Below are 57,671 nucleotides of genomic sequence, written 5' to 3'. Positions count from 1 at the left end.
TGCGCTATAAGCAAACGGCGATCGGTCTGGCTTGGGCATTACTGCGGCCTTTTTTAACAACGATGGTGTTTACGCTGGTATTTGGGGTTTTACTCAAGGCACCGTCGGCAGGTGCGCCTTACCCGATTGTGGTGTTTTCGGCGATGTTACCTTGGCAGTTCTTTTCCAATGCCTTGAGTGAGTGTAGTAATAGCTTAATTAGTAATTCTAATTTAATTTCTAAAGTTTATTTTCCGCGTTTGATTGTGCCAACGAGTGCGGTGATTGTGAGTTTTGTGGATTTTATGATTTCTGCGATCATCCTGTTGGGCTTTATGGCGTGGTATAACTTTGTGCCGGATTGGCGAATTTTAACGCTGCCATTGTTTATTGCGATCGCATTTGCAGCGGCGATCGGGGCGGGGTTATGGCTGGCAGCATTAAACGTGGAATATCGTGATTTTCGGTATATTGTGCCGTTTCTTGTGCAGTTTGGACTCTATATCTCGCCGGTGGGTTTTAGTAGTAGCGTGGTGCCGGAACAGTGGCGACTGCTTTACTCATTAAATCCAATGGTAGGTGTGATTGATGGGTTCCGGTGGGCAATTTTGGGTAAAGACTTTGCTATTTATTTACCCGGATTTCTCTTGTCCGTGGGGTTAGTCATCTTAGTACTGATTACCGGGATTTACTATTTCCGACGGATGGAGCGCAAGTTTGCGGACATTATTTAGGTGCAGGGTTCCAGAGTTGTTAGCAGAGGTTGGAGGATATATGGCAGATACGGTGATTAAGGTTGAAAACTTAAGTAAGAGCTATGTGTTGAGCCATCAGCAGGAAGGATATCGCTATAAGGCGTTGCGCGATGTGATGGTGGATGGGGCGAAATCGATTGCGAAGACGTTGAACCCCTTTAATCAAAACGCAAAACGCAAAACGCAAAACTCGAATCGTGAGGAATTTTGGGCAGTCAAGGATCTGTCGTTTGAGATTAAGCAGGGCGATCGGGTTGGAATTCTTGGGCGGAATGGAGCGGGCAAATCGACGCTGCTGAAGCTTTTGAGCCGGATCACGGAACCTACTCATGGCAGTATTGAGATTACGGGGCGAGTGGCGAGTTTGCTAGAGGTGGGGACAGGTTTTCATCCTGAGTTAACGGGGCGGGAAAATATTTACCTCAATGGCGCGATTTTGGGCATGGAACGGCAACATATCAAACGCAAGTTTGATGAAATTGTTGATTTTGCAGAGATTGAAAAATTTTTAGATACGCCTGTTAAACGCTACTCTTCTGGGATGTATGTACGCCTCGCATTTTCGGTTGCGGCACATTTAGAGCCAGATGTTTTGATTGTGGATGAAGTTTTAGCAGTTGGAGATGCAAATTTTCAGAAAAAATGTCTTGGCAAAATGCAGGAAGTATCCAACGATCAAGCTCGAACAGTTATATTTGTAAGTCATAATATTGAAGCAATTCAACGGCTATGTTCTAAATGTTTGTTACTAAATAAGGGGCAGCTAATTAATTACGATAATACAAACAGTGTGATAACTCAATATTTATCTAGTAACTCTTATTCTTATCAAGCTTTACCGAACGAGTGGATAAATTTAAGTAATGTAACTCGAAATGGCAATGGACAGGCTCGTTTTATCTCTGTTAAATATAGGAGTTCAAAAAAAGATATTTCTTTTAATGCTTATTCAAATGGTGAACTTGAATTTCTACTGAATATTGAATCAGATTCCTCAAGAAATATTGGAAGTCTTGCAGTTGTTGTGTATAACCATTTTGGTATAAAGTTGGTAAATGCAGATATTGTATCGCTGGGACAAATAATATCCCTTCAGCAGGGCGAAAATATAGTTCAATTAAACATTGAAAAACTACATTTAAAATCAGGTACTTATGTCATTGGTCTTTGGCTTTCCGATTCTTCATTCCATACTATCTTTGATTATATTGAGTCGGCATTTGAAATAGAGGTGGTTGAACTTCCATCCGAAGAGTTTGGTATAGCATGTGACGGTTTAGTAACCTGTAACTTTCAAGTATTCTCAGCGCCAATCGCCGATTCAAATCTAAATTTAAAAACCTATAAATAATTACCTGAGAGACTTTTAGAGATAGTCTGATGTTTATTTAATACAAAAAAATACATCCATTTTGATACAAGATAGATAAGAGAGAAGGCATGGAAAAGCAAAATGTTCTTTATTTCACAAGTTATCCTTTAGACCCTAATAATGGTTGTGGAATAGCACTTTTAAATGATATTTTTCAATTATCTCAGATAGAAGACATCAACCTTTATGTTGCTGTTACTTGTAACGAAAGTAGTCAATCGGAAACTAGAGTACAATTAGAAAAACTTAAAGTTAAATATTACTTAACTACTCGATTAAGTCCTTGTGAAAAACAAGAAAGCTTATTAAAAGAAGTGGTAAAAATCTATAAAAGATTATTGTATAAATTACGATCGACTTTTAGTTTTCAGAATGTAACGTACTACAATTGGGATCGAGCAAAATATGTTTCTGAATATTTAACTGAACTCTGTGAAAAACTCTCAATTCAAATTGTTATTGTTGAACAACTATATAGTATTTTATGGTTTAAAAATTTCCTCAAACTTAAACAAAAAAAGATATACCTTGCAACTGATAAAGAGGCAGAATTTTTTAAGGCTCTTGCTCCCCATAATTGGTTCAATTACAAATCTCAATTTAGCATTTTTATTAGTTATTTAAGACTTAAGAATTTTGAAAAAAAAGTCTGTAAATTGACTGATAAATGTATATTTATGTCCGAAGCAGATATTCCCAACTATTTATTAGCTAATCAAAAAGTATCAATAAATTCACAAATACTTCCGCCTAAACTCGGCAGATGGCGTTATACAAATTCAAAGACAGTTTTCTTTGCGGGTAATATTAATTTCTATTTCAATTTTTTAGCTGTAAAATGGTTAATTTATGAATTATCTCCTAGATTATTAAGACTAAATAATACAATAAAAATTGTGATCGCTGGTACAGATTTTCATAATATACCCAAAGATTGGACTATAGAAAGTAACGTTCATATTCCTGGTTTTATTCCTAAAAAACAGCTTGAGGATTTGTTTGAGACTTCTGATATTTTTATATGTCCTATTGATAATGATTTTTCAGTAAAAATGAAATTAGTTGAATGTGTTTCTTATGGAATGCCTTTCTTGGCAACTGAGCCTTGTCTGAAAGCATTACCATATTTATCTGGCTTGCCAATTTTAGATATTAATAAACCTGAGGAAGCAGCAGCTTATATTTGTGATACTTTATTGAGAAAAGAAGTCTTAGAGCAATTAAATCACCGAATCTTAGAAGATGCTTTTAATTTTGCGAATACTCGAAAAGATTGGTGGACAAAAACTGTTTTAGATATGTAAATATTTAACTTTAAATATTGAGATAATTATCAGAATTAATTTATCTCAATTTATAAAAATTATCAAACACTAGTTATTACAACATAACCAAAATGACTACTTTCCATCAATCAGTTTTAGTTACTGGGGTAGCGGGATTTATTGGTCGTTACGTTGCTCGGTATTTCTCAGAGCAAGGTTGGTCGGTAATAGGCGTTGATAATTCGCCCCCTGAAAATGCTCCCATTCACAATTTAACAACCTATCATCGTCTCAAATTACCCGACCCCTCTTTAAATAACTTATTAAAGGAATATTCTCCTAACATTTGCATTCATTGTGCAGGGCGTGCCTCTGTTGGCTTATCGATTATTGAACCAGATATTGACTTTCAATCTAACACAGCTTTAACTTTTGAAATTTTAAATGCGTTGCGAATTAATGCGCCTAGATGTCGATTTATTTTTCTTTCTAGTGCAGCTATTTATGGAAATCCAGAGTCATTACCTATTGGAGAAACTCAACGCTGTAACCCCATTTCTCCGTATGGATTTCATAAGTTACAAAGCGAACAACTATGTTTAGAATTTAGCAAAGTTTATGATTTACCAACTGCAAGTGTACGAATTTTTTCTGCTTATGGCCCGGGTTTACGCCGTCAAGTTCTTTGGGATATTTGCCGACAAGCAATTTATCAACCCATAGTTAAGTTACAAGGAACTGGCAAAGAAAGCCGTGATTTTATTCATGTACTCGACATTGCCAAAGCTTTATTAGTAGTAGCAACTTCTGCACCAATGCAAGGAGAAACATATAATTTTGCAAGTGGAAGAGAAGTTACAATTTCAGAACTAGCGGAGATGGTGTTTAAATCCTTAGACTACAAAGGTAGTGTTGAGTTTGATGGAATGGTTCCTGTTGGAACCCCCATTAATTGGCAAGCTGATGTTACAAAATTAGGAAGTCTAGGAATAACCGATTTTTTATCTTTAGAACGGGGTGTCCGTGTTTATGCAAATTGGAGTTATGCAGAACTGTTGGGCATATAGTTCTTCTTTAAAAAAGCCATACTTATTAAAAGAATTTTTTCATGAACACAGAACAGTTAAAACTAATCGTCCAAAAGATATTACCATCTCCTACCCACCACTGGCTAAAGTCTCAATATAATAAGGTACGTCTGGGTACTCTGCAAAGCTTAAAACCTATAAATTCAGGTTGGGGTTTTGAACAAGGAAAACCAATTGACCGCTACTATATTGAGAATTTTTTGGGTCGCCATTCAAATGATATTCATGGGCATGTATTAGAAATTGGAGATAACTATTATACTCAGCAATTTGGAGGCGATCGCGTTACTAAAAGCGATGTATTGCACGTTCAAGATAACCCCAATGCAACAATCATCGCAGACCTAACAGATGCGGAACATATACTATCAAATACATTTGACAGCTTTATACTGGTTCAGACGCTTCAGCTAATTTACGAAGTGCGACTAGCGCTGAAAACAACCTACAGAATTATGAAACCAGGAGGTGTTGTTCTGGCTACGTTTCCAGGAATCACACCACTCAAAGATCAGGAATGGAACAATTGCTGGTGTTGGAATTTTACAGCCCTATCTGCACAGCGACTATTTGAGGAGGTTTTTCCTAAAGAGAATATTCAAATCGAAACCCACGGAAATGCTTTGGCAGCCACAGCTTTTCTTCAAGGATTGGTAGTTCAAGATATACCCAAGGGAAAGCTAGATTATCACGATCGTAGCTACGAGGTAACTATCACAGTCAGAGCAGTGAAACCTGAGGTGATGGAATGAAAATACCTGGAAGTGACAAATTGCGGCGAACAATTCGACGGCTCCAGAAAAATTTAGCATCTTCTAAGGGGCTGATTTTGATGTACCATCGCGTCGCTGAGGTAGAATTAGACCCCTGGAGTCTGTGCGTAACTCCCCAAAACTTCGCCGAACAACTAGAAGTTTTACAAAAATATTACCAACCCCTTAGCCTTAAGCAATTCGCGCAAGCGCATCGAGATGGCAACATTCCAGAGCGGGCAGTAGTTGTCACATTTGATGACGGTTATGCAGACAATCTCCATTATGCCAAACCAATACTTGAGCGCTATAGCATTCCAGCCACGGTTTTCGTAAGTACTGGCTACATAGGGAAAGAGCGTGAGTTTTGGTGGGATGAATTAGAACGGCTACTTTTGCAACCAGGCACATTACCTGAGAAACTTTCTCTGAATATTAATGGTAGCCTTTGTCACTGGGAGCTGGGTCAAGCAGCCAATTACACTCAACAAGACTATCAAAGCGATCGCACTTCTAAAGCCTGGGAAGCTAAACCCGGTTCTCGAATGTCTTTCTATTACTCAATTTGGCAAGTCTTACTACCTTTACCGGAACGGGAATGTTTAAAAGCTCTAGACGAGTTAGTAATTTGGGCTAATGCCGAATCTACAGTACGCAAGACTCACCGCTCCCTTTTACCGAAAGAGATTTGTGCTTTGGGGCAAGAGCAATTAGTAGAAATTGGCGCTCACACAGTTACCCATCCATTTCTTTCAGCACAATCAACAGAATTACAAAGGTATGAAATCCAGCAAAGCAAAGCTGCTTTAGAGGAGATGCTCAATTGTCCCGTGACAAGTTTTTCCTATCCATTTGGTAATTACACTCCAGAAACACTGGAACTGACTCGAACTACTGGATTTGACTGTGCTTGCACTACAACTGAAGACATTGTATGGCGACAGAGCAACAGTTTTCAATTGCCTCGCTTCGGGATTGAAAACTGGAATGGGGAAGAATTTGCCAAGCAATTAGCGAGGTGGTTTCATGGTTGAACAGATCAATAACAAACCGTTAGTTTCCTGCATCATCATCTTTTTGAACGCTGTTGAAAAGTTCTTTATAGAAGCAATAGAAAGCATTTTCGCTCAAACCTATGAGAATTGGGAACTTTCGTTAGCAGATGACGGTTCAGCCGACGAGAGTACAGCTATTGCGTTGCGATATGCCCAACAACACCCTGACAAAGTGCGCTATTTGGAGCATGAAGGTCATCAAAATCGCGGTATGAGTGCAACGCGCAATCTGGGAATTCGCCATGCAAAAGGTGAATATATTGCTTTACTAGATGCAGATGATATCTGGTTGCCACAAAAACTGGAGAAGCAGGTAGCAATATTAGAAGCTCACCCCGAAGCAGGTATGGTTTATGGCTCCACTCTGATGTGGTTTAGCTGGACGGGTAATCCTGAAGATGCGAAGCGCGATCGCCAACGAACTCTTGGTGTAAAACCTGATACCCTACTAAAACCGCCAACACTGATCAAGTTGTTTTTGAAAGGCAAAGCCGAAACACCAGGCACCTGTAGCGTCCTCATACGTCGCAAACTTGTTCAAGATGTCGGTGGCTTTGAGGAGTCCTTCCGAGGAATGTTTGAAGATCAAGCCTTCTTTGCCAAAGTCTGTGTCAAAGCATCTGTCTTTGTAGAAAGTGGCTGTTGGGATATGTATCGACAACACCCAAAAAGCTCCTGTTATATTGCACAAGTTTCAGCACAATACAATCCACTCAAACCAAATTCTACCCACTTAACTTTCTTAACCTGGTTAGAGGAATATTTGTGCGAACAAGGATACCAGGATACTGAGATTTTGCAAGCTTTAAATAAAGCATTATGGCCTTATCAGCACCCACGAATGTTCTACTTGTTGCAATTTTTTCCAGATGTTGCTCAGTCTCTTACGAGGAGTATTAAAAAAATTGTGAAATTCATATTTAGACATACTTAGCATAAACCTAGCGGCCTGTCCAGAATTAATTGACGGATAGTTTTTCACAATGACTTGAAGAAATTATTTAATTACAGCAATAAAAAAACAAATTAACTGAACACCTGAAGTGACGAAAAGCCAATTATTATGAATGAGCTATACCCTTTTCGATCTGTTATTCAACCTGTGCCCGATGGAGAACCACGACCTTTATGGTCAGTAATGATTCCCACCTACAACTGTGCAAACTATCTGCGTGAAACATTAGCAAGCGTTTTAGCGCAAGACCCAGGATCGGAGATAATGCAAATAGAGGTGGTTGATGACCACTCCACCAAGGACGATCCTGAAGCTATTGTTAAAGAATTAGCAGGCGATCGCGTTAGTTTTTATCGCCAGCCAGAGAATGTTGGACATGTTAAGAACTTTACCACCTGTCTACAGCGATCGCGTGGCAAACTCATCCATCTTTTGCATGGTGACGATTGCGTTCGGGAAGGTTTTTATCCCAAGATGCAACAAGCATTTGATACCCAGCCAGAAATAGGAGCCGCTTTCTGTCGTCACATCTTTATGGATGAGACAGGGCACTGGCGACACTTTTCTGAGATATTACAACCTCAAAGCGGCACAATTGATAATTGGTTGGAAAAAATTATAGTCAAACAATATATTCAAACTCCCTCTATTGTTGTTCGCCGACAAGTATATGAAAAGTTAGGTAGTTTTGATCGTCGGTTTCGTTTTTATTATGAAGATTGGGAAATGTGGGTGCGAATTGCCGCACAATATCCTGTATGGTATGAAGTTGAGCCACTAGCTATTTATCGGCTACATTCTGTATCTAATACTGGACAAACTGTGCGTACAGGTAAAAATATCCAAGAGGTACGCTGTGGGTTGGAAATTGTACAGTCTTATTTGCCTACTTATCTGCCACAATCAACAGTCGATCGCCTGATTGATGCCAATAAAAAACACTCGGCAATCTGCGCTCTCAGAACAGCCCAAAATATGCTAATGATTGGCGATTTACCTGCTGCGATCGCGCAAATTAAAGAGGCATTTAAATGCAGTATTTCACCAAAGGTTATGGCATATTTTATTTACTTTGCTACCCAAGCTGGATTGAAACGTTCCCTGTCATTTTATCGAAGTTAAATAAACTAAATAATACCAATTGTGGAAAGTAATGAGATAGTTACTCCAGTCATTGAAATGCTTCCAGGCTTATTTCTTGTTTTACGACTTTAGGACTTACGCACTGTAAAAACGCATTATCTCGTGTATCAACTTTCAAGAAGAAAGGTATTGTCAAAATGCAAACTCCAGTTGCGTTCATCATTTTCAATCGCCCAGATAGAACCGCAAAAGTGTTTGAGGCAATTCGCCAAGCGCGTCCACCGATACTCCTAGTTGCGGCGGATGGCCCTCGTGTAAATCGAACAGGAGAGTCCGAAAAATGTGCTGAAACTCGATCGATTATCGATCGCGTAGACTGGCCCTGCGAAGTCTTAACCAATTATTCTGACATCAATATGGGAATGAAGCAGCGGGAAGCTACTGCTTTTTCTTGGGTATTTGACATCGTTGAAGAAGCTATTCTTCTAGAAGACGACTGTTTACCTCATCCGACATTTTTTCCCTATTGCGAAGAATTATTGAGGTATTACCGTCATGATGAGCGGGTCATGACAATTTCTGGAGATAATACCCCCTTGGGCAATCCTAGAAATCGGCAGATTCAGGATAGCTATTACTTTTCGATTTATACCCGAACATGGGGATGGGCAACCTGGCGTAGGGCATGGCAACATTACGATCTGGAAATGAAAAAGTGGTCAACCATTCGCGACGAAGGTTGGTTGGAAGACATTCTCAGAGATTCCAGAGAAGTCCAATTTTGGCAAAACCAATTTCAATCTACCTATGATGGTTTTGATACTTGGGACTATCAATGGATGCTCTGTTCCTGGTTACAAAATGCCTTGAGCATTATCCCCACAGTTAATTTGATTAGCAATCTGGGATTCGATCTCGATGGAACTAATACAACAGATCGAGGCGATCCACGCTCCAATGTTCCGACACAAGCCGTGCAATTTCCATTACAACATCCGCCCTTCACAATCCCAGATCGCCAAGCCGATCGCTTCACAAGAGAAAATGTTTATATGCCAAGTCTCTTGAAACGTGTCCAGAGAAAGCTCAGAAAAACATTCAAAAATTTCAAATAATTTGTCGATCTATTAATGTTTAACCATTGAATCTACTTATGCAAATTATTCATACTAGTTATTCTGATTTATCTGGAGGTGCTGCTCGTGCAGCTTACCGGATTCATCGTTGTCTGTTACAGGCAGAAATAGACTCTCAGATGCAAGTTTTGTCAAAGACTTCTGACGATCCAACAGTTAGAGGTAATTCATTAAAAATCGGAAGAATAACAACAGAAATTCGCACAGGTATTGGTTTATTAGCCAAAAAAACCATCAAAAGTTCCGATCCAACGCGTTATTCGGCTGGACTTCTTCCTTCTAATTGGGTAAAATCTTTCCATGCCTCTGATGCAGATGTGATAAATCTTCATTGGGTAGGTGCAGAGACTTTATCCATTAGTGAAATTGGTCAGATTCGTAAACCGATAGTGTGGACGTTTCACGATATGTGGGCATTTTGTGGAGCAGAGCACTATACAAACGATGGACTTAATGCTCGCTGGCGTGAAGGTTATCGAGCAGACAATCGTCCACAAGACGAGTCTGGTTTCGATTTAAATCGTTGGACTTGGGAACGCAAGCAACGTAACTGGAAATATCCTTTCCATATTGTTTGTCCTAGTAACTGGCTAGCAGATTGCGTTCGCAATAGTGCATTGATGGCAGATTGTCCCGTCTCAGTAATACCATATCCCTTAGATTTAGATAGCTTTCGTCCGATTGAAAAAACATTAGCACGACAGCTTTTGAATTTACCTCAACAGCGATCGTTAATTTTATTTGGTGCCTTGGGTGGAACAAATGATCCTCGCAAAGGTATTGATTTATTATTACAAGCTACCAGTTTTCTGGAAAATCAAAAGTCAAAAGATATAGAAATTGAAATAGTAATTTTTGGGCAGTCACGTCCGCCACAAGTTCCTAAATTGGGTTTCCCAATTCGATACACAGGACATCTTGCTGATGATATTTCTCTCGCTCTACTCTATTCTGCCGCTGATGTTTTTGTTGCACCTTCTAGACAAGATAACTTACCGAATACAGTTGTTGAGGCAATAGCCTGCGGTACTCCTACTGTTGCCTTCAAAATTGGGGGAATGCCTGATTTAATTCAGCATAGGGTGTCAGGTTATTTGGCACAACCATACGAAGCAGAAGATTTAGCAACAGGAATTCAATGGGTTCTACAGCAACAAAAGGAAAGTAAATCTCTTAGTTTAGCAGCCCGCCGTCATGCAGAATATATGTTTGATCCAGTTCGGATTGCACAGCAGTACGTTGCGGTTTATAAGGAAGCAATGAATATACAAAAAAAGTGAGAACTATATAGGGCTTGCTGAAAAAGCCTCCACAGTCGCTTTAGAATCCACACAGCTTGATAAATACTAGCTTCGTAACCGAGTCTCATCAAATTCGTTTAGCAACCTCCCAGAGAAGTGCAAAAGTTTTGAGTCTATAGAGGTGATAATTTTGCACTTATAATATCTAAAAATTATGCTTCTTAAATTCATCCCAGAAAAAGATAAAATCCATTCAATACATAAAACTTTTTCTTTGTTTGGCAATTTTAAAAATTTTATTTTGATATTTGGTCTAGCTATTTGGGCTATTATTCCGTTATTAGGTGTAGTTTTTATACTTGCATATTGCCAAATTAATGTTTCCCAAAATCAAATAGTAGGAAACCAAAAACGTGTACTCAATATATTTCCAATCTTACTAGTTTTATTTACAGTAACTACATATATAGCCAGCTTTGAGCCATTTCAAGATACAATTGTATATCTTGATATTTATTCTTCGCTTCAGAAAGAAACAGGGTTGACTATTCCAGATATCGAACTAGAACCAGTCTCTTTCATTTTGCCTAAATATTTGAGTGTATTAATAGGGCCTAGTCAACTGAGTTTTTTATTCCTTCAATCTTTGAGCATGAATACGGCTTTCACCGTTTTATCCATGCTATTTATGCCCGATTTTTATCCATTAATCATATTAATTAATGTAACGACTCAAGGATATTATTTTCAACTATTTTGGATGAGGCAAATTTATTCATGGATATTTATAATACCTGCTATCTATATTGATAATTTTGCGATCGCTTGTCTTTGTATATATGTCGGCTATTGGACACACAAATCTTCTTTAATGTATATTTTTGGCATATTACCTGGACTATTCAAGTATAAATTTATTAATGCATTAAACCCATTCAAATCGTTTTCTAAATATTTGAATAATAGATTTAGTATTATTATTTGTTTTGGCTCGATACTTTTATTTTCATCAGTAATAATGAAATCACTGCTAAATTTGACAAGTTCATTATCATCTTTTGATGGTTCTGTATCTCAGAGAATCGATATTTATGGCGGTGGCGGTGATGATTACAGTTTTGGAGATAAGATTAAAAATCAAATACGCCCTATTCTTGATTATACTATTATCTCTATATTTATCTTGAGATCCGATCTAAGCAAAATAAATAGAGCATATAGCAAAACAAATAGAAGATATATAAGATGGATTACAACATTCTTTTTGCTTTTCTTACTTTATTTTGGGTCTTTAACGTATGGATTTAATTTGAGAATTACCAGTATCTTTTTTTGCATACCTGGTTTTTTTTATATTATCGCTCTCTCTTCCGACAAACTTGATAGTGCCTATAGATATGATACTTTTATATTTATGTTGGCAATTGTTTTCAGGATGATTTACTTTTTTGTTAGTATCACATCTCCTCAAAGCTACCTAACTTTTTGGAATGGTGAACCGCTAACTACACCAATCAGTGAATATTTTTACCTTTTTTATCAGTTTGTATTAAACCTCATTAATCATAACTAATATGAATAATTGCCAAGTATCGATAGTGACGATATCCAAAAATAATTATCAAGGATTAGAAAAAACCTTACAATCAGTTAAAGAACAAGACTATAAAATAATAGAGCATATCGTCATTGATGGAGATTCTGATGATGGAAGTAAAGAGTTTTTAGAGTCATATAACCATTCTAAAAGGTATCTTTATTTATCAGAACTAGATAATGGTATATCTAGTGCATTTAATAAAGGTTTAGAAAAAAGTAATGGGGATTTAATTTTCTTCTTAAACTCTGGAGACGTATTCTTTTCCAAAACAGTAATTTCTGAAGTTGTGCAAAGCTATATGCAACATAAATGGAAATGTGCTATTGGAGTCACAGTCACTACAAGTTTTGCTGGAGAAACCATATTTTATCGTCCGCCGCAACTGTCATCGAAGTTTCTAAAATACTTTATGTTTTTACCACACCAGGGTTTTTTCTGTGAAACTTCTCTACATAAGAATTACAAATACAATGAATATCTCAAAATTTCTATGGATTACGAGTTATTTCTACGAATGCTCAAAAATATAACAATCTTTTATTTACCTACAGTAATATCAATACGCGAACCTGGAGGTATTTCTAGCCAAACTCAAAAGAGAATTAGCGAGCATTCACAAATACGTTTGATTTACGCTAATAAAATGCATGAAAAATTGATAATTAGCATTTTGAATATATTGATTCTACTTAAAAATAATCTCAAAATTGACTCACCTTTTGCATCAAAAAATGAATAAATTAAATATTACATTAGCGAATATTTACTAAGACTTCAGTCACCTCAAATATTTATTTTAGAAATAACCGCGTTTTTATCAATTTGTGAATTATGCATATAATATATCTTTTTAGACCGAAAAATCCCAGAGTGCATCATTGCTCAGAATCTTTTTACAAAGCAATGACACCAAATACTGGTTCTGATATAGTTAGTTATTCTGTAAAATACTTGTATTCCGTCACTTTACGAGAAATTTGGTCATTAATCAAACAGTTACTGAGCTTAAATAAGGAAGAAAAAATATCAGTATTTTTCTTTTTAATCCAGTTAGATTACTTAGTATTAGCTTTAATTTTAAAAATAATTACTAAGTTTTTAAATAAGAACTTAGAAATTGTTTATTTAATGCATGAACCTAAGTTTGAAAAAGGAAGGATTAACCCTTTAAAAGCATATATTGTATTTTTATATCATTTAGTCTTTGGTTATATAGGAGATAAAATATTATTGCCTAGCAATGAGGCATATTTGAAAGCAAAAGACTTCGTTAATAATGATAAGCTTTACAAGTTAAACTTATCATTTATTTCTCTACCAGAAAATATTTTACAAAACAATTTAGCACAACTCAAGTATAGTTGGGATAATGAAAAAACTTTTTTATTGTTAGGTCGAGCAGATAGAGATAAAAACCCTCAAGGATTTTTATCTCTAGCAAGTATAATTAACAAAGATTACCCAAAACAAGCGAGATTTATTCGGGGTGGAAGCGAGAGGAACATACAAGTAAACTACGACGAAAAAGTAATAATTAGATTTCCTGGCTTCATTTCAAATAGTGCTAAAAGTTTTCTACTTGGTTTAAGCCACTTTGTTGTGATTCCCTACTCATTCTCAACTCAAAGTGGTGTGGTGACAGAGGCTTTGAGTTATGGAAAGCTTTTAATTATTAATGATATTCCTACTTTTTCATATTTAAAAGGTCTAAATTTTGTATTTTTTACTGATTTTAATGACGAAATCTCAATGTCAAAATGTATTCATGATTTATTTAGTATGAACATAAATGATTATGAAACCCGCTATTGGGAAGCAATAAGATACTTCCAAGAAAATCATTCAGAAGCTTATCTTTCAAAAACCTTGCAAGAAATTTTATAAACACATTTTTGTCTTTGAAATATTGAAATATACAGAGGTGAAATACATCCATGTCGAATACAGTATTTACAGTTTCTAGCAACATACAAGCAAGCATTACAGTGGGTATTCCTTTCTACCAAGGTAGCAATATTGCACATCTTCGTGCTGCTATTGACTCTATCCTATGGCAAAGTGTACCAGCAAAGGAAATTCATTTAATTCAGGATGGTTTGATTCCAAAAAATTTGGAGGAAACTGTTAATGAATATACTGCAACTTATCCCCATATAAAACACCTATTAATTTCTAAAAACATGGGTTTAGCTTATGCGCTTAATATCTCCATATTAAACTCGTCATCTAAATACTATGCAAGAATGGACTCTGATGACATTGCACATCCAGAGCGATTAAGTAAACAAATAGATTTTTTAGAAAATAACTTAGATATTGACATCTTAGGTACTTGTGCTTTTGTCTTTGAGGATGAATTCCCAAAAGAAAATTGCTCAATTAGGATAATGCCTGTATGTAATCAGGAGATACATGCACTGTTTCATTATCAAAATCCCTTGATACATCCATCTGTGATGTTTAGAAGTAGCGTTTTTGCTAAAACAGGACTTTATAACATGGAATTTCGTTCTGAATGTGATTTAGAATTGTGGGCAAGAGCATTAAAATTGAGAGTTGGTATTTCAAATTTATCTGAACCTTTACTTTATTATAGAAATACAGGCGTTATCAGTAGACGGTCTGCGGCTTTAGGACAGCAAATTAAAGCACGATATCAATACAATACTCTTTCACTAAAATTAAATATTCTCAAAGTAATGTCTTTACTATTTCGCATTCTTCCCTATCAAATGCAGGTTTGGGGATACAAAAAGTTTAAAAAAGAGAGAAATTTTCACCAAGATGCTCGTGAATTTTTAGTTAAATAGAAATCCAAGATTTATAATTAATTATATTCAAACTACAGGTATTAATTATTATCATAAAAATCGGTTTAATATCATATTAATCTCTAGCAAAAAAATATTTATCATACTGTATCTCTAAGTGGAACAACGCAATTAAACATAAGAAGATAGACATAACTACGCCACATAGCTCAAACTTATTCATCGCCGCTTATCGGAGTTAAGAGATATGGGATAAGAAGTTTGAAGAATTTAGACGTCTTATATCTAATTACTAAGCTCATTAACTTATCTTACTTGATACAACTTTACTTCATAAGGATTTAAACGAGTACTGAAACTTGCATCAGGAAATAGATTATTAATAGTTTTTCCATTTAAAGTAACTATTTTACCAGCTAAACTCTGAGTCAGTTTTACTACGAAATTTATTTTAGTTGAAGTGTGATTAATAGCTATAATTAAAGATTTTGTAGTATTAGGAATAGGAAATAATTTAACTTCTATATTTGGGTTATTTACTTGTACTGGATTACTGAAATCTTCTCCTCTAACGATTGCAGGAATGTAATCTCGGAATTCTTTAATAGTAGGATACAAAACTGATTCATTCCAGGAAGGTGAAGAGAGGTAGTGTATCCAAAATAGCAGCCCATCAGCCCCTATAAAGACTGATAAATAAAACATATAGCGGAACTCCAACTTTGTTGGTAATCGAAAATCGGTCTGATTTCCTCTATAAGCTTGTATTACGTTCCAAAATTTTTTGTTTTTAACATCAGCAAGTGAAATGACTTCGTAGAGTGCTTTTCGGTAAAATAATACCCATTGGAATTCTACAACTCCGTCTTTGCAAGGATAACAATCCCACATTAGTATATCCATTGCATCGCTATAAGGTTCAATTTTTTCTATTTTGGTAAAAACTAATGCTACTGGCTTTGATTTATCTTCTTCCTTAATAGCTTTGTATACCTTTTTTAACAAATTTGGAGAAAGTGGTGTAGGTTTTTTTATTTCCGGTTCATCATAAAGATACCAAGCATAAACGGAGGGATGGTTTTTATAAGTACGAATAAAGTCTTTTACTCCTGAAATATTTTCTGATTCGATTAAATTACGAGGAATCTCAAGCAGGATTTTTATTGGTGTTTTTTTAGAAGCATCCAAAAATGCCTGTATTTTTGCCTTGCCCTCTTTTTCAACATAGGGCATTAATAAGTCAATTCCTTTAGAAGATGCTTTGATTGGTACATCCATATTATTGATATTGTCATACCAACCTAAGAAAAAGGGTAGACTTCGTTTCCGATTAGTTAAATATTTTTTGGGATTTAAACTCACAAGTACGCTGCTAGTACTAGCTACTACAAAACCAGGAATTAAAGCTATAAATTTACGTCGCGTTATCATTATCAAATATTAAATTTCAGAACAAGCTTAATTAAACATCACATTGATTGGTTTGGCAATATTTGGTATTATCTATGAACCATTGCAACTTATTCAAGGACATTTGATGACCTACCTCATACCTCAGTAGCGATGTAAGCAAACGTTTATCCGCGATAAAACTGGTCACGTCCAATTTTGGTGATATATGCTGATCCTCTGAAAATCATTGGCAATATTTAGAATTATAAATATCTTGTAACAGTTTCACTGCGTTAGCATTTTTTGTAGTGAATTTGAGGCGATCGCTACCACTAACAGTTATGCTTTCTTTAGTCACTGCCCTTTTTAAGAAGTGACATCAGCATAAAAGTATAAATTTATAAATGTCCCTTTCTGCCCTCGTAGTCCTGGGCTTCACTGTTGTATACCAGAGTTGGTATTTGAGGTCTAGTCTTTGCTCACTTGACAAGGTGCTGATGTTTTCTCTAGAAGCGCATTTGCCGGAGTGGCAGCGAAAATAATTGCGATCGCAGATAGGCTAGCATTGAAGAAATAGTTCAATTTACAACTTTTACCTATCGTATTTACCCTGTATGTAAATACTGACTATTTGCAGATTAAACCACCACAAATTAAGAATTACTTACCATACGGTGTAAATTCCGAATATGAGTTAACTGGTAGCAAAAATAACTTAAATCGATTAATAAACACTGTCCGGTGACTAAGTGCAACCTTTAATTAATCCATAGCTAATTCTCTGCGTGCTTCTGCGCTTCCCTCTGTGCTCCTACCTGCCAGAAGGCGAAGTGCCTATGCGTTTAAATAAAAAAGAAATCAGTAGGCAGTTCCCAACCTACTACTTAGTTACAAAACTTAGACTTAATCTCAGACAAACTGGGGTATGCACTTTTAAGACTGGAGATATTTAAGATACAGGTTCTACACACTTCTTAATAAACCCGCCTTGAGAACGCAAAACGTTCTAATCTAAAAGCTAACTGGGTTAATTTACTGGCAGTTTTGCAGGCAATACTCTCAAGCTCATAAAGCATAGACACACCGATGTGTCAAGCCTCAAAACAATCCAGACTTAACATATAAACGCTTATGATGGGAGTTTTACAAATCCGATGAGTGTTAAGGCGAGTGGTGGAAGCTCGGTTGCGCGTCCGCAACTATATCAAACCCTACCTGTATCCACAATTACCCAAGCAGAGCAGCAAGACCGCTTCTTGGGAAATGGTGAACTAGATGAACTGGCAAGCTATTTTGCATCTGGTGCAAAGCGTCTAGAAATTTCTCAGACGCTGACAGACAATGCCGAGATTATTGTGTCTCGGGCTGCCAACCGGATTTTTGTCGGTGGTTCGCCAATGGCTTTTTTAGAAAAGCCTAGAGAAATAGAAATAGTACCTGTTACTGCTGGTGCTAATGTTCAGCAAGGGATGCAACTAGGAACTGTAACCTACGTTGAAAGTCGTGGTGGGTTCCTAGAAAATTTACGTTCAATATTTAACTCATCCCCCAGCGGCCCGACACCTCCGGGTTTCAGACCAATTAACATTGCTCGATATGGGCCAAGCAACATGGCCAAGAGCTTGCGGGATTTATCTTGGTTCTTGCGCTACGCTACTTATGCGATCGTTGCTGGCGACCCCAACATCATAGCGGTGAATACAAGGGGTTTGCGGGAAATCATTGAAAATGCCTGTTCTGGTGAAGCAACGCTAGTAGCTTTGCAGGAAATCAAAGCCGGGGCACTTTCATTTTTCCGCAACGATGCTGAGGCTACAGAAATTGTGTCTCAGTACATGGATGTTTTGTTAACAGAATTCAAAGCAGCCACACCTTCAAACAAAGTTCGTCAACGCCCTTCTAGCGACCAGCAAGGGTTGCAACTGCCGCAAATTTACTTTAATGCAGCAGAACGGCGTCCCAAGTTTGTGATGAAGACTGGGTTATCAAGTAGCGAAAAAAATGAGGTAATCAAGGCCACATATCGGCAAATCTTTGAGCGCGACATTACCCGTGCTTATAGCTTGTCCATCTCTGACCTGGAATCCAAGGTGAAGAATGGCGACATCTCTGTGAAAGAGTTTGTCCGTCGTTTAGCTAAATCTCCCCTTTACCAAAAACAGTTTTACCAGCCTTTTATTAACAGCCGAGTCATCGAACTAGCTTTCCGTCATATTTTAGGACGGGGGCCAAGTAGCCGCGAAGAAGTACAAAAATACTTCTCGATTATTTCTAACGGTGGTCTACCAGCCTTAGTAGATGCCTTAGTAGATTCTGCTGAATACAGCGACTATTTTGGTGAAGAAACAGTACCCTACCTACGGGGTCTGGGTCAAGAAGCACAAGAATGTCGCAACTGGGGGCCGCAGCAAGACCTGTTTAACTACAGTGCGCCTTTCCGCAAGATACCTCAATTCATTACCACATTTGCGGCTTACGAGCAACCGCTACCAGATCAACATCCCTACGGTTCTGGTAACGACCCCTTGGAAATTCAGTTTGGGGCGATTTTCCCGAAAGAAACTCGCAACCCCAGTACCAGTCCGGCTCCTTTTAGTAAGGATACCAAACGTATCCTGATTCACCAAGGAGCAGGGATTAATAACCAAAATAGTAATCCCAGAGCACGAGGTGAAGCTCCTGGTACTCTTGGTCCTAAGGTGTTTAAGTTAGATCAGCTGCCTGGCACTAGAGGTAAAAAGGCTGCCAAAAATTCTAGCGTCAGATACTCCGAAAGCTCCACGCAAGCATTGATTAAAGCTGCTTACCTGCAAGTTTTCGGTCGCGATCTTTACGAAGGCCAGCGCCCGAAGGTATTGGAAATCAAGCTGGAAAACGGCGACATCTCGGTGCGCGAATTTATCCGTGCTTTGGCTAAGTCGGATGTATTCCGCAACCTGTACTGGTCATCGCTGTATGTTTGTAAAGCGATCGAGTATATTCACCGCCGCTTGTTGGGTCGTCCGACTTATGGTCGTCAAGAAATCAACAAGTACTTTGACATTGCTTCTAAACAGGGCTTTTACGCCGTCGTTGATGCCATTATTAACAGCGTAGAATACAGCGAAGCATTTGGTGAAGATACAATTCCTTACGAACGGTATTTGACTCCTGGTGGTGTATCCGGGCGACAATTACGCGTTGGTAGCATTCGTGATGATATTGCCGCAAAAGTCCAGAAGGAAGTAATACCAAGCTTTGTGACACTGGGTACAGTGACAGAAAAGCGGTCAGAACCAGATATTCAGTTCCGCATTAACCAAGGTGTCAGCAAGCAACGGGAACAGACCAAAATCTTCAAGCTTGTGGCCAATACCAGCGACAAAGTTGCAGTCAAAACTTTGATTAGCGCTGCGTATCGTCAGATATTTGAGCGGGATATTGCACCCTACATCGCCAAAAACGAATTTACCAAATGGGAAAGCAAGCTGGGTAATGGCGAAATTAGTGTGAAGGAATTTATTGAAGGTTTAGGCTACTCTAACCTCTACCTGAAAGAGTTCTACACACCTTACCCCAACACCAAAGTGATTGAGTTGGGAACCAAACACTTCTTGGGACGTGCGCCACTAGATCAAGCAGAAATCCGCAAGTATAACCAGATTTTGGCTACTCAAGGTATTCGTGCCTTTATTGGTGCTTTAGTCGATAGTGTGGAATATAACCAGGTGTTTGGTGAAGATACGGTGCCTTACCGCCGCTTCCCGACCCTCCCAGCGGCAAACTTCCCGAATACGGAGAAGCTTTACAACCAGCTGACCAAGCAAAACGATGACGTGGTTGTACCAAGCTTTAAGCCAGTACAAGCCCGTGTTGGAGTCAGTAACGATACACCGCTTTTGGTACAGGCGATCGCAGATATCGCAGCCCAAACAAATGGTCAGCCATCCTTTGCTGAACTGGGTCGTTCCTACAACGATGCTAGTGGACAAACCGTGGAAATGGGTGTGCGTAAACATGCACGCATTTACCGTCTAACAGAAAACACCAACCAAGACGAAAAACAACAGGCAATCAACGCCATTTATCGTCAAGTATTGGATGTATTTAGCGGTGAAGTGCCCAATAATTTCCGTCGCACTGACCTAGATAGCAAACTCCAAAATGGTGAAATTTCCGTGCGGGAGTTTGTGCGCGAACTAGCTAGTTCCCAAATCTATCGCCAGCGCTTCTTATCACCTTATCCTCATGCCAAGGTCATTGAGTTCCTCTTCCGTCATCTGTTGGGGCGTACACCCGCAACTCAGGAAGAAATTGGCCAATATAACAAGCTGCTAGTCGATAGTGGTTTGTCAGCTGCTGTAGAAGCAATAGTCGACAGTCCAGAATATAGCCGCTACTTCGGTGAAGATGTTGTACCTTACAACCGCTTCCCATCTTTGCCAGTAGGTAACTACCTCGGCAGTGTAGCGGTTGATTAAGCAGTAGGGACTAGGGAATTAGGGAATAGGGTACAGATTATTTACTGTTCCCTGTCCCCTGTAACCTTTCCCCTGTCCCCTTCGTAACCTTTCGTAATACCGCTCTCAGATTGCAGTTAAAACAGTAAATTCTGAAAAGCAATATTACAAAGTATTAAGAGCAGTCATAAATGCTCAACAGAATGCCGGAAAATGTTTTGCGGAAGGTAACTGAGTTTGAAAGCTTGTGTACTAATGTTGACTCAAGCAAACTCGTAATTTTTTAGCCGTAGTAGTTGTAAAACTGTTGTGTCTAAAAGGACGAGAAAACAAACTCAGTAAACCAAACTCAAAGTCGCACCAGTTTAATCAAATCCTGGTTTCATTCGTATTGGAGGAATCCATTAATGAGTATTGTCACGAAAGCTATCGTGAATGCTGATGCAGAAGCCCGCTACCTCAGCCCTGGTGAGTTAGATCGGATCAAGTCCTTTGTTGCAAGTGGCGAGCGCCGTGTGCGGATTGCTCAAGTTTTGTCAGAAAATCGCGAACGGCTGGTTAAGCAAGCTGGCGATCAACTGTTCCAAAAGCGTCCTGATGTTGTATCTCCTGGTGGGAACGCTTACGGTCAAGAATTGACTGCTACTTGTCTGCGTGACCTAGATTATTACCTCCGCCTCGTTACCTACGGTATCGTTGCTGGTGATGTCACCCCCATCGAAGAAATTGGTGTTATTGGTGCCCGTGAACTGTACAAGTCCTTGGGAACTCCGATCGATGGTGTTGCTGAAGGTATCCGTGGGCTGAAGAATGGCTCTACATCATTGCTCTCTGGTGATGACGCTAGTGAAGCTGCTGGCTACTTCGACTACCTAGTTGGTGCCCTTCTAGGATAGGGTAAAGCTGTTTACCTACTTAAACAGAAGTATTGCAATACGGTTGGAAATAAGGAATTAACAACATGGCTCAAGACGCAATTACCGCTGTCATTAACTCCGCAGACGTTCAAGGCAAATACCTTGACTCTTCTGCTTTAGAAAAGCTAAAAGGCTACTTCGCTACTGGCGAACTACGGGTACGTGCTGCTAGCACCATCAGCGCTAACGCTGCTGCGATCGTCAAAGAAGCTGTAGCAAAATCTTTGCTATACTCTGACATAACCCGTCCCGGCGGCAATATGTACACCACCCGCCGCTATGCTGCTTGCATCCGCGATTTGGACTACTACCTCCGCTATGCCACCTACGCCATGTTGGCTGGCGATCCTTCCATCCTAGATGAGCGTGTGCTCAATGGCTTGAAGGAAACCTACAACTCCTTGGGCGTTCCCGTCGGTGCTACCGTACAAGCTATCCAAGCAATCAAAGAAGTAACCGCCAGTTTGGTAGGTTCTGATGCTGGTAAGGAAATGGGCGTTTACTTAGACTATATCTCCTCTGGCTTAAGCTAAGAACTAGTTTGCGCTTAAGAATTTAGGTGCGGCTTTATTAAGGTCTGGAAATCAGCCGTGAGTGCTAGAACGTTATATTGCTTATCTTGGTAAATTATCAGTGATGAGTGTTGGTGGTCTAGTATTGATGTTTGATTTCCAGCCTTTGAATGATTAAAAGATTTGCACTCAAGATTTTGAGATAAAAAAGTTTTCACAAGGTATAAAGGAGATTTTCAAAATATGTCCCGTTTGTTTAAAATTACTGCTCTAGTTCCCAGCCAAACCCGAATTCGTACCCAACGCGAACTGCAAAATACTTACTTCACTAAGCTAGTTCCTTATGAAAACTGGTTCCGCGAACAGCAACGTATTCAAAAAGCAGGTGGCACAATTATCAAGGTAGAACTGGCAACTGGTAAGCAAGGCGCTAATACTGGCTTGTCTTAATTCTGTAAATAGAATATTATTTTAGGGAATTGGTAAGAGGTCGAGAAAGACCTCTTTTTTATGGTTTAGATTTTTGCAAATCAAAAGTTAAACATATTTAAAAGGCGATACCCACGAGTATAAAGTGGAACTGGAGCGTCAGCGTTCTGTCTGTTCTTAACCTGTTCAATAGTTTCATCAAACACAATTAACGTTTCTTTCCCAACCTTCAGCCACTCTTTATAGGGTACGCTCATATCTTCTTCAATACCACCAATATTAGGTGCGACCATTGCCCGGTAAGCTTCATTGAATTTCCTGCGGAACCGGAAATCTACTGAAATTCTTAGACCTTCAGTTTTCCTTCTTACTGTTTGGTGCAATCCACGGGCATCATTAAAGTACATTGTGCCGTGTTGTAGTTGTGCTTCCGTGTAAGAGACAACCATCGGAATATCCCGACCTTCGTCAAAGTCTGACATCACTTGCATAGACTGTAATTCCATTTCGCGGGGCATTTCACCGGCTTCGATGGTGATATTATCGATGTCGCCAAATAATGGTAGAACCACTACAGTTGCATCAGCAGCAACACCTGCCCAGACATCACTGTGGCATTTTGAGCTAGCGAAGGGCAAACCCAATTTCTTGGCGTCAGTTTTGCCGTAGACCATGCGGAGGTTGACTGGTAAATCCACTGCATCAATCAGTTCATTTGCTCCTAGTTGGTAGAAAGCCTCTGCAACGCTTTTTTGAAAGAGGTTAAATGCCAGAGTATGTTCTCGCTTGGGCATTAAAAGACCAGTGCCGGTGTAGTTCGGCAAAGTACTTCTTGCTTCCAGTAGCCGCTGAAGCATTTCAGCTTCCGAAAGAATGATGGGACTATTCAGACACGCTGAAATATAACCCGCAGCAGCAATTCGGATTTGTTGGAATAACTCAGACTTTAATGTATGTTCAAACAGTAGTCGGTACTGTCGCTTTGTAGCAATTTTATCAGCAAGCTCATCAAAGAGGCGATCGCCAAGCTCAGAAAATGCGATCGCACGTTCGTATTGTAAGCGATCGCGCACTGGTGATTCTACTACTAGTTTTTCTAACATTATTTCTTCCAACGTTATTCTAAATCAGCTAAATAACTTATGCATCCAAAGCCATTTCGGTTTCAAAATGAATCTGGCTATTACAAATTAACAAGGTTATTCTCTTTATACTTCGTAAAATATACTGTTTTATTTCTCTTAGCTGTCTTGATTAAAAAGGTTAATTTTAACTTATTTAATAAAGCCTAGATGAAGCTTTATATATAAATGCCAAACTCTTTATATGTAAAACTTCTATTGACTAAGTAACAAGGCAACTTTATAAAGTTAAATACAATTTAACTATTTATATTTAAAGAAACTAACAAGATGGTAATTTCCAGGGCAGCTAATTATTTGAAAAGCCTAGTTATTAAACACAAAATTTGCAAACAAATAAAAATCGGTAAAATCAACCTTATCAGTAAAACAGATTAATTATTAAATGATATATGTTCAGGCATTTTTGTCCGATCGGACTAAATTCAGCAATCATAAATAAAGTATAAAAAAATACTAGTAAATGTCAAATGTGAATCACAAAAACTCAACTAAAAACTTATATAATCGCACAGCATCAGAGTGGGTTAGAGGAGAACCTACTTCCCTATCAGACTTTACAGCCCGCCCTTTTGTACTAGAGCTTTGTCAGCCTGTTGCTGGATTGCGAGTACTTGATATAGGTTGTGGAGAAGGTTATTGCAGCCGAGAATTAAGCCGACGTGGCGCTGCATGGGTACATGGAATAGACCTTTCTGAAAGCATGATTGCAGCTGCAAAACTGCAAGAAATAGAAGATTCGCTGGGTATTAGCTATCAAGTTGGATGTGCTACCAATCTCAAGCAGTTTGATGATGGCGAAATTGACTTAGTTGTTGCAGTGTTTCTATTTAACTATCTAACAATTGCTCAGACCCAAGAATGCATGGCAGAAGTTGCACGCATTCTTCGTCCGGGTGGTCGATTTGTATTTAGCGTTCCTCATCCATCTTTTCCATATATGCGGGAGGCAGCATATCCGTTTTATTTTCAAGTTGAGGGCACAGGTTACTTCAGCAAGCGAGATCAACAGTTTCCTGGTCGTATTTGGAAACGAGATGGCTCTTGGCTAAATGTGCAATTGATTCACAAAACCCTTGAGGATTACTTTAATGCTCTTAAATTTGCTGGCTTCAATACGATGCCAACCTTACAGGAATTGCGTGTGACTCCAGAACATATCGCAATAGATGAATCATTTTTTAGCCCGTTACTTGACCAACCTCTTCATCTAGCCCTACAAATATTACGATGACACAGACATCTTCTTTAGTTAGAAATTCCTTCCGTGAAATAACGATTAATCATCCTCTATGGAATCATGAGTTTCTAATGCGCTGTCAGACTGGAAATTTATTTTTACCAGACGTACAGGTACTAGCTGTTCAGATGTACAAATTCTCCAAAGAATTTAATCGTATTTTGGCTAGCATCTTGTCTTGCTGCCAAGATGAGACCAGTCAGTTAGTCATCTTGGAAAATCTATTTGACGAAATGGGACAGGGAGATGTAACTCAATCCCACCCAGAATTATTTCGTAAATTTACCCGTGCACTTGGTATCCACGACGAAACTCTGGCATCACTACCCACTGCACCTGAAACTCGCGCCCTTATTGAAACCTACTTGCAGATGCCACATAAGTACGGCTATTTAGCTGCACTGGGTGCGGTCTGTTATGCTTCCGAAGGGATTGTTAGCTCACTGTACACGCAACTGTACAAAGGAATTGTTGGCGCTACTCCTTTACCCAAAGAATCGCTGATCTTTTTTGAAGTTCATATTGATGTGGATGATAGTCATGCAGCGAAGCTAGCAGCAGTGATTGAACCTCAGATTACCATGAATGAAGAAGATATTAAGATAAAGCTGGCTATTTCCGAAGCTATGGATGCCCGGCTCCAATTTTTTAACGGTATTCAGCGTCAAATCTCTAAATATAGCTTGTATCCTGATTCATGGCTGCCTTTTGATGAATCTCTGTAGTTAATCTGTCAAGCCGAAATTGATGGGTAAAGAAGTTCGTAGTAAGGACTTTAGTCCTTACTATAAAACCTCAAAACTATCTGAGTAAAACGAATAAGTGAAAATACGGTTGTAATAATGAGTATTTGTAGCATTAAAATGCAAACAGTTTTCCCTATTTTTTTCGGTTTTTAAAGCTGTAATAAAACATTTTAAGATTTAATTACAGAAAGTTTTGTCATTTAAATAATCTTTTTAAGAAATTAGTTGTCGAGTCTTGGCGAATTCACAAAGTAAAATTAGGTGCAGCAAGAGGAGGCTTCCATGTACGGATTAGTGAACAAGGCGATTCAAGACATGGTGTGCAGTCGCTTTGGCGAAGATACTTGGAAAACAATCAAGCACAAGGCAGAGGTGGATGTAGATGTTTTCCTCAGTATGGAAGGCTATCCTGATGACATCACTCACAAGCTGGTAAAAGCTGCTAGTGTCATTCTCGGTTTATCTTCCTCAGAGATTATGCAAGCCTTTGGGGAATTTTGGGTTCAGTACACTGCTCAAGAAGGCTATGGCGAATTGATGGATATGAGTGGAGATGAACTCCCTGAGTTTTTAGAAAACCTTGATAATCTTCATGCTCGTGTAGGAGTTAGTTTTCCTAAACTCCAACCCCCATCATTTGAGTGTACTGATATGGAAGAAAATTCTTTGAGCTTACATTATCGCTCTGATAGAGAAGGGTTAACGCCAATGATTCTTGGACTAGTCAAGGGATTGGGAACCAGGTTTGATACAGAAGTTCATATTACCCAAACCCAAAATCGAGATGAGGGTGCTGAACATGATGAATTTTTAGTGATTTATAAACCAAATTGAGTGCAGTAGCATGGCTCCTCCTCACCTTACACTTTCGCCAGAGTTGCTGGCGAAAGCTTTTCCTTTCCACTTTGCCTTTAACTGTAATCGGGAAATTGTACAAGCTGGTGATGTCTATGAGCGTATTTGTCCTGAAGCATTAGTTGGTAAATTGATTGAGCAGCATTTCCAGATCAATCGTCCAAAAATTCTGGTTGATTTTGATGCGATTAGTAAACAATCTCGTGCTTTGTTTATATTAGAGTTTCTCCACAACGGAATGCATCTCAAGGGTCAGATGATGTATCAACCAGAGGAGGAAGTGATATTTTTTTTAGGTTCTCCCTGGATTACAGATACAACTAGCTTGGCTCCTCTGGGTATAAAACTCAAAGATTTTGCGATTCACGACCCGATTGTTGATTTCTTGTTTCTACTACAATCTCAGAATACTGCTTTGGCTGATGCCAAAAAGTTAACAAGTGAACTGAAACAGCAAAGATCGCAACTACGGAGTGCGCTACAAATCAAGGAGAATTTGGCAGAAATTGCTGAGGCTCAGTCTAAAAAATTGGAAAAATCCCTGCGGGAGTTACAACAAACTCAAGCTCAATTAGTCCAAGCTGAGAAAATGTCCAGTTTGGGGCAGTTAGTCGCAGGAGTCGCTCACGAAATTAACAATCCTGTTAATTTTATTTACGGGAATTTGAAATATGCAAAGGATTATACACAATGTTTGCTGAATCTTGTGCATATTTACCAGCAGTTTTATAGCAATCCCGTGTCAGAAATTAAAGAATACATTAAGGAAATTGAGTTAGATTTTTTACTAGATGATTTGCCCAAAATTCTAAATTCGATGGAAGTAGGAGCCGAAAGGATCTCTGAAATTGTCTTATCTCTGCGGAATTTTTCTCGTCTTGATGAGGCGGAGAAGAAAAGAGTTGATATTCACCAGGGACTAGATAGTACTTTGCTAATTTTACAAAGTCGCTTCAAAGATAGTGTCGATCATCCTGGGATAAAAGTAGTGAAAAATTATGGAGATTTACCTTTAGTAGATTGCTACCCTGGTCAACTAAATCAAGTATTCATGAATATTATCAGTAATGCAATCGATGCGCTCGATAACTATGATAGTAGACGCGCGATCGCAGAAATTCATGCTAATCCTAATAAAATTACAATTACTACAGAAGTCATCGCAACGAACTGTGTAATCAGAATTGCTGATAATGGTTCAGGAATAACAGAAGCAGTTAAGGAACGACTGTTCGATCCATTTTTCACAACTAAGCCAGTCGGTAAGGGTACGGGATTAGGTTTATCAATTAGCTATCAGATTATAGTTGAGAAACATGGGGGAACACTAAGATGTATATCAGAACCTGGGCAAGGAACTGAGTTCTGGATTGAAATTCCCTTATCTATGAACAAACAAGCACTTAATTGCATCAAATCATTAAGTTTAATAAAATAAATACTTTCAGCCAATTTTCGAGCGATCGCTCTTAACTATAGCAATTTTAATTTGTTGGTATAAAATATTACTTTTTCTTGCAGAGTAGAGATTGCAATTTTTCAGAAATATTGAACTAGTGGTGTATTGAAGTTAACAACTCTAATATTTATGGTTGTAAAGCCTACTTATGAGTTATAAGTTATGATTTATGAGTTTTATTTCTAACTCCTAATTTCTAACTTTTTACCTGTACCGATCGTGAATCTACGCCGCCTGATTCCAATTTTTGATAGTTCAGTCTCCAACTGGGCATTAGAAGCGCGGTTGTTGCGCTGGTTAACGTTGATTTGGCTGTTCGTCGGCTTGATCATGCTATTTTCAGCATCATATCCTGTCGCTGATGCCCGTCAGAATGATGGTTTGTACTACTTTAAACGTCAATTGCTTTGGGTCTTAGTTTCCTTAATCGGATTCAATATTATTGTTAATTCGCCGTTGCAGAAAATTTTGGGACTATCCCATTGGTTTTTGTTACTGTTTTTGGGGTTAATTTTTGTCACACTGATCCCAGGATTGGGAAGAAAAGCTTTTGATGCAGCGCGTTGGATTGCGATCGGGCCTATTCCGATTCAACCTTCAGAACTAATTAAACCCTTTTTAGTGTTGCAAAGTGCGCGGCTTTTTGGTCAGTGGGAACGAATTAGTTGGCGGGTTCGCTTCGCTTGGTTGGGTGTTTTTGGTTTGGTACTTTTAGGAATTCTTGCCCAGCCGAACTTGAGTACAACGGCACTTTGCGGTATGACTATCTGGCTAATTGCTTTAGCCGCTGGCTTACCTTACAAATACTTGGGAGGAACAGCAATTGGTGGAGTAATGTTGGCGCTACTCAGTATTAGTATTAAAGAGTATCAACGTAAGCGGGTGATGTCATTCCTCAATCCTTGGGCGGATGCTACAGGAGATGGCTACCAGTTGGTGCAAAGTCTACTAGCTGTTGGTTCTGGTAAAACTTGGGGAGCTGGATATGGGCTTTCTCAACAAAAGCTGTTTTATTTACCAATTCAAGATACCGATTTTATTTTTGCGGTGTTCGCTGAAGAGTTTGGCTTTGTTGGCAGTATGGTGTTGTTGGCACTTTTAGCTATATTTGCCACTCTCGGATTAGTTGTGGCGCTAAAGGCTAAAAATATAGTACATAGATTAGTCGCGATCGGCGTAACGACTTTGATGGTGGGACAATCATTGCTCCACATCGGTGTTGCTACAGGTTCTCTTCCGACTACTGGCTTACCTTTGCCCATGTTTAGTTATGGTGGTAATTCTATGATTGCCAGCTTAATAGCTGCTGGTTTGCTGATTCGGGTAGCACGCGAGAGTAATGAAGCTGAGGTAGTACCGTTGCGAAAACCTCAGCTTGAAAATGGGCGCAGACGCCGAGCTTTTCATAAAACCAGGAATTGAGCTAGCAAATACCCAAAAAGTTACCTCTGAGGTAAGGGAGTCTTAAATGGGCTATTGCTAGGTGGCAAAGTAGGTGGAATTAGGTTAATGCCGGGTATAGGAGTAGGCTCTACTTTTTTGAGCACTGTGATTGCAAATCCTCTTTGCTGGGGTTGTTGCTTACCAGATATATCATTGACTAGCAGTCCGATTTGAGCGGGGAAGGCTTGATTGACTGGAAACTTCGTTGAACCAACTGCTGGAACATCATTGCCGTATGGTAGAAGTTTAACCTGAATATTTTCTCCCTCTACTCTCCAACTCAGAATAGCAGATGTTCCTTCATTGAGAACCAAATTTGGTTGTTCGCTACCGTTGATTTTGAAATAGACAATCTTAAATGGTTTGGGTAATATTGGAATTTTTGATTCAGCTTTTTTAAAACTGATTTTGTCGCTTCCATTGTTAGAAATAGCTTTGATTTCAAATGCAAAACTTCCCACTTTATTTGCTAACAAAGGAATATTTTTACATTGCAGTTGTTGATTTTGTTGTATACATAGTTTTTTAAGTTTAGGGTCTGTAATATTGCCTTGATTAAATTTGTAAGTAACTGGTTCACCATAAGATGTACCATCATCTGCATTGCCAACAATCTGTAGTTGTGACAGCAATAAAGGACGTGCAATTGTCCAACTAAAAAGAATATTTTCACCTTTTGTGTACTGGGGCTTATCTAGCTGAAAATTAACTACTGATGCAATTGGTTTTTCTGCAATTTCTACTTGGGTAGTTTGCGCTGCTACTTGGTTAGTTCGGGAAAATATTTGGATACCATTGCGATAAATGGCTTGTAATTCAAAAGTGTAATTACCTTTTGTTTTCACTCCAGTTTTTACGTTGCTACAAATTAACTCTTGTTTATCTTGTACCTGACAAGGAGGGATTTCATTAGCACTTCCTTTACCCAGTGTTTCAGGAATGCCATTGCTAAAGTCATAAGTAATAGGCTGAATAGGTTGGGAACCTTTAGCTGTCAAAACTAACTTTTTTAACTGTTTATATTGATGAATTTCCCAGTTTAAAGCTACCTCATCACCTTCAGTAATTTGAGAGTCATTTGCACTAAAATTTTCTAATCTCAAAGGATCGGGGTTTAAAATTCGCCAAATGATAAATCCTATCCCTCCCAATAACCCCAAAATTGCCAAAATTAATAGAAGAAATTGCCACCAAGAGCGGGTTTTCCATACCAAAGTTCCTTGAGGCAGTGTGTTCGGTAGGGGTAAATTTTGTTGGTCTTTGATATCGAGTTGAAAGTTGATCGCTAACCCTGCACCAAACCACGGTCGTCGCCACCAAGGCTTGGGTTTGACTGTCAAATTAGCCACAGCACTTCTATTGGGTAATAATCTGACTTCCGTAGGATCAAATTTGTAAGTATATAGTTCTTCTTCGTCTCGACTTTTTAAGTTTAATATTAGTTCGCGGACAATATTGCCCTGGTTAGCTAGTGATAATTCGTACTTGCCAAGGCTACGGCTAACTTGTCCCAAGATGGTATTAAGTTGTATATCTAAGCGATAATTTGTCGGAATTTGGATATACACCAAATCCAGCAGTACTAAATCTGGAGAGTTCTCTGAATATAAGCGGATTGTCGGCGAATAGCTTCCCGCAAGGGTATCCCCAGGTGGGTGAAATTTCAACAATATTTGACCTTGAGTACCAGGATTGAGTTCTAGTGCAGTCACGTCAGACACTAATCCTGGCCCCTCAAATCCAGTTGCAGGATAATTAATTGTGAACCAGTCATCGTCTAAATCTGGACAACTCAAGCGAAATCTGTCTACGAGATAAGAGCGATTATCAACTATTACCTCTACTTGCAGAGGCTCACTAGGATTGAAAATTAACGGTTTGTTGGGGTTGGTGTTAGGTCTAATAGAAAATGTCGGGTCGTTCACCCGAATTGCGGTCTGTTCTTTTAGCAGAACCTTAATTTGGTTTGGGAAAGTTATAGGTGTGTCTTGTGGATAATGTAGAGGAGAATCAACGACTAATGTATAGTCATAGGTTCCTGGGAGAGCATTTGCGGCGATTTGAAACTCAAATCTTACTTCGTCACTATTTTGCCCTGGAGCTAATGCTAAACTTTCTCTGGGAGAACTAGACCAGCCAGTTAAATTTTGAAATACTTCATCAAAAACAAAATATAAGTCAATAACCGCACTTTGATTTCCCTGATTGATTACAACAATATAGAGTTCAATCGTATCTCCTGGCATCCCAAATTGAATTCCAGGTGGGTTGATAATAACTTGCAGTGGATTGAATTTAGCTTGCATGTCATTGATTCCCTTATTTGATACGGTGTAATTTGACCTGAAAATCTTCACCACCACTCACAATCATGGTTCCTTGATTAGTTTTCAAGTCGATACTATTGATTTTTTTAGAGCTTTGGTAAATTGTTTTACCTTCTGCTGCTCTTGTTTTGTCAAGCTTATGTTCGGGAGTTAAGTACCAAACTACGACTCGTCCATCATCGCCACCACTTACTAAGAGACTACCATCGTCACTAAATGCTAGAGTCCGCACAGATGTTTTTGATGCTGACCAACGGTCTAGTTGTGAACAATTAAGTTCATTTACTTTTTCTAGCTGATTCGGATTTTTGATAGTTTGACACTGATTCAAATCCCAAATGGTAATAAATCCCGCAGAATCAGAAGTTGCGAGGATTCTTCCTGTTGAGTCAGGAACAAAAGCTAATCCCCAAATAAAGTCTTCAGGCCCAACTAATGGGTCTAGTTTTTCTAGATTTTGCACCGATAAACTTGGGGATTGTTTATCAGATTGAGTTTGATTCCACTGCCACAATATAAAACGCTTAAAGTTTCCAGCAATTACTAGAGTTTTTGCATCTGGGCTGAGATTTAATGCCCGGACTTGGAAACCTGAGAGTTTCAATCTACTTTGTACGTCAATAACTTGCGGTTCTGGCAGAAAATCGCTGTTAGGTGCTGGTCTTGACCATAGTCTCACTTTACCGCTGCCATACCCACTGAATAAGTTAAGTGAGTTTGAGGTGAAAGCTAGGTCAAAAACGCGATCGCCTTTTGCTTTAGGATCTTTAAGGTCTTGAAGTTGGCTAATCTTTGTACCTGAAGGGACATCTCTAAGTTCAATTACACCATTATCTAAACCAACAGCAACACGATTATTTTGTAACGGCATGAAGCGCAAGACTTCTACAGCATCATCGGTAATCGCCATCAAGCCTTTGGGCTGTTGTGCTTGGTCGCAAGCAAGGGGTTGCCCAGCGTATGTCACCGTATCATCAGGATCTAAACTATCAGCACCAATTCTCCAAAGTCTTAAGGTGCAATCATCTGAACCACTGACCACAGATAAACCAATGCCACTAAAACGCACTGAGTTGACAGAACGTGTATGCATTACGCCTCTTGGTTGCAAGATTAATGCGAGGAGTGCGGCTAAAAGTGCGATCGCAGCTAATTGTAGCCATAAAGGTATAATTGGCAGAGTCTTGACTTCTAATGTCTGCGTGGCTGGGTCTGTACTCCCTAAACGTTGGTCGGATAATTCCGATTTAGCCTCCAGCAATAAAGTTTTACCGATTCCAATCCAAGGACGTTTTGTTTTAACATCGAGGATGACTTTACTTGTCTCTCCTAGATGAAGATTGGCACTTTCAGGAAGCTTTTTAAAACTACATTTTCGCCAGTCTCTACCCTGCACCTGCACATTAATTTCCTGGTTAAGATTGCTAGCGTTTTTAAATAGTAATTCAAAGGAAGCTGTATCAGATTTCCAGTCAGGCAACCATGCAGATTTACTGGGGATTTTTAGGTGTTTTTCGGTAGTAGTAAAGTCTATAAAACCCACTGGCAAAACTTCAATGTTGCCTTCAGCATTAGTTGGATAACCATTATTGCTAACAGCTTCAATAGTAAAAGGATAATTTTGACTGGGCGCTTGCACTACAGAAGGAGGTTGGCATTGGAATGTAGCTTCTGCTAAACCACCTGGATCTAAGAGTAATCGCCGTTCTGCACTGCCAGCCAGCCAAGACGGATCGACGCCTGTAAAACGCAGCATTACCTCAGTTGGTTGTTGCCCCAAGTTCCGCACCCGTACTGGTATATCGATAGAATTGCGGGGATAAACTTGGAACTCTCGTACAGGTAATTCTACACTTAAATGTGTTGGTCTGTTGTCTCGCTCGATTTTCAAGCGCAGCACAAGTCTGGATTGTTGTGCTAATTGCGGTGAAAAAATGTTTACCATCAGGTTGACAGTACCAACAAATCCCGGCATGGGTGTATTGAATACGAAAACTTGGAAGATGGTACTACTGCCCGGTGGCTTGGCTGCCGCTACCTCTGGTTCGAGTCTATACCAGCGATATCCTGTGTTGCGGATTTCTCCCGCCGCAGTAATTTCTATCTGAAAATTGACGAAGCGATCGCTGTCATTATTGACAGTTACCTCAAATGATACTGGAGTATCACCTGGACGAAAAGTTAAGTTTTGAGTAGAAAGGCTGGCATTAATAACACTTTTTTCCATGCTATTACTTATAATATTTTTTTATATTCTGCGTGACTAGCGCTATTAAAAAATTAATGTCTTGTGAAAACGTGACAATAGCTTTTTTCCTTTGATTATTGAAATTTATATACTATTAAATATTGTGTAATAAATTGGTCAATTTATAAAAGTCATTTTCAAAGGCGATCGCTAATAGAGATACAGCAGAATTCAGAATTCAGAATTCAGGAGTAAAATACGCTTTATACCTGGGTAACAGACTTAGCTTGCTTGTGTACCTCACCAACTTGAAATCTGCTGTATGAGCCAAAAAGAATGTAGAGACATAGCAATGCTACGTCTCTACAAGGGTTCTGGATAACGCATATTTAGTTTTTGGATATGACCTCTCAGCAACGCCTGAACTCAAATTAAAATCGCTGCCCAATTCCTAGATGCACTTTGCTTTCTCCCTGGTCGTTAATGCCATAGTCAGCCCGAATTAAACCTAGTGGTGAATTTACTCGCACTCCCGCCCCATAACCAAAACCATAACCTGCTTTATCTCGTACACCTGCCGGATTTCCTAATACAGTATCACCAGAGCCTAAATCTGAGGCAAAGTCGGCAAATAATACACCGCCTACGATTGGTAAGACCGGAAAACGATATTCTGCGGAAGCCAACACATAACTGCGACCACTGCCAACTTCTCCAGAATCGTAACCGCGCACTGAGTTGGAACCACCCAAATTAAAGCTTTCGTAAGGCGGTAAATTCCCAAGGACGGTACCGGCTTGGACATTCACCGCAAATACTTGTGGCTGTTTGCTGTTAAATAGCTGTACTGGTAAATATTGGCTGTAGTTGGCTTTGAGGCGATTAAGGGAAATATTACCTTCGCCGATGGGTATAGATTGTTCTGTACTCAAACTTAGAACGGAACCTTGAGTTGGATTAAGGGGATTATCCCGTTGGTCTTTGGTGGCGGTGAAGGATACGGTTGTGAGGTCATCAATACCAGTTCCACTCGCAGAGAGGGGATTGCCCTGAACGTCGGTTGGGGTAACATTACCTTGGCGATCGCGAATACTAGTTCGGGTATAATTTAATCCTAATGAGGTATTCCAGTCATCAATTGGTCGCTGCAAGCTGACACCACCGCCAATTTGACCTTCTCGCACTTTGTCGCCGTTAGCTAGCTTAATCTTATCATCAAAGGTTTCCGAAAGTTCCTGACTACGAAAACCATTTACAGTGTAACCGAAGCGATCGGGGTTAGTTATCCGATAGGGGCTAGTAAATTTGGTATTAAACTGCAAGTCTCGGCTACTTACACCAACATTCACACCTAAAGTATCATTAACACCGCCGACATTCTGATCTTGATAGCTGATTGTACCTACCAATCCTTGATCGGCATTGTAACTACCACCCAAGTTAACACCACGCGCCCCAGTCTCTTTGAGTTGGTAGACTAAATCAAGTTTTGTTGCATCTCCTTCTAAGGCAACATTCACGCTTTCAAATAAACCTGTACGATATAGCTGTTGAATGTCTTGTTTAACGACATTTTCTTGGAAAATTTGACCGGGTTTCAACTTGAGTTGTTGTTGTAAGAAATCTGCTTTGGTGCGTCCTCCGACGGGATTACCCTTGCTATCAACGGTTTTACCTTCATCATTGACAAAGCGAAATTTGATATCACCCACCAAACCTTCAGCGACATTCACAGTGAGAATGCCTTGAGAACTGGGTTTAATTGATAGCACCCGCGCTAAGTTATAACCATTGTCGGCGTACCACTTGTTAATTTGTGCTACTGCTTGCTGGAGTCCATTGGGACTGATGGTGGTTCCAATCTGAGATTGCAAACGTTGTTGAGCTATTTGATAAGTAAGCACTTTAGCACCAGATAATTGCAGCGATCGCACTATCACTGGTTGGACTTGGTAAACTACATTCAATCCAGCCTGTGTGCTAAAGCTATTCACACTGACACTACTAAATAAACCTGTATTTAAAATTGCTGTTACATCTCTTTGTAACTGGCTTTGACTGGTTTCTCCACCCACCTGGGTTTTAATTACCTGGCCAATGATTTGCTGTAATTCTTGATTGGCTCCCACCACCTGTATATCTGTAGCTCTGACGACCAAATCGCCTTCAGTCGCAGGAGTTTTGGGAGATGAAGGAGAAAAAGAGGGAGTGGGAGGAAGTATTACTGATGAATTTCCCTTGTCTGTTGATTTTAAGACTACTGGGGAATTTTTGTTTGCATCTGTTTGCACGACGACGGGATTTTGGGAAAATTGTTGTGCAACTATAGTTTCTGGGGAAGCAATTGTCTCTACCCGTGCGGGAGTGTCTTCAATTATCGGCACCACCAAGTTACCAGCTTTTGGAGTTGGAGTAACGGTTTTAGCAGGTGCAGCCGTTGCTTGCTGAGTAACATTGCCAGCAGCTAAAGTAGCTAAAGTAAAAATAGCAGTAGTAGAAACTCGCATATATATTTAACCTAATTAACTGGGAGTTAGTTGTAGAGACGCTAGCGAATAGGGATAATACTAACTTCCAGCTTCCTCGTCGATTTCCCTATTTATACCTCTTACCCAAACAGACAGTTAATTTTGATATTTTGTTTCTATGAATAATCTATCTCGGTCATCTCTAGCTTCTAACTCCCAATCAGCAACTTCTCCTTTGCGATTACTTGTATTAAGTAATGGTCATGGGGAAGATGTGATTGCAGTTCGGATTTTGCAAGAACTCCAACGACAACCAAACCCACCAGAGATATTTGCTTTACCCCTGGTGGGTGAAGGACGTGCTTATGAACAGTTGGATATCCCCTTTATCGGTTCAGTCCTGAATATGCCTTCTGGCGGCTTTATTTATATGGATGGCCGCCAATTAGCGCGGGATGTACGCGGTGGTTTATTGAAACTTACCCTCAGCCAAATTAAAGCTATCCGCCGTTGGGTGAGTTCTCAAAAAAAATTAGGTAATAAAAGAGCAATTTTAGCAGTGGGAGATATTTTGCCACTGTTGTTTGCAACACTCAGTGGCGCTAATTATGCTTTTGTCGGTACGGCAAAATCTGAATATTATGTGCGAGATGAAGCTGGATTATTACCACGAAAATCTAAAGACGCAGGTTGGGAAAACTTTTCTGGTTCAGTCTACCATCCTTGGGAACGTTGGTTAATGAGTCGTCGCCGTTGTAAGGCTGTATTCTTTAGAGATGCGCTGACAACGGAAACATTAAAACAATGGCCAATTCCAGCTTTATATTTGGGTAATCCCATGATGGATGGTCTAGAATCGAGGTTTTCACGCCAACAATTTTATAGTCAAAATATCATACAGCAAGAGACAGTTCGACCTTTTGTTGTGACTCTTCTTCCTGGTTCTCGTCCCCCAGAAGCATACACTAACTGGGAAACAATTATGATTGCTGTATCTGCATTGATGACAAGTTTTCAACAGCGAGATTCAATCTTTTATAGTTCTAACAAAGTACTATTTTTAGGTGCGATCGCTCCTGGTTTAGACTCTAATATTCTATCCCAAAGTGTGCAATCCCAAGGCTGGCGCGCTGAATCAGCATCTCCTATCCAACTGAGCGATCCAAATGTCTTGACATTTAAACAGAGAAATGCTTATCTGCTATTGACACAACAAGCCTATAATGATTGCTTGCATTTGGGAGATATAGCGATCGCAATGGCAGGTACAGCCACAGAACAGTTTATCGGTTTAGGCAAACCTGCGATCGCAATTCCTGGTAATGGGCCGCAATATAACCGTGGCTTTGCTGAATCTCAAAGTCGTCTTCTGGGATCGTCTTTGATTTTAATCGATCGACCAGCAGATGTAGCGAAGGTTGTACAATCCCTATTTAAAAATCCTGATAATTTGCAAATTATTGCTGAAAATGGTGGGCGACGCATGGGTAAACCAGGAGCAGCACTACGTATTGCTAATTGCTTGCGGGAAAAATTGGGATAATAGGGCAGTGGGTATGGGGCATTGTGGCAGGTTATTCTCCTTGTCCCCTTGTCCCCTCATCTCCCTTGTCCCTAATTCCTCACGCTACCAACCCCGAACGTAAGGCCCTTACAGCAGCTTGGGTACGGTCATCAGCACATAGTTTATTTAGAATATTACGAACATGGGTTTTTACAGTACCAACTGTAATGTAAAGTTTCTCCGCAATTTGACCATTGCTACACCCAGCTACAATCAACTCTAGGATTTCCAGTTCCCGTTGAGTCAGAGGGTATGTTTCCAAAACTTGCTCGTATTCTGTCGCCAGCGCTTCAATTTTTACAGTCTTCGGCTTGTCAGAACCTTGACTTTCTCCAGGAATACCTTGGCGCATCTTCCGCAATACTACGTTGGCAATTGCCGGATCGATCCAAGAGTTACCGCCGTGAGTTGCTTGAATTGCCTCAGTTAATTTACTGATGCTGGTTTCTTTCATATAATAAGAATCAGCGCCAGCTGCAAAAGCTGCAAGTACAGCATCCTCTGTATGATCCATTGTCAAGATGAGAATCTTCGTAGTAGATTGCCCATTTTCAGCCTGGGAGCGTTTGAATTTGCGAGTGAGTTCGATGCCATCCATGTCAGGCAAGCCGATATCTACTACCGCTACATCTGGCTTTGCCGTTTCTAAAAGTTTTAATCCTTGGGTAGCATTTGCCGCTTCCCCAATTACTTTCAATGCGCTATGAGACTGTAACGCTGCTCGTAGCCCCATTCGCGTTAAGTCATGATCTTCAATTAAAATAATACTAATTTCATTCATCGCTACACTCACTCTTGCGCTATTTGCATCTTTCAAAGTCTTGCCTTTTGTAACTACTATCTATTATTTTCCCAAACTCAAGATAGATGATATTTCAACCTGTCTGCATCCACCGATAGAAATAACAAATATCCAAAATTTTTATATTTAGATAGAGGACAAATCTAGCTGGAGATATATAGATACTTACACAAAAAGTATGAAATATTTAAACGAATGCCAAATTGCTCTCTCCTTGCCGATCGTTCAGCTTTGAGTTGCCATGTTTCATTGGTTAATTAGTATTATTTTGGATCAAACTTTAAAAAAAGCTTAAGAAGATGAAAAAATTACAGCGGGTGAAAGTTGCTTTAAGAGAAAGTGAACGATGGTTGCGAACGATTTTTAATCAAACCTTTGGATTCATCCGATTGATAGAGCCAATAGAAATCCTCATGGAAGGGAATCAGGCAGCGTTAAAAGTTGGTGGAATCACCAACAGCAAAGTAATTCGTAATTCTTGGTGACGAACTTGTTCATCTGACTTTTCACAGGATATAATATCAAGCCTCTGTGCGAACCTTTCCCCTTTATCGGTTTTGAATTTTTGCCTAACTTTTGTCGGGAACCTTTCTTCGGCATTAAGGTTTAGTAACTTTGCGAACATCTATAAGTTCAATATAACCGGGAAAATACTAATACAGATGTGGCGATCGCTAAGAAAATTGTTGAAATTCCAGGAGCTAGAATTACTTCAGATTCAAAAATAGCTATAGATATTACTTTTTTATTTACCTGGTATAACTAACCTGATAGGTAAAACTGTTCAAGCTTATGGTACACGATAATGAGATGTAACTCTCACCAATGACTGACGACGGTGGCTTGCTCACTCATCTACAATTGTTTTAAGCTTGGTAAAGTATTTTATTTTACTTTATATCAACGGTGTCTGCTTGTTAATTACTAATTTTTTGCAGGACATTGGTCATTTGTTAGGAGTTTAGTTACCAGAGTCTGGTAAATTAACCAGATTGAAGATACAACAGACTTAATTCAACCTAAGGAAAGGCCCAAAAGGGCGATCGACATACTACTAATGGAGGATAACGAAGTTGATGTGATGAATTTCAAGCAGGTATTAAAGTGGATCTTATGCAAAATATCTTAATCAATCAAATTACAGGTTTTAGATGTCCGAAAATCTTATGTTCTTTAGTTGGATAATCTGAAAAAGATAAATGTTATACATCAACCTATGTTTGGCGGCGAAAATAAAAACCGATGGAAGAGACGCTGAAAATTTTGGTTGTAGACGATGACGAAGTAGACCGGTTAGCAATCCGTTCTGCCCTGACTACAGCAGGTGTTCAGATGCAACTGTCTGAAGTAGGCAATGGTAATGATGCGTTCTCTGTCTTAAGCATTACTGCCTACGATTGTGTTTTCCTAGACTATTCCTTACCAGATCGCGATGCACTAACCTTGATTCAACAGCTACGTTCTTCAGAAATTAAAGTTCCTTTAGTAGTCCTAACTGGTCAAGGAGATGAAAAAATTACTCTCCAATTATTGAAAGCTGGTGCTACAGACTATCTCTCTAAGTCTAGAATATCTCCAGAAACTTTGTCGCAGGTTTTGCGGAATGTGATTCGGATTTATCGGGCGGAAATGCAGGTAGATTTGGCAAATCAGCAACTCAGAGAAACTTATGAACAACTCATTTGTCAGAACCAAGAATTGGAGAGACAACAACAACAGATTCAAATGCAAAACTTTAAGCTATTGGAGGCATCACGTCTAAAATCACTTTTTTTGGCAACTATATCTCACGAACTTAGAACGCCGATGAATGCGATTATTGGTTTTTCGCAAATACTGCTGCGTCCTAAATTCGGTCAGCTAACGCGCCAGCAAGCAGATATGGTTGAGCGCATTTTGAATAATGGGAAGCATTTACTAATGCTACTCAATGAAGTTCTCGACTTTTCCAAGCTGGAGGGAGGAGGATTAGATTTAAAGGCAGAAAGATTTGATATATCAAAGGTAATCAATCTTGTTGTCAGTGAAATGCGTTCCTTAGCTGATGCTAAAAATCTTTCATTGTTAGTACAAACCAATTTGCAAAATCCTTTGATATTTAACGATCCGGTTCGTGTCAAACAGATTTTAATTAACCTGCTTTCCAACGCCATTAAATTCACAGAATCTGGTGAAATTTGGGTTGAGGTTAAGGAACTCCCTGCAAATCGAGTGGTAATTATCGTTCAAGATACAGGTATAGGCATAGCCCCCAGAGATTTTAAGCATATTTTTGAAGCATTTCGGCAAGTCGATCAAACTATCACTCGCAAATATCCAGGTACAGGTTTGGGTTTGGCAATTATAGATTCGCTAGTGCGAATGATGGGCGGTAAAATATTTCTTGAGAGTAAATTGGGGGTGGGTTCAATGTTTAAAATTGAATTGCCACGTCAAATTACATTACCGACTGTAGCAGCCCATACTCCAGCTTCACAGTTAAATAACGATAACGACGATTTTTTTTGCCCTGCTAAAAATCCTCATCAGTCACCTTTTCAAGCCAGGAAAGCACCAATAGAATATCCTAAATTTAAAAATTACTTCCAAAAAAACTGATAAAAATTTATAGATCATGTCTGTAGTTGAAAATAATAAAATTTACCGTATCTTAGCAGTTGACGACACTCAAGATAATCTCATTTTGGTTCAAGCAATTTTAGAAAGTGAGGGATATGAAATTGATTTGGCTTCAGATGGAATCAAGGCTTTACAGAAAATTGAGCAATCTCCACCCGATCTGATTCTGTTAGATGTAATGATGCCGGGGATAGATGGCTATGAAGTCACACGTCGAATTCGGAATAACCCTGCAATTTCTTATATTCCCATTCTATTAATTACTGCCTTTCATCAATCCAGCGTTGTCGAAGGTTTGGATGCTGGTGCTGATGATTTTATTCGGAAACCATTTGATACTGATGAACTACTGGCAAGAGTGCGATCGCTATTACGTCTCAAGCACAGTCTGGACGAACAACAAAAAATGGCCCGTCAACGGGAAGATTTTGTTTCTCGTTTGACTCATGACTTGCGAACTCCTCTAGTAGCCGCCGATCGCATGTTGAATTTGTTTGAAATGGAAACATTCTGCAAAATTTCGCCGGAAATGAAACAGGCGATCGCAGTAATGATTCGCAGTAACCAAAATTTGATGGAAATGGTGAACACGCTCTTAGAAGTATATCGCTTCGAGGCAGGTAAAAAAACGTTGAATTGGGAGGAATGCGATTTATGTGAGATATCTCAAGAAGTAGTCAGCGAACTAAGTCCTCTAACTAATGAAAAAGGCTTGACTCTGGAAATTAATACCCGTGAATTAGATCCATTGAGTCAAAACGCTGCTGTTATTATGGGCGATCGTTTGGAATTACGGCGAGTGTTAAACAACCTGATTGCAAATGCCATTAAATTTACAGATACGGGAGGCATAACAATCCGTATTTATGAAACATCATCTAATCCAGGAGATCCAGATTCGGTAATAATTGAGGTACAAGATACAGGATATGGGATTGCGCCAGAAGATCGGGCAACAATTTTCGAGCGATTTCGCCAAGGCAGAAATAAACGCTCAGGTAGTGGCTTAGGACTACATCTATCCCATCGCATTATAGAAGGGCACGCAGGAACTATTAAGGTCGCTTCTGAAGTAGGTAAAGGTAGTTTATTTACTGTACAACTACCTAAAAACACTTAAGATATTCTCCTTCACCACAGATTATTTTGTGGATATCTCCCAAGAAATTACATTTAATTTTTGATGTGTTTTTTTGCCCCTAACAAAACTTAAATTAGCTTAAATTATATGGATTAATTACAGCAGCATTTTAAGGTTAATCTAATCAAAATACTGCCAGATAACTTGCCTCTTCCAATATTTGTATACTCCCAATGGCAGATGTATCGATCGACTAAAATAACTAAATCTACTTTTGTATCATTCTATAGATAGTAGAAATAACTATTTTACGAAGTTATTATTTAACCTATTAATGCCTGAAAAACGTGTATGCACCCTGGAATCATAACCCAGGGTCTTTTTTATAAAAACTTAGATAATCTTCATATTTTCATCATTGAGTACTGTCTATCCCCACCTCAACTCTTACTAAGGTGGAGATGAACAGCGCTTAAAAAGGATTATAGAGTAAACTAAAATAGAGGCCGTTTTCTTGTAATGTTCTCTCATTTGAGTTAACAGATACCAAAGGAATACCCCAGTCAAGACGAACGGTAAAGCGATCGCCCTGTGCCCAACGCAACCCCAGACCAACAGCAGCTAAAGTATTACGATCGGGATTATCTTTACCAGAAGTATTCCAGCCAACACCAAAATCTACAAAGGGGATAACCTGTAAGATGCTATTTATCTGCGGTAAGCGCAGAATTGGTACTTGAACTTCCGCAGAAACAAAAGTGCCATTATCTGTCAGTAGGTAATCTTGACGGTAGCCGCGAATGCTATCCTGTCCACCGATGCCAAATTGCTCTATCGGCAGAAGTTTTGTAGATGCTAGTTGCGTATTTAAACGTAATAACAATAAAGTTTCAGGAGCTAAAAGGCGCGCCCACTGCGCTTGCCCTTGCCAAGCAAAAAAACGGCTATCAGGAGCATCTTGATTAACTGTGGCATTCAACACATCTATGCCTAAATTGAATTGAGAGCGTAGGGCAATGACTTCACGGCTATTACGGCTCGTCCATTCTTGAAAAAATCGCAATGCAGATACTCTGGTACGTCCCTGTTCATCAGATCCAGGTGAAAGGTCAGAGGGGGGCCCAAATTCTGGTTTCCACGAGATATCACTTTCGCGTCGGGAAGCTGTTAACCCCAGAGCGAATTCTTGTGTAGGAGTTTGGATTATTGGCTGGCGGAATGTCAGTTCGTAGTAGCGAGACGCCGATTCGATATCTAGGAAGTCGAAAGGAGGCTCAATGACATTGCTCGACGTAGTGCCATAATTTAAGCTAAGGGTTCCATTGCGGGGATTAAGAGGCAATGTGTAACTAGCGTCAAAGGAGTTGCTACCATCAGTATTGGTGTAGCCTACACTCAGACCATCTCCCAATCCGAGTAAGTTGGCTTCATTCAATCGTAATCCGCGGCGGAAACTGCCAACACTAGGCGATCGCCCATTATCAAGAACTATTTGGCCACTAAAGGTTTTTGCCTCACTGATTTTAACTTCCAAAAGACTCGTACCCGTGCGCGATCCTGCTGAGAGTTCAGCAGTCACGTTTTGAATCAAAGGATTAAGTTGCAAAAGTTGCAAGGCTTCTAATAGACGCTTGCGATTTAGAGGCGGTGATGTTGCGATTGCTAGTCGGCTACGGACATAATTCGGATTCAACTGCCGAGTTCCAGTTACCTGAATATCTTCTAATTTACCTTCGACCACCTGAATTTTGAGAACACCAGATTGGATTGTTTGAGGTGGAATATAGGCACCAGAGGTAATGTAACCATTTTTGACATATAAATCGGTGATTTTAGAACGTGCTTGATACACTTCAGTCAGCGAGATTGGTCGTTTGGTAAATTCAGCAGTGGCTTTGGCTAATTCTTGGGCACTGAAAACTGTGCTACCAACAACTTCAAAGCGTTCAACAACAATAGTTTGAGGAAAGTTGCCAGGGAGTGGTGTATCAGGTGTAGGAGTTGGGGCAGAGGGTGGAAGTAGTTCTGCTGGTGGGGGGAGTGGCTGTGGCACTTCAGGTGAGGGAAGTGGTGAAGGTGTGGGTGGTTGGATATCCTGTGGTGGTGGAATTTGTTGTGATATGGTGAAATCACTCGTTGGTAATTGTGTAGTATCAACAGCCTGAGCTTTCAGTGGACTTAAAGATGTACCGCTAAGTAATAGAAACATACTCAGCGGTAAGCAGGACACTATAAGATTCTGAGGGTATTTATCAATCATTGCACTGGACTATTTTTGTCAGTAACTATGAGATTATACGGGGACTGCTTCAGATGTGAATCTTACTTCATCTTTTGTCGCTAAAGTTGATATCTTGAGCAAATCTCAATTTAAAAGCTAAATCATCTGGTTATTTGCAGACTTAAAAGTATCAATGAGATATCTGGTGAAATTAATTATGCGTTGCCCGAAATCCTTGGTAGGCAAAATTTATGTAGTCATATCAGGTTCAGTTAAATACTTATAACATCTGTATGTTGGGTTGAGGAACGAAACCCAACGTTTGATCTTTGTTCATGTTGGGTTTCACTGCCGTTCAACCCAACCTACATTACATTGATAAAGTTTTATTATAAGTAATCACCCGAACTTGGTATCAAAGGCTTCCCATCCCAATACGTGGAAGCAAGCTACATGTAGGGTCTCCATGCTTTTTTTGCAGTTTAAATCTTATACCAAATTTCTGATTTAGTCTGCTGCAATCAGTGTAGGTCTTCCCCTTGTGCGTCTCTAAAAGACAAGCCGCTCATTGCAACCTTCTACCTGCTGTCCTTATTCACTAGACTTCTTGCATAAGTCGGGAAAAGGGGAAAAAGTTCTGTATTCTCCCCTTCCCCTTTAACCTTTACCCTTTTCCCCTCTCTTGCAAAAAGCACTTTTGCAAAAGGTCTACTCCATACCACTTTCCTTAAACATTCCCATCAATTTACGTTTACGAGCGTGAGTTTGCATCAAGTTTTCCCGATAGCTTAACCAGTCAGCTTTCTTCCCAGATTCCAAGTAGGCATTACGCGCCTTTTTCAACCATTCAACCGCGTAATAATAGTATTCGGCTTTACCTGCATCCATAATCTTTTCGGCACGGCGACGAGCATTAGCAATCACCCAACCAGGATTATGAAAGATAGCAGCATCCATAACTCGGTGAATTAACTCTGAACGATCGGAACTTAGTTCACTAGCGATCGCAATTGCATCATCAATTAGCACCTCATGCAAGAATATATCCACCTTGGCTGATTCTGTTTCCCAACCACTATAAGTACGGACAATTCTTAGCAGGTCTGTTTTGACACTTTCCCAGTTTTCCCCAGCTAATTCTGCCATCTTTTGGTAATCCACAAAAGACGGCTTCATTTGAAAAGCCGCCTTGATTGCTAATAAGGCAGCTTCATTATTACCCAACTCAATAGCTAAATCACTTGTCCAAATTCCCAATTCATACTGACAATTACCCGGTAAATTTAATCCACTCTGGGCTATATCTAATGCTTGCTGTAACACCCCCTGAATGCTGAGTGTTTTTGCTAGGGCAAAGGCTTCTTCCATTGAGTTCATCTGGGTTTGAGCAGCATCAATTGCTTCTTCCACCCTGCCTAAACGCCCCAACATTGTTAGATATTGCTGGGTTTGCCCTTCCGCTTCTGCTAAATGCAGGTATTCTTGATAACGTTCTTGACGTTCGAGAATTTTCAGGCGAATTAATGCCAAATCATCAGCATAATCTGGTACGTCTTCTTCCCATGCTCCCCTTTCAGTAATGTTACCTTGGAGAACTTGTACCAGTGGAGGATAATCCCAACCTTGGCGTAAAGCCTCCATAACTAGACCAAAATCAGCATTCCACTCATCTTGCCAAGCTTCCAAATTTATTTGAATATCAACTTTTTCTTCTGGAGTAAGTTCGGCGATCAGAATTGCTTCACACCAAGCATTATTTAATTCCGCGACAACTTCATCATTTTCAGCGCCGTATTCGGCAACATCATCCCAATTTTCCGCACAAGTAGAGGTAATCGCTGACAAAATAGCGATCGCATTTTCACCTTCTCCCCGTTCGCTAAAATCTACCGCAGTTTGCACTACACTCAGCAAATCTTCGCCAATCGGGTCATCTTCGTATCCCTCCTCAAAGTAGCGCACGGTATCCTTGAGAATCTGCCGTACTTGCCGCCGGAAGAGAGCCGGATCGAGAGTATTGCGGCGCACAAATTTTATGTTTGTTTGGTTGTCAGCAGAATTTGTCATCCAACTTACATGACGGTCAATTGCCTCAATTAGGGGGGGGTATTCTGCTACTAACTCTTGCAGCAGCCTTTGAGTTTCGATACGATCCAGGCGATTTAGTAGTTCTTCAAGGGTAGGGCGCTGCTCAATATTTTCGGAGTTACGCACACAAACGAGCATCGTGGCGACAATGTGTTTGCACCACCCTTCATAGTCGTAGGCACAGGTGCATTTTACTGAGGTTAACCCACTGCTATCGAAATTCAGGCTGACATGATAAGGTTTAGCTTCAGTGCCTACAACATCTGCCTGAAGCAGATGACCACGTTGGATAACGGCATTAACAGCACCAGCGTTATAATATGCCTCGCCCCGCTGGAAAGATTTGGCGTTGGCATGACGGCGGATAGTAAATTCACTAATTGGGGGAATAGACATCGAGCGATCGCCTGCGTAAATCTTCTGGATCAATCCTAAATCCAGCTTAGTGTTACGCTAACGCGCTGTAAAGAAAAAGGTGTGGAGATTCTGAATGAGACTGCAATTTCTATTCATTAACTCGCTCAGAACTGGGAATCAGCTTTATTACCCTGCAAATACTCACTTAATTTCTTGTCGCTTTTCTGGGAAAACCAACCCATATAATGAAAATATCCATATTTTCGCCAGAAGTGAGTGAATCATAATTTGAGTTAGCAATACCCGAACCTGAAATCAGTGAACAGTCAACAGTAAACAGTCAGGGTAATGTAAGGTAAGGGATTTAGAGTTCAGCGATAAAACTGATAACTGATAACTGTTAAAAGGGTTGCGCTGATTGTCGGTCAAGTTGAGAATAAATAGGCGAAGCACACGGGGAAACTAACGTGAGTCAAGGATATGATTACGATTTAGTAATTATCGGCGCTGGTGTAGGCGGACATGGCGCAGCCTTACACGCCGTAAGTTGTGGTTTGAAAACAGCAATTATTGAAGCTGCTGATATGGGAGGAACCTGTGTTAATCGGGGCTGTATTCCTTCTAAAGCGCTGCTAGCAGCATCTGGACGTGTGCGGGAGTTACGCAATGCTCACCACCTCAAGTCACTGGGAATTCAAATTGGTAGCGTAGAATTCGATCGCCAAGCGATCGCTAATCATGCTAACGATCTCGTCTCGAAAATTCAAGGCGACTTAACCAACAGCCTCAAACGTCTAAAAGTCGATATCATCAGAGGTTGGGGAAAAATCGCTGGGGCGCAAAAAGTCTCTGTAACCGGAGACGGTGGTGAAAAAACCATCACAGCCAAAGACATTATCCTTTCGCCCGGTTCAATTCCTTTTGTGCCTCCAGGGATTGAAGTAGACGGCAAAACTGTCTTTACCAGCGATCGAGGTGTCAAATTAGAGTCGTTACCAGACTGGGTGGCAATTATTGGTAGTGGTTACATCGGTTTAGAATTTTCTGATATTTACTCAGCTTTGGGTTGTGAAATCACTTTGATTGAAGCCCTAGATCAGTTAATGCCAGGATTTGACCGCGATATTGCCAAACTTGCCGAACGGGTGCTAATTACTCCCCGCGATATTGAAACGAAAGTTGGGATATACGCCAAAAAAGTTATCCCAGGTTCACCTGTGGTAATTGAATTAGCAGATTTCAAAACCAAAGAAGATGTAGATGTCATCGAAGTAGATGCTTGCTTGGTGGCTACGGGACGCATCCCAGCGACCAAAAATCTTGGTTTAGAGTCAGTGGGCGTGGAAGTAGATCGGCGGAATTTTATTCCAGTAGACGATCGCATGGCAGTACTCTCAGCAGGTGAAGTCGTACCGCATTTGTGGGCAATTGGCGACGCTAATGGGAAGATGATGTTAGCACATGCGGCTTCTGCTCAAGGCATCATCGCGGTAGAAAATATAGTTGGGAGGGAAAGAATAGTAGACTATCGCAGCATCCCAGCGGCAGCATTTACCCACCCAGAAGTCAGCTATGTAGGCTTAACTGAAACAGCAGCTAAGGAGTTGGGACAAGCTGAAGGATTTGAAATCGCCACCAGTAGGAGTTACTTCAAAGGAAATTCCAAAGCGTTGGCAGAAAATGAAGCCGACGGTATTGCCAAGGTGATATATCGCAAAGACACCGGAGAAGTCTTAGGAGTCCACATTTTTGGACTGCACGCCTCAGACTTAATTCATGAAGCGTCAGCTGCGATCGCCAACCGTCAATCTGTCCACAATCTTGCACATCTAGTTCACGCCCACCCGACTCTCTCAGAAGTCCTAGACGAAGCTTATAAACGAGCCATTTAGTCATTTGTCCTCCGTCATTTGTCCTTTGCTAATAAACAAGGACAAATGACCAATGCCCAATGCCTAATGCCCACTTGCCCTGAGCGAAGCCGAAGGGATGCCCAATGACCAATGACTAATTATGCAAATCCGTCGCCGTTCACCTAACCCAGCTATTTCCGTGTCTATGTTACGTTATCAGGCTGCCGTACCTGATGCAGCGCCAAACAACATTTTGGAAGAAATTGTCTGGCATAAAGAAGTAGAAGTAGACCAAATGCGTGAAAGGCTGCCTTTACGGGAATTGCAACATCAGGCACTCTCTGCGCCACCAACCCGTGATTTTGTTGCCGCTTTGCGTCAAGGTCAGACAAAGCCAGCATTGATTGCCGAAGTTAAAAAAGCTTCACCGAGTAAAGGCGTTTTACGAGCAGATTTTGACCCAGTAGCGATCGCCCTGTCTTATCAGCAAGGAGGTGCTAGTTGTCTTTCTATACTCACAGATGTCAAGTTCTTTCAAGGTAGTTTTGACAATTTAGCCAAAGTCCGGGCTGCCGTAGATTTACCCCTACTGTGTAAAGAGTTTGTCATTTATCCTTACCAGATGTATTTAGCGCGGGTTCAGGGTGCAGATGCTATTTTGTTGATTGCGGCTATTTTAAGCGATCAAGATTTGCAATACTTCCTGAAAATTGCTAACAACCTGAAAATGGCAGCCTTGATTGAAGTCCATAGTTTAGCAGAACTTGACCGTGTGTTAGCTTTAGATGGGGTCTCCTTAGTAGGAATCAATAATCGCAATTTGGAAGATTTCTCTGTCGATCTGCAAACTACTTGCCAACTTTTGGCTGCCAGGGGTAGACAATTGCAAGAGAAAAATATCCTTGTTGTTAGCGAGTCAGGACTACACAACCCAGAAGATTTGAGTTTAGTGCTGACAGCAGGTGCTTCTGCTGTACTCATTGGAGAATCTTTGGTAAAACAACCAGATCCCGGCGCTGCGATCGCTCGTATATTACCGAGGAATTTTTAAAATAAACACCCCACCTGCCCTAAAAGGCGCAGGGCAACTGCACATAATAGTTAAGCAATTGGGCATACTATGCGTATACACGCAGCACTTTGCTATCAAATAGCATTAATATCTTTGCCAAATCTTCATTGCTAATCAAACCAAAGCCATAAGCAACTAGTTATTTATTATGTAACAATTTATTAATAAGAAATAAACTGTGACTAATACAAAATCCCAAATATGAAATCAAAAGTTAACTTCATGGAGCAAATTCCTCTACCTTCGCCTATTCACTACGAACTTATACTTCAACTCTTAGAAAGACAAACTATGTTAGCTGTAAATGATAACCCAGATTTAAGGCATCAGGTGAATCAGCTAATTATTACTCTCCGTAAAGCTGCTGTACAGCAAAAACGACTAGAAGAAATTTGCGAGTTTTCCTCTGTAACTATCGATCACCGTTGGTCAATCAACCATCATAACGATAACAAAGTTGTTGCCCCCGATTGAAAAAAATTGTCATCTTTATAAGATTTTAGTTTTGAGTAAGTTCATCTTGATTTAGACAAAACTGTAGATCAGTTAAAATAAAATATTGATGAGATTCTCTCTCGAAGTTGACGAAAGATGAAATACAACAGCATTGATGAACTCCTCAGAAATAATCAGGCTTGGGTTGCCGAAAAGCTAGCTCTAGATCCAACTTACTTTCAAGAATTATCTAATGGACAAACACCACCTTTTCTATACATTGGGTGTTCTGATAGTCGTCTGGCATTAACAAAGTTTACCCGTACTGAACCAGGAGAGTTATTTGTACATCGTAATATTGCCAATCAAGTTTCTCTAACGGATATAAACTTTTTAGCCGTTTTAGAATACGCAATTTTACACCTGAAAGTGGAACACATTATTGTTTGTGGTCACTACGATTGCGGAGGAATTAAGGCAGCTTTAGAAGGGAGAACTATCGGAATTCTTGATAACTGGGTAAATCCAATTCGGGAACTGTATTTAGAGAAACAAGAAGAAATTGACGCCTTGCCAACAAGAGAAGAACGTTTGAATCGCTTGGCGGAAATCAATGTTGTGGCGCAAGTGAAAAATCTTTACCAAACTTCCGTCATGCGTCAAGTACTCCATGAGCGAAAAGCACCTATGGTTCACGGCTGGGTATTAGATATACGCACTGGGTTAATCAAAGATTTGAACGTCTCAACTGTGCAATGGCAATTGCACATCTGCCCCTTGCTTCTAGAGTTTAGACTCTATGCCATGTTAAAAAGTTAGCGTTAATTCGGTATTTTCTGCCACACAAAAGCTTACATTAAAGACTTGATAAATATTGTTTTTACAACTTTTATTTAGATATCGGGTTTTCTTGGGTAGTGTTTATATATATTTCAAAAATAAAATAGTAAGTATTTTTAGAGTTTTTTGTTTAATTAAAGTTACGAGTACAAGGTAGTTAAGTTCATAAACTTTTTTATAGAGGCAATTTATGAATTGCCTCTATAACAATCACTAACACAGATATTGGTACGCTTAACCTACTTCTACAAAGAATTATTTCTTAGCAATTATCCACACTGCATGAATAATCCCAGGAATGTAACCAAACAGCGTCAAAAGTATATTAATCCAAAAGTCTATACCAAAACCTACTTGTAAAAAAACTCCCAAAGGCGGCAGGAAAATGGCACACAGAATCCGAACTAAATCCATTTAAACCTCCTGTTAATCTCAGAAAAAACAGCTTGTTGACAAACTAATTTACCACTGTTCAAGCATATTTGTACCTCTCAAAGATAACATTCCCTCTCTTAATCTAGATAGCGCTTAAGATACGGTAAACCGCACTCAACACATTAGCCACCGCTAATCTTGGCTTTGTAACCTAGCTTGGTCAAAATCTCGACAATTTTCTGTTTGTGTTCGCCCTGAATTTCAATTTCGTTGTCTTTAAGTGTTCCACCTGTGCCACACTGGGTTTTCAACTGCTTCACTAAATCTGCTAAGGTTTCCGGTTTGGCTTGAAAACCGCTAACAACTGTGACGGTTTTGCCTTTGCGTCCTTTGCGGGAAGCTTGTACTTTCAGATTTTGTTGTTGTGGGGGTAGTTCTGGAATCGGTCTTTCTGTAGCAGCGGAGTTGTCATTGCCAAATTCGCGGTAGACAAAGCTTTTGTCAGAAGATTGAGACTTGGAAGAAGACATAAAATGAATGTTTAAGAAAAATTTCAAAGGCAGTGGAAACTTCTATGCAACCATTCTGCTGGGATACAATTTCTAGGCTAACATTACACATCCATACAACATCATAACCAAACTGACGTAATACTTGAACTGATTCAAGAAAATGGCTTGTCTATATCTATAATTAAACCTAATCTTACCTAAACCATCTCAAACTCTAATTGATGACTCTTGAGAAAATCATGGGTGAAATGATCCACCATATTGGTATCAGCTAGTTCCAAATTATAAAAATCCACAGCTTCATGGTCAAAATGGGGGCCAGCGTGCCAAGTACCCTCATGTAGCTTGATAAAACAATTCCCCGGAATGCGGAAAGCAGCAATATCTTCTAATGCTGGTTCATTCACATCATTATGGGGAGGACAAACTGCAATTAACCAATCCTTCCCTTCCAAAGAACCCAGACATTGAGTGCATTGCACATGGCGAGTAATTTTGTGAAACTTTCGCCCTATCTTCTCCAACCGCATAAGATAAAATCGTGGAATCCCGTTTTGCAGGTTTAACTGGGCATCTTCTCCATCGTAAGCTTTGCCATCAAGACTTGCAAAAATCACCTGTCCATAAGGCCGAAAGTTTTCAGAAGTCACCCATTGTACCTGCAATTGTTGCACTGTCTTTGGTGTACTCATATCAAATCTTTAAGAGAGATTATTTAGGTTTATTTTCCCCCAGAATGACTGAATTTTATACAGCCATTATGGTGACTTCCTGAGTTTCAATGCCCTAAATTATGAAAAAATAACTTTAGCTAGCTAGATAACTACGTACTTGTTCCTTTTGGCGTCGGAGGAGACTGAGAGCTTTTTGTTCTATCTGACGCACCCGTTCTCGACTAATACCCATGCGATCGCCAATTTGTGCTAAAGAAAGTTCATACCCATCAGTTAGACCAAAGCGCAGGGTTAATATTTCTCGTTGCTGGGGAGACAGCTTTGCCAATAAGTCTTGTAAGTCTTGGTGGAGAGATTCTTCAACAGCATAATCTTCAGGAGAAGGACCATCATCCTCCAGTATGTCTTGCAATTCTGTATCTTGTTGTTCGCCAACTCGCGCCTCTAGAGAGAAGGGTTGACGGGCTAGGTACAAACACTCTCGAACTTGACTAGGTGTTAAAGATAAGGCAGTGGCAATTTCAGCAGTAGTAGGAACGCGACCCAACTGTTGAGATAATTCTCGCTGCACTCGTTTAATTTTGTTCAGTTTCTCAAAGACGTGGATAGGTAAACGAATTGTACGTCCTTGTTGAGCGATCGCTCGTGTGATTCCTTGACGAATCCACCAGTAAGCATAAGTAGAAAACTTGTAACCAAGAGCGGGATCAAATTTATCTACCCCTCGTTCTAAACCTAAAGTACCTTCTTGAATTAAATCCATAAATTCTAGGTTCCGGTGCTGGTATTTCTTTGCCACAGCTACCACTAACCGGAGATTAGCCTGAATCATTTTCTGCTTGGACTGGTGTCCTAAATTTAGCTGTTGCTCTAGCACCTCCACACTTAACTCCACCCGATCTGCCCATTCTTGCAGCGTGGGTTCATGGTTTAATTTCACAGTCAATTCTTCCTTAGCAGCTAATAAATTCATCATCTGCTGCACTTGTTGAGCAAAAATAACCTCTTGTTCGCGAGTCAACAAATCTACACGCCCGATCTCTTGCAGATAACTACGCACAATATCATCTGTAGCTCGAGGCTTTTTATCTGCGGCTAAACTTTTTTTCTTCGTTTTTTGAACTTCGGTATGTAAAGATGTTAAGTTGCTCATGGTTATTTGCTCCTCTGTAACCTCATCAATTTATTGGTATCAAGTCTAGATATTCAGACCCACAGCCATTTCACACTGCTAATCAATAGATATCTTGCAAAAGTACTTAACACCCCATCACTTAATTTCCTTCCCGCTTTCGGGGAGGGGGTGACAAAGCTACGCTTTGGCGGGGTGGGGTTCTTAATTTGTAATTTATGCAAGAGGTCTAATCAATTTGCAACACGGATGAATTCTGGTCTATGATACATTACAAGTTAATTCTTGGAGATAACAAACCCAAAATCAACCCACCCCTTAATAATAACATCATCACCAGTCACAAATCAATTACCTAAAGTATCATTAGCATATCCTTTGAAGTAATTACATTCTTTTATCATTTATTTTTGCATATCCTAAAATACAATTAGCAATTAAATTTAGTGTAACGATCCAATACAGTTTCTGGAAAAAGTAAAAAATATCGAGTTGCTATTAATAATTAACGATCTTCCATGACTCTTATGAGAGAATAATAGAATGAAGTGTCGTAAACTATTTGCTGGACTATGTTTGGGGGAAGAGAGCCTGCTGAAACGATAAAATTTGTAGATGATTACTGTGAATGGTATAGAAAGCTGTTTTCAGAAGTCAGAAGTTTTGAAGCGTTTAAATATCTTCATCTGAGAATGATTTCAGAGGTTAAACGCAAAACCTTACCAGAAATAGCACGGGTAGTAGGATTAAGTAACGAGCAAGGGTTATTACATTTCCTAACAGAATCCCCTTGGGAAATAGAGAAATTAAGAGAAGCTAGATTAAAGCTAATTCTCAAAGTTTTAGCCGAACGAGAAATAACACTGATTATTGATGAGACAGGATATAAAAAGAAAGGTAATACTGTTTATTAAATTTAGCTGCGTAGCAGCTTATAAAAGATATCCCTGTTTAATTGTCGAAGTTTTATCTAATTTTACTGAAGCCTTTGACCGAGGCGATAAATTCGCCGATTATCAAACCCTGGAAAGTCTGCAAGAGTATGTTTTAATTAATACCAAATGTCAGCGAGTTGAGTGTTTTCGACGCAATGAGCAAGGGTTGTGGATTTTACAATCTTACACAGCAGAGCATCAATCATTTCGACTCAATAGCGTGGATTTTGAGGAAACAATGGCCACACTCTACGAAGAAGTCATTTTTGAATAATCAATTATTATAGGGTATTCGACGCAATATTTAGTAAACTATATAACTGATAAGCCTTGAAGGCTTCCTAACCAGGTGGAAGCGTTGATGAAAGCAGGCACAATTGATTAAATAAAAAGTTATGGCGCTCATAGTTCAGAAATACGGTGGTACATCTGTCGGTTCAGTCGAACGTATTCAAGCTGTTGCACAGCGTGTTTATAAAACTGTTCAAGCTGGAAACTCTATTGTCGTAGTGGTTTCGGCAATGGGCAAAACCACCGATGGACTGGTCAAACTAGCTACTGAAATTTCTCCAAATCCTAATCGCCGGGAAATGGATATGCTGCTTTCTACTGGCGAACAAGTAACAATTGCCTTACTCAGCATGGCTTTGCAGGAACTCGGACAACCCGCAATTTCCATGACTGGCGCTCAGGTAGGAATTGTTACTGAAGCTGAATACAGCCGCGCTCGAATTTTGCATATTGAAACTACTCGCCTCAGTCGCCACATAAATGAAGGTAAAGTAGTTGTAGTAGCTGGCTTCCAAGGTATCTCTAGCGCCGGAGAGATGGAAATTACGACTTTGGGTCGTGGTGGTTCTGATACATCAGCAGTGGCGATCGCAGCTGCATTAAGAGCGGATTTTTGCGAAATTTATACAGACGTTCCAGGTATTCTCACTACAGATCCCCGCTTAGTTGCCGAAGCCCAGTTGATGGATGCTATCAGCTGCGATGAAATGTTGGAATTAGCTAGCTTGGGCGCAAAAGTGCTGCATCCCCGTGCTGTGGAAATTGCCCGTAACTACGGTGTTCCCCTGGTAGTTAGGTCTAGTTGGACAGATCAACCAGGTACTTGGGTGACATCAGCCAAACCCCAAGGGCGATCGCTAATTAATTTAGAAATTGCCCGTCCTGTAGATCATGTAGAATTTGACACTAACCAAGCAAAGGTCGCTTTGTTGCGCGTCCCCGATAAACCAGGCGTAGCAGCCAGGTTATTTGGCGAAATTTCTCGGCAAAAAGTAGATGTAGATTTGATTATTCAGTCAGTTCATGAAGGTAACAGTAATGACATTGCCTTTACGGTTACAACACCAATATTAAAACGGGCAGAAGCAGTAGCAACAGCGATCGCTCCAGCACTGAGGAGTCAATCTAACCCTAAATTGGACGAAGCCGAGGTAATGGTAGAACATAACATTGCTAAAGTCAGCATCGCAGGTGCGGGAATGATTGGGCGTCCTGGTGTTGCTGCAAAGATGTTCGCCACATTAGCTGAAGCTGGCGTGAATATTCAAATGATTTCCACCAGCGAAGTCAAAGTAAGTTGCGTAGTCAATGCCAACCAATGCGATCGCGCCGTCAACGCACTCCGCACCGCCTTTGAAATAGAAGCAGGGGAGCAGGGGAGCAGGGGAGCAGGGGAGAGTACCTGCATAGATTCCCCTCTGCCCCTCCACCCCTCGGTCACTGAGCGACTTGCCCTGAGCGTAGTCGAAGGGAGCCGAAGTGCTGTCCCTCTGCCCAATTGTCCTCCCGTTCGCGGTGTCGCTCTCGATTTGAATCAAGCGCGTCTTGCTATTCGCCAATTGCCAGATCGGCCAGGTATGGCGGCGAAGTTGTTTGGATTATTAGCGCAACATAATATTAGTGTTGATATGATTATCCAATCTCAACGTTGTCGGGTGATTGATGGCGTTCCCAGGCGCGATATTGCCTTTACAGTCTCGCGGATAGACGGGGAAAGTGCCAGAAAAATGCTTACCCAAGTAGCAGCAGAGTTAGGATGGGGTGAAGTTGTTTTAGATAGTGCGATCGCTAAAGTGAGTATTGTTGGTGCAGGTATGGTAGGACAACCAGGTATTGCCGCTAAAATGTTTGAAGCTTTAGCCCAACACCAAATCAATATTCAAATGATTGCCACCTCAGAAATCAAAATTAGTTGTGTTGTGGCACAAGAGCAAGGTGTTAAAGCTTTGCAAGCTATTCATGCAGCCTTTGAACTGGCTGGTAGCGAGAAATTTGTCGTGCCAGCGTAAAATCTGAATCAAAGAGCTTTCACTTTAAATCCCTTTCCCAAACTTGGGAGAGGGACTTTGCAATATACACGCCGTAATAGCCCACACCTCGATCTCATTTGAAGTTGCTTAACGGGACTTAGACAAAACAGGAGAGTAAAAAAGAGTACAATGCTTAATTAGCATAGCTTTCACGTTGAAAAAAGCTCATGAAAGAAACCAC

Annotated in this window: 43 protein-coding genes and 3 pseudogenes (1 of these 46 running past the window's edge); 34 read left to right on the top strand and 12 right to left on the bottom strand. The window is 39.9% G+C overall.

Features of this window, described 5'->3' with window-relative positions:
* The 14 genes from V7K53_RS01790 to V7K53_RS01725 form a co-directional block, all read left to right on the top strand.
* Positions 1 to 713, top strand: the 3' portion of a protein-coding gene (locus V7K53_RS01790) for an ABC transporter permease (RefSeq protein ID WP_335180285.1). The gene continues 130 nt to the left of window position 1, outside the view; 713 of the gene's 843 nt are visible here — the last part of the coding sequence; its start codon lies beyond the left edge, outside the window; its stop codon occupies positions 711 to 713.
* A gap of 40 nt (positions 714 to 753) precedes the next feature.
* Positions 754 to 2,085 (top strand): ABC transporter ATP-binding protein, encoded by a 1,332-nt coding sequence (locus tag V7K53_RS01785; RefSeq protein WP_335195961.1) that lies wholly within the window; start codon positions 754 to 756, stop codon positions 2,083 to 2,085.
* An 89-nt stretch (positions 2,086 to 2,174) separates the two neighbouring features.
* A complete protein-coding gene (locus tag V7K53_RS01780; protein WP_335195960.1) occupies positions 2,175 to 3,410 on the top strand; it encodes a glycosyltransferase in 1,236 nt (411 codons plus the stop codon).
* Positions 3,411 to 3,502: 92 nt separating this feature from the next.
* Positions 3,503 to 4,438, top strand: a complete 936-nt coding sequence (locus V7K53_RS01775) for an NAD-dependent epimerase/dehydratase family protein (RefSeq protein ID WP_335195959.1) — start codon at positions 3,503 to 3,505, stop codon at positions 4,436 to 4,438.
* A gap of 41 nt (positions 4,439 to 4,479) precedes the next feature.
* Positions 4,480 to 5,211, top strand: a complete 732-nt coding sequence (locus V7K53_RS01770; RefSeq protein WP_335195958.1) for a methyltransferase domain-containing protein — start codon at positions 4,480 to 4,482, stop codon at positions 5,209 to 5,211.
* Complete coding sequence (locus tag V7K53_RS01765; RefSeq protein WP_335195957.1) at positions 5,208 to 6,245, top strand: polysaccharide deacetylase family protein; 1,038 nt, start codon at positions 5,208 to 5,210, stop codon at positions 6,243 to 6,245. The genes V7K53_RS01770 and V7K53_RS01765 overlap by 4 nt, the downstream gene beginning before the upstream one ends.
* Complete coding sequence (locus tag V7K53_RS01760) at positions 6,238 to 7,200, top strand: glycosyltransferase family 2 protein (protein ID WP_335194845.1); 963 nt, start codon at positions 6,238 to 6,240, stop codon at positions 7,198 to 7,200. Before V7K53_RS01765 ends, V7K53_RS01760 begins: the two co-directional genes overlap by 8 nt.
* A 129-nt stretch (positions 7,201 to 7,329) precedes the next feature.
* Positions 7,330 to 8,343, top strand: a complete 1,014-nt coding sequence (locus V7K53_RS01755; protein ID WP_335194843.1) for a glycosyltransferase family 2 protein — start codon at positions 7,330 to 7,332, stop codon at positions 8,341 to 8,343.
* 158 nt (positions 8,344 to 8,501) lie between these two features.
* Positions 8,502 to 9,419 (top strand): glycosyltransferase family 2 protein, encoded by a 918-nt coding sequence (locus V7K53_RS01750; protein ID WP_335195956.1) that lies wholly within the window; start codon positions 8,502 to 8,504, stop codon positions 9,417 to 9,419.
* A 38-nt stretch (positions 9,420 to 9,457) separates the two neighbouring features.
* Positions 9,458 to 10,720: a glycosyltransferase family 4 protein gene (locus V7K53_RS01745; RefSeq protein WP_335194839.1), complete on the top strand. Its 1,263-nt coding sequence runs from the start codon at positions 9,458 to 9,460 to the stop codon at positions 10,718 to 10,720.
* 175 nt (positions 10,721 to 10,895) lie between these two features.
* Positions 10,896 to 12,254 carry a hypothetical protein gene (locus V7K53_RS01740; protein WP_335195955.1) on the top strand — a complete coding sequence of 453 codons (1,359 nt, stop codon included), beginning with the start codon at positions 10,896 to 10,898 and terminating at the stop codon, positions 12,252 to 12,254.
* Position 12,255: 1 nt separating this feature from the next.
* Entirely contained in the window at positions 12,256 to 13,020 is a 765-nt protein-coding gene (locus V7K53_RS01735) for a glycosyltransferase family 2 protein (protein ID WP_335195954.1), read from the top strand.
* Between the two features lie 164 nt (positions 13,021 to 13,184).
* Complete coding sequence (locus V7K53_RS01730) at positions 13,185 to 14,165, top strand: glycosyltransferase (RefSeq protein ID WP_335195953.1); 981 nt, start codon at positions 13,185 to 13,187, stop codon at positions 14,163 to 14,165.
* Positions 14,166 to 14,215: 50 nt separating this feature from the next.
* Positions 14,216 to 15,091: a glycosyltransferase gene (locus tag V7K53_RS01725; RefSeq protein WP_335195952.1), complete on the top strand. Its 876-nt coding sequence runs from the start codon at positions 14,216 to 14,218 to the stop codon at positions 15,089 to 15,091.
* A gap of 267 nt (positions 15,092 to 15,358) precedes the next feature.
* Here the strand turns inward: V7K53_RS01725 and V7K53_RS01720 are convergent, their stop codons facing one another.
* Positions 15,359 to 16,483 (bottom strand): glycoside hydrolase family 2 TIM barrel-domain containing protein, encoded by a 1,125-nt coding sequence (locus V7K53_RS01720; RefSeq protein ID WP_335195951.1) that lies wholly within the window; start codon positions 16,481 to 16,483, stop codon positions 15,359 to 15,361.
* 1,115 nt (positions 16,484 to 17,598) lie between these two features.
* On the opposite strand from V7K53_RS01720, the pseudogene V7K53_RS01715 reads away from it, so the two are divergent.
* From V7K53_RS01715 to V7K53_RS01700, 4 genes and pseudogenes are all read left to right on the top strand, one after another.
* Positions 17,599 to 20,892 (top strand): annotated as a pseudogene (locus V7K53_RS01715) (phycobilisome rod-core linker polypeptide); the annotation flags it as partial.
* Positions 20,893 to 21,290: 398 nt separating this feature from the next.
* Positions 21,291 to 21,779 carry an allophycocyanin subunit alpha gene (apcA, locus tag V7K53_RS01710; RefSeq protein ID WP_099100538.1) on the top strand — a complete coding sequence of 163 codons (489 nt, stop codon included), beginning with the start codon at positions 21,291 to 21,293 and terminating at the stop codon, positions 21,777 to 21,779.
* A 65-nt stretch (positions 21,780 to 21,844) separates the two neighbouring features.
* Complete coding sequence (gene apcB / locus V7K53_RS01705; RefSeq protein WP_069068902.1) at positions 21,845 to 22,333, top strand: allophycocyanin subunit beta; 489 nt, start codon at positions 21,845 to 21,847, stop codon at positions 22,331 to 22,333.
* Between the two features lie 222 nt (positions 22,334 to 22,555).
* Positions 22,556 to 22,762, top strand: a complete 207-nt coding sequence (locus tag V7K53_RS01700) for a phycobilisome linker polypeptide (protein WP_094349821.1) — start codon at positions 22,556 to 22,558, stop codon at positions 22,760 to 22,762.
* Positions 22,763 to 22,842: 80 nt separating this feature from the next.
* Here the strand turns inward: V7K53_RS01700 and V7K53_RS01695 are convergent, their stop codons facing one another.
* Positions 22,843 to 23,844 carry a hypothetical protein gene (locus tag V7K53_RS01695; protein ID WP_335195949.1) on the bottom strand — a complete coding sequence of 334 codons (1,002 nt, stop codon included), beginning with the start codon at positions 23,842 to 23,844 and terminating at the stop codon, positions 22,843 to 22,845.
* 502 nt (positions 23,845 to 24,346) lie between these two features.
* Here V7K53_RS01695 and V7K53_RS01690 point away from each other — a divergent pair.
* The 5 genes from V7K53_RS01690 to V7K53_RS01670 all read left to right on the top strand — a co-directional run bounded on the left by V7K53_RS01690 (position 24,347) and on the right by V7K53_RS01670 (position 29,605).
* Positions 24,347 to 25,117, top strand: coding sequence for a class I SAM-dependent methyltransferase (locus V7K53_RS01690; protein WP_335195948.1), 771 nt, complete (start codon positions 24,347 to 24,349; stop codon positions 25,115 to 25,117).
* Positions 25,114 to 25,848: a TenA family transcriptional regulator gene (locus V7K53_RS01685; RefSeq protein WP_335195947.1), complete on the top strand. Its 735-nt coding sequence runs from the start codon at positions 25,114 to 25,116 to the stop codon at positions 25,846 to 25,848. The genes V7K53_RS01690 and V7K53_RS01685 overlap by 4 nt, the downstream gene beginning before the upstream one ends.
* 303 nt (positions 25,849 to 26,151) lie before the next feature.
* A complete protein-coding gene (locus tag V7K53_RS01680; RefSeq protein ID WP_335195946.1) occupies positions 26,152 to 26,703 on the top strand; it encodes a heme NO-binding domain-containing protein in 552 nt (183 codons plus the stop codon).
* 10 nt (positions 26,704 to 26,713) lie between these two features.
* Positions 26,714 to 28,162, top strand: a complete 1,449-nt coding sequence (locus tag V7K53_RS01675; RefSeq protein WP_335195945.1) for a sensor histidine kinase — start codon at positions 26,714 to 26,716, stop codon at positions 28,160 to 28,162.
* Between the two features lie 240 nt (positions 28,163 to 28,402).
* Positions 28,403 to 29,605, top strand: a complete 1,203-nt coding sequence (locus V7K53_RS01670; protein WP_335195944.1) for an FtsW/RodA/SpoVE family cell cycle protein — start codon at positions 28,403 to 28,405, stop codon at positions 29,603 to 29,605.
* 20 nt (positions 29,606 to 29,625) lie between these two features.
* On the opposite strand, the gene V7K53_RS01665 is transcribed toward V7K53_RS01670, so the two are convergent.
* The 3 genes from V7K53_RS01665 to V7K53_RS01655 form a co-directional block, all read right to left on the bottom strand.
* Positions 29,626 to 31,932, bottom strand: a complete 2,307-nt coding sequence (locus tag V7K53_RS01665; protein WP_335195943.1) for a COG1470 family protein — start codon at positions 31,930 to 31,932, stop codon at positions 29,626 to 29,628.
* 13 nt (positions 31,933 to 31,945) lie between these two features.
* Positions 31,946 to 34,180, bottom strand: a complete 2,235-nt coding sequence (locus V7K53_RS01660; RefSeq protein ID WP_335195942.1) for a hypothetical protein — start codon at positions 34,178 to 34,180, stop codon at positions 31,946 to 31,948.
* Between the two features lie 392 nt (positions 34,181 to 34,572).
* Positions 34,573 to 36,648, bottom strand: coding sequence for an outer membrane protein assembly factor (locus V7K53_RS01655; RefSeq protein WP_335195941.1), 2,076 nt, complete (start codon positions 36,646 to 36,648; stop codon positions 34,573 to 34,575).
* A 139-nt stretch (positions 36,649 to 36,787) separates the two neighbouring features.
* Between V7K53_RS01655 and V7K53_RS01650 the strand changes: the two genes are divergently transcribed.
* The gene (locus tag V7K53_RS01650; RefSeq protein ID WP_335195940.1) at positions 36,788 to 38,152 is read left to right on the top strand and encodes a lipid-A-disaccharide synthase-related protein; all 1,365 of its coding nucleotides are present in this window, start codon (positions 36,788 to 36,790) and stop codon (positions 38,150 to 38,152) included.
* A gap of 79 nt (positions 38,153 to 38,231) precedes the next feature.
* Here V7K53_RS01650 and V7K53_RS01645 read toward each other — a convergent pair whose 3' ends face one another.
* Positions 38,232 to 38,954 (bottom strand): response regulator transcription factor, encoded by a 723-nt coding sequence (locus V7K53_RS01645; protein WP_104908003.1) that lies wholly within the window; start codon positions 38,952 to 38,954, stop codon positions 38,232 to 38,234.
* A gap of 320 nt (positions 38,955 to 39,274) precedes the next feature.
* On the opposite strand from V7K53_RS01645, the gene V7K53_RS01640 reads away from it, so the two are divergent.
* From V7K53_RS01640 to V7K53_RS01630, 3 genes are all read left to right on the top strand, one after another.
* The gene (locus tag V7K53_RS01640) at positions 39,275 to 39,460 is read left to right on the top strand and encodes a hypothetical protein (RefSeq protein WP_335195939.1); all 186 of its coding nucleotides are present in this window, start codon (positions 39,275 to 39,277) and stop codon (positions 39,458 to 39,460) included.
* Between the two features lie 757 nt (positions 39,461 to 40,217).
* On the top strand, positions 40,218 to 41,573 hold the full coding sequence (locus V7K53_RS01635) for an ATP-binding response regulator (RefSeq protein ID WP_335195938.1): 1,356 nt from the start codon (positions 40,218 to 40,220) through the stop codon (positions 41,571 to 41,573).
* 16 nt (positions 41,574 to 41,589) lie between these two features.
* Positions 41,590 to 42,714 (top strand): hybrid sensor histidine kinase/response regulator, encoded by a 1,125-nt coding sequence (locus V7K53_RS01630; RefSeq protein WP_335195937.1) that lies wholly within the window; start codon positions 41,590 to 41,592, stop codon positions 42,712 to 42,714.
* Between the two features lie 433 nt (positions 42,715 to 43,147).
* Here the strand turns inward: V7K53_RS01630 and V7K53_RS01625 are convergent, their stop codons facing one another.
* Both V7K53_RS01625 and V7K53_RS01620 read right to left on the bottom strand, forming a co-directional pair.
* Entirely contained in the window at positions 43,148 to 44,884 is a 1,737-nt protein-coding gene (locus V7K53_RS01625; protein WP_442940461.1) for a ShlB/FhaC/HecB family hemolysin secretion/activation protein, read from the bottom strand.
* Between the two features lie 720 nt (positions 44,885 to 45,604).
* Positions 45,605 to 47,380 (bottom strand): SWIM zinc finger family protein, encoded by a 1,776-nt coding sequence (locus V7K53_RS01620; protein ID WP_335195967.1) that lies wholly within the window; start codon positions 47,378 to 47,380, stop codon positions 45,605 to 45,607.
* 428 nt (positions 47,381 to 47,808) lie between these two features.
* On the opposite strand from V7K53_RS01620, the gene lpdA reads away from it, so the two are divergent.
* From lpdA to V7K53_RS01600, 4 genes are all read left to right on the top strand, one after another.
* Positions 47,809 to 49,233, top strand: coding sequence for a dihydrolipoyl dehydrogenase (lpdA, locus tag V7K53_RS01615; protein WP_335195935.1), 1,425 nt, complete (start codon positions 47,809 to 47,811; stop codon positions 49,231 to 49,233).
* Positions 49,234 to 49,354: 121 nt separating this feature from the next.
* A complete protein-coding gene (trpC, locus tag V7K53_RS01610; RefSeq protein WP_335195934.1) occupies positions 49,355 to 50,245 on the top strand; it encodes an indole-3-glycerol phosphate synthase TrpC in 891 nt (296 codons plus the stop codon).
* Between the two features lie 243 nt (positions 50,246 to 50,488).
* Positions 50,489 to 50,740, top strand: coding sequence for a DUF5340 domain-containing protein (locus tag V7K53_RS01605; RefSeq protein WP_094349807.1), 252 nt, complete (start codon positions 50,489 to 50,491; stop codon positions 50,738 to 50,740).
* Between the two features lie 117 nt (positions 50,741 to 50,857).
* Complete coding sequence (locus V7K53_RS01600; RefSeq protein WP_335195933.1) at positions 50,858 to 51,520, top strand: carbonic anhydrase; 663 nt, start codon at positions 50,858 to 50,860, stop codon at positions 51,518 to 51,520.
* A 276-nt stretch (positions 51,521 to 51,796) separates the two neighbouring features.
* Here the strand turns inward: V7K53_RS01600 and V7K53_RS01595 are convergent, their stop codons facing one another.
* The 4 genes from V7K53_RS01595 to V7K53_RS01580 all read right to left on the bottom strand — a co-directional run bounded on the left by V7K53_RS01595 (position 51,797) and on the right by V7K53_RS01580 (position 54,255).
* Entirely contained in the window at positions 51,797 to 51,955 is a 159-nt protein-coding gene (locus V7K53_RS01595) for a YqaE/Pmp3 family membrane protein (RefSeq protein ID WP_179065728.1), read from the bottom strand.
* Between the two features lie 143 nt (positions 51,956 to 52,098).
* Complete coding sequence (locus V7K53_RS01590; protein ID WP_322735908.1) at positions 52,099 to 52,446, bottom strand: translation initiation factor; 348 nt, start codon at positions 52,444 to 52,446, stop codon at positions 52,099 to 52,101.
* Positions 52,447 to 52,625: 179 nt separating this feature from the next.
* The gene (locus V7K53_RS01585) at positions 52,626 to 53,120 is read right to left on the bottom strand and encodes an ureidoglycolate lyase (RefSeq protein WP_335195932.1); all 495 of its coding nucleotides are present in this window, start codon (positions 53,118 to 53,120) and stop codon (positions 52,626 to 52,628) included.
* A gap of 115 nt (positions 53,121 to 53,235) precedes the next feature.
* Positions 53,236 to 54,255: an RNA polymerase sigma factor, RpoD/SigA family gene (locus V7K53_RS01580; protein WP_335195931.1), complete on the bottom strand. Its 1,020-nt coding sequence runs from the start codon at positions 54,253 to 54,255 to the stop codon at positions 53,236 to 53,238.
* Positions 54,256 to 54,806: 551 nt separating this feature from the next.
* Between V7K53_RS01580 and V7K53_RS01575 the strand changes: the two are divergent.
* The 3 genes and pseudogenes from V7K53_RS01575 to V7K53_RS01565 all read left to right on the top strand — a co-directional run.
* A pseudogene (locus V7K53_RS01575) lies at positions 54,807 to 55,139 on the top strand (transposase); the annotation flags it as partial.
* A 25-nt stretch (positions 55,140 to 55,164) separates the two neighbouring features.
* A pseudogene (locus tag V7K53_RS01570) lies at positions 55,165 to 55,443 on the top strand (Uma2 family endonuclease); the annotation flags it as partial.
* 121 nt (positions 55,444 to 55,564) lie between these two features.
* Positions 55,565 to 57,469, top strand: coding sequence for an aspartate kinase (locus tag V7K53_RS01565; protein ID WP_335195930.1), 1,905 nt, complete (start codon positions 55,565 to 55,567; stop codon positions 57,467 to 57,469).
* Positions 57,470 to 57,671: the final 202 nt, after the last annotated feature.

The organism is Nostoc sp. (genome assembly GCF_036917355.1).
Lineage (GTDB): Bacteria > Cyanobacteriota > Cyanobacteriia > Cyanobacteriales > Nostocaceae > Nostoc.
Note: the sequence above shows the minus strand (reverse complement) of the source record. Positions and strands in the feature narration are given on the sequence as shown.

Bases quoted from the DNA above. Each gene is read 5' to 3' on its own strand.
- V7K53_RS01695 (WP_335195949.1), bottom strand. From the start codon at position 23,844: ATGTTAGAAAAACTAGTAGTAGAATCACCAGTGCGCGATCGCTTACAA.
- V7K53_RS01600 (WP_335195933.1), top strand. From the start codon at position 50,858: ATGAAATACAACAGCATTGATGAACTCCTCAGAAATAATCAGGCTTGG.
- V7K53_RS01725 (WP_335195952.1), top strand. From the start codon at position 14,216: ATGTCGAATACAGTATTTACAGTTTCTAGCAACATACAAGCAAGCATT.
- V7K53_RS01655 (WP_335195941.1), bottom strand. From the start codon at position 36,648: ATGCGAGTTTCTACTACTGCTATTTTTACTTTAGCTACTTTAGCTGCT.
- V7K53_RS01735 (WP_335195954.1), top strand. From the start codon at position 12,256: ATGAATAATTGCCAAGTATCGATAGTGACGATATCCAAAAATAATTAT.
- V7K53_RS01625 (WP_442940461.1), bottom strand. From the start codon at position 44,884: ATGTTTCTATTACTTAGCGGTACATCTTTAAGTCCACTGAAAGCTCAG.
- V7K53_RS01640 (WP_335195939.1), top strand. From the start codon at position 39,275: ATGAAAAAATTACAGCGGGTGAAAGTTGCTTTAAGAGAAAGTGAACGA.
- trpC (WP_335195934.1), top strand. From the start codon at position 49,355: ATGCAAATCCGTCGCCGTTCACCTAACCCAGCTATTTCCGTGTCTATG.
- V7K53_RS01675 (WP_335195945.1), top strand. From the start codon at position 26,714: ATGGCTCCTCCTCACCTTACACTTTCGCCAGAGTTGCTGGCGAAAGCT.
- V7K53_RS01780 (WP_335195960.1), top strand. From the start codon at position 2,175: ATGGAAAAGCAAAATGTTCTTTATTTCACAAGTTATCCTTTAGACCCT.
- V7K53_RS01770 (WP_335195958.1), top strand. From the start codon at position 4,480: ATGAACACAGAACAGTTAAAACTAATCGTCCAAAAGATATTACCATCT.
- V7K53_RS01595 (WP_179065728.1), bottom strand. From the start codon at position 51,955: ATGGATTTAGTTCGGATTCTGTGTGCCATTTTCCTGCCGCCTTTGGGA.
- V7K53_RS01760 (WP_335194845.1), top strand. From the start codon at position 6,238: ATGGTTGAACAGATCAATAACAAACCGTTAGTTTCCTGCATCATCATC.
- V7K53_RS01690 (WP_335195948.1), top strand. From the start codon at position 24,347: ATGTCAAATGTGAATCACAAAAACTCAACTAAAAACTTATATAATCGC.
- V7K53_RS01580 (WP_335195931.1), bottom strand. From the start codon at position 54,255: ATGAGCAACTTAACATCTTTACATACCGAAGTTCAAAAAACGAAGAAA.
- V7K53_RS01645 (WP_104908003.1), bottom strand. From the start codon at position 38,954: ATGAATGAAATTAGTATTATTTTAATTGAAGATCATGACTTAACGCGA.
- V7K53_RS01755 (WP_335194843.1), top strand. From the start codon at position 7,330: ATGAATGAGCTATACCCTTTTCGATCTGTTATTCAACCTGTGCCCGAT.
- V7K53_RS01665 (WP_335195943.1), bottom strand. From the start codon at position 31,932: ATGCAAGCTAAATTCAATCCACTGCAAGTTATTATCAACCCACCTGGA.
- apcB (WP_069068902.1), top strand. From the start codon at position 21,845: ATGGCTCAAGACGCAATTACCGCTGTCATTAACTCCGCAGACGTTCAA.
- V7K53_RS01605 (WP_094349807.1), top strand. From the start codon at position 50,489: ATGGAGCAAATTCCTCTACCTTCGCCTATTCACTACGAACTTATACTT.
- V7K53_RS01660 (WP_335195942.1), bottom strand. From the start codon at position 34,180: ATGGAAAAAAGTGTTATTAATGCCAGCCTTTCTACTCAAAACTTAACT.
- V7K53_RS01620 (WP_335195967.1), bottom strand. From the start codon at position 47,380: ATGTCTATTCCCCCAATTAGTGAATTTACTATCCGCCGTCATGCCAAC.
- V7K53_RS01785 (WP_335195961.1), top strand. From the start codon at position 754: ATGGCAGATACGGTGATTAAGGTTGAAAACTTAAGTAAGAGCTATGTG.
- V7K53_RS01700 (WP_094349821.1), top strand. From the start codon at position 22,556: ATGTCCCGTTTGTTTAAAATTACTGCTCTAGTTCCCAGCCAAACCCGA.
- V7K53_RS01740 (WP_335195955.1), top strand. From the start codon at position 10,896: ATGCTTCTTAAATTCATCCCAGAAAAAGATAAAATCCATTCAATACAT.
- V7K53_RS01590 (WP_322735908.1), bottom strand. From the start codon at position 52,446: ATGTCTTCTTCCAAGTCTCAATCTTCTGACAAAAGCTTTGTCTACCGC.
- apcA (WP_099100538.1), top strand. From the start codon at position 21,291: ATGAGTATTGTCACGAAAGCTATCGTGAATGCTGATGCAGAAGCCCGC.
- V7K53_RS01720 (WP_335195951.1), bottom strand. From the start codon at position 16,483: ATGATAACGCGACGTAAATTTATAGCTTTAATTCCTGGTTTTGTAGTA.
- V7K53_RS01630 (WP_335195937.1), top strand. From the start codon at position 41,590: ATGTCTGTAGTTGAAAATAATAAAATTTACCGTATCTTAGCAGTTGAC.
- V7K53_RS01730 (WP_335195953.1), top strand. From the start codon at position 13,185: ATGACACCAAATACTGGTTCTGATATAGTTAGTTATTCTGTAAAATAC.
- V7K53_RS01565 (WP_335195930.1), top strand. From the start codon at position 55,565: ATGGCGCTCATAGTTCAGAAATACGGTGGTACATCTGTCGGTTCAGTC.
- V7K53_RS01680 (WP_335195946.1), top strand. From the start codon at position 26,152: ATGTACGGATTAGTGAACAAGGCGATTCAAGACATGGTGTGCAGTCGC.
- V7K53_RS01765 (WP_335195957.1), top strand. From the start codon at position 5,208: ATGAAAATACCTGGAAGTGACAAATTGCGGCGAACAATTCGACGGCTC.
- V7K53_RS01585 (WP_335195932.1), bottom strand. From the start codon at position 53,120: ATGAGTACACCAAAGACAGTGCAACAATTGCAGGTACAATGGGTGACT.
- V7K53_RS01635 (WP_335195938.1), top strand. From the start codon at position 40,218: ATGGAAGAGACGCTGAAAATTTTGGTTGTAGACGATGACGAAGTAGAC.
- V7K53_RS01745 (WP_335194839.1), top strand. From the start codon at position 9,458: ATGCAAATTATTCATACTAGTTATTCTGATTTATCTGGAGGTGCTGCT.
- V7K53_RS01685 (WP_335195947.1), top strand. From the start codon at position 25,114: ATGACACAGACATCTTCTTTAGTTAGAAATTCCTTCCGTGAAATAACG.
- V7K53_RS01775 (WP_335195959.1), top strand. From the start codon at position 3,503: ATGACTACTTTCCATCAATCAGTTTTAGTTACTGGGGTAGCGGGATTT.
- V7K53_RS01650 (WP_335195940.1), top strand. From the start codon at position 36,788: ATGAATAATCTATCTCGGTCATCTCTAGCTTCTAACTCCCAATCAGCA.
- V7K53_RS01750 (WP_335195956.1), top strand. From the start codon at position 8,502: ATGCAAACTCCAGTTGCGTTCATCATTTTCAATCGCCCAGATAGAACC.